Source organism: Pseudomaricurvus albidus (genome assembly GCF_018863235.1).
Lineage (GTDB): Bacteria > Pseudomonadota > Gammaproteobacteria > Pseudomonadales > Cellvibrionaceae > Pseudomaricurvus > Pseudomaricurvus albidus.
In genome coordinates, this window is the sequence record NZ_JAHKRS010000002.1 from 629834 (window position 1) to 687504 (window position 57671).

Consider the following 57671-nt stretch of genomic DNA (forward strand, 5'->3'; position numbering starts at 1 on the left):
CTTCACAGCGATCAGCAGAAGGCCTCCATCGGGGCGAACACGAAGAAGCGACATCGGAGGTGTTACAGGTCTCGCACCGGGACGGGTTTCGGGTTTCGTTGAATCTGCAGGTAGTACCGCTTGTAGGGCGAGACGGGGTGCCAGAGGGGCTGATTTGTATCGGCTGTGATGTGGGGACGCGAAAGCACAGTTCCGAGGCCATGGCGCTGGCAATGAAGGTGTTTGAAAACAATCTCACTGCCATCTACATCACCAACGCACAAGGAGCCATCGTTCAGGCCAATCAGGCGTTTGTGCGCTTGACCGGATACAGCCTGGATGAGGTGATCGGTGAGTCACCCCGGTTGATGGATGTTAACCGCTACACCCAATCCTATTTCCAATCCATCCATGACAATCTGGAGCGCAAGGATTTCTGGGAGGGGGAGATTCAGCATCGTCGCAAGGACGGACGGGTGTTTCCCGCCTGGGTCGCCATATCGGTGTTGCGGGATCACAATCGCAAGGTGGTCAACACCATCAGTTATTTTTCCGACATTACCGAAAAGAAACACAGCGATACCCTGATTCACCGGCTGGCCTATTTTGATTCCCTGACCGGCTTGCCCAATCGCACATTGCTGAGGGATCGCCTGAAGCAGTCTACTGCTCGGGCCCGGCGCGCAGGGCAGCAGGTGGCCTTGCTGCTGCTGGATCTGGATCACCTCAAGCAGGTTAACGACCGTTTTGGTCATGCCCTGGGGGATTCCCTGCTGCAGCAGGTCGCGCAGCGGTTGCAGGATTGTGTTCGGGATGAAGATACGGTGGCTCGGGTGGGCGGTGATGAGTTTGCTGTGTTGGTCTCAGGCTTGGCGGATCGAGTTCAGGCGGTAACGGCCGTTGCGCGATTGTCAGAGACGATTTGTCATCGACTGACCCAGTCTTTCACAGTCGGTGCCGAACAGATTGATATTGGTGTTCGTGCCGGTATTGCCTTTTACCCGGCGGATGGCAGTGAGGCGGATACATTGCTGAGAAATACAGATACAGCGCTCTATCACGCGAAAACTGTGGAAGGACGGCACTACTGTTTCTACAACAAGGCCATGAATGCCAAAGTGGAAGCTCGCGCCCAGCTGGAACGGGAGTTCCGGCAAGCGATGAAATTGCAGTCGAAAGCACCTCAGTTTGAACTGGTCTATCAACCCATTTTGGGGGCGGATGATGGCAAGACCCATGCGGTAGAGGCGTTGGTGCGCTGGCAGCATCCAGAGCGCGGAATGCTGTTGCCAAAGGACTTTCTGTCTATTGCCGAAAGTACCGGTTTGATTCGCTCGCTGGGTGATTGGGTGTTGCGACAGGCCTGCAGGCAGTGGCTGTTATGGCGGGATCAGGGCGTACCCGTTGGTCGTGTCGCGGTGAATGTATCCAGAGGTCAGTTTGAAGGTGGTCATTTGCTCCGAGCCCTGCGGGATATCATGCAGGCCTATGCGATTCCCGCCGGTGTTTTGGAGCTTGAGCTGACAGAAGAGACGCTGGCTTGTCAGCGGTTGCGGATTGCAGAAACACTGGACGAGATCCGTCGTTTGGGGGTGAGTGTGTCTCTGGATGACTTTGGTACCGGTTACTCTTGTGTGCAGCAGATGAAACGACTGCCGGTGGATAATCTAAAAGTCTCTCGCAGTTTTATGGAGGCGCTGCCTGCCCACGAGGATCAGTGTGCCATCCGGGCAATCGTTGCACTGGCCCGGAATCTGGACATGAAAGTGATTGCCGAGGGTGTCGAAACCCCCATGCAGCTGGAGTTTGTTCAGCAGCTGGAGTGTGACGAGGTGCAGGGTTTTTTCCTGAGTCGGCCAGTGTCGGCACAGGAAATTCTCAGTGTGGGTGATGAGATGGGCCAGGCGATCTGACCGTTACGGACGTTAAACCGGGGGTTGTGCAATTTTGACGACCCTGGACTCAATAGACAAAGGGCTGGTTCAGTGCAGTCTGATTCCGCAATATTGTCCATTTGGTGAGCAATATAATCAATTGGCGCTTGGCCGCCAACCGCCTATCGTGGTCTGGATAAGAAAGAACTCACGTAGATTCATACATAAATCCAATAAGTTAGGAAAAATCATAAACAAGCTGTTGGATCCGGCTTCTGTCCGGGTATTCACGGCGTTTTATGAGCGATAGCTTACAGATTGAGAGGAATACTCATGGCCCTTGAAAAGCCAATTGCCAATACCGATGAAGCCCGCGAAATTGCGGCCATGGTTGCCAGAGCCCGTGCGGCTCAAGCTCAAATAGAGAATTACACCCAGGAGCAGATCGACGAACTGATCACTGCCATGGTATGGGTTAACTGCCGTCCAGGCGTGGCTGAGAAAATTGCCCAGCACACCGTGGATGAAAGCCAGTTGGGGGACTACAACGGCAAGTTTTTGAAGATTTCAGTCAAGACCCGCGCTGCGCTGATGGACATCATCAACGACAAGTCAGTGGGGATTATTGAAGAAGACAAAGAACGCAATATCATCAAAATCGCCAAGCCCGTGGGTGTGATTGGTGCGTTGTCACCGTCCACCAACCCGGAAGCTACTCCGGTGATCAAGGCGATCAACGCCGTCAAAGGTCGCAATGCCATCATCATCGCGCCACACCCGCGCGCCAAGATCACCAACAAAATGATCGTGGATAACATGCGTGCTGCGCTGGAGAAACTGGGTGCGCCGGCTGATCTGGTTCAGGCGATTGAGTTGCCTTCTCTGGAAGGAACCAATGAGCTGATGAAACAGTGCGATCTGATTTTGGCTACTGGTGGTCCGGCGATGGTTCATTCCGCATACTCTTCCGGAACTCCGGCATTGGGTGTGGGCGCCGGTAACGCTTGTATTACCGTTGATGAGACGGCCGACCTGGACGAAGCGGCAGAGAAAATCCGCATTTCCAAAACTCTGGACCTCGCTGCCAGCTGCTCTTCCGACAACACCGTGATCGCAGTTGAGTCTGTCTACGATGAGTTGCTGAACAAACTCATCGAGCAGGGCGGTTATCTTGCCCAGGCTGGTGACTACGAGAAAATCGCGGCCGTGCTGTGGGAAGATGGCCACCTGAACACTAAGGCGGTTGTTAAAGCGGCGCCGGTACTGTGTGAAATGGCGGGCATCGAGATTCCTTCTGATCGCACTTTTATCATCATGCCAGAAACCGGTTATGGCCCTGAGCATCCGTATTCCGGTGAGAAGCTGTCTGTGATCATGGCGTTCTACAAAGTGAAAAATATTGATGAGGCGGTCGAACTGACCAACAATATTCAGGCTTATCAGGGAATGGGTCACTCGTGCGGTATCTACTCCAACAGCGACGAGAACATTCTCAAACTGGCTTCCGGTACCAAAACGTCCCGAGTGATGGTGAACCAGCCACAGGCGGCTTCCAACTCAGGTAACCTGTGGAATGGCATGCGCCAGACTTTCTCTCTGGGTTGTGGTACCTGGGGTGGCAACAGCACCAACGAGAACATCTACTGGAAGCATCTGGTGAATGTGACCTGGGTGTCCAAGCCGCTGGATACACCAAAAGTGATTCCGTCGGACGAAGAACTGTTTGGCGCGGTAATGGACAAACTGAACTGATCGAACTTCGGGTCAGACTGTGACCCTCTGATGACTGCTTTTGAGAAAGCCCGTCTGCGAATCACCGGCGGGCTTTTTTTGTTGAATTCACACCCATTGAATCTGGCCTGTCGCAGAGGGGCGCTATAGAATGATCCGACTTGAAAGCGGTTAAGAGGTATTTGGCGGTGGCAATCACGGATTATTTTGAGGTGAGCGGTAGCGGTGAGCCGATTGTGTTTATTCACGGTTCTTTTGCAACCACATCCACCTGGAAAACCATGGTTAAAGCGCTTTCGGATCGCTTCCTTTGCATTACTGTCAAGCTGCCTGGACACGGCGGCGCTCCTGCCGCTGATGACTTCAGTGAGCCCACCATCAACACCGAAGTGGATATCCTGGCGCAGGTGGTTGAGCACTTGCAGTTGGGCGCCATTCATCTGGTTGCCCATTCTTACGGTGGTGTCGTTGCCTTGTCTGCGGCTTTGAGTGGTCGCATTCCCTTGCGGGCACTGACCCTCTATGAACCGGTCGCCACCTGGATTTTTGCTGTTGCAGGAAAGACTGAAGCAGAACAGGCTGTCGCTAAGTTCGTTGCGGGATATCGTCAGGCCGTACTGGACGAGGAGCCCTATGCTTGCCGCAGGGTTCTCGATTTCTGGGGGGGTGAAGGGCAGTTCGATTTGTTGCCGGACTTTATCAAAGACGGCATGGTTCCTCTGACAGAGGATAATCTCAGACACTGGAGCTTGTGTCAGACACTGCGTTACAGCACAGAGAGCCTGTCTAAGCTGCCCGTTCCGACAAGGATCGTTTGTGGAGACCAGTCCAATCCACTGGTGCGGCAAATCGCCCAGTGCCTGAAGGACCAGCTGCCGAATTCAGCCACCGGCGAGATTGCCGGTGCCAGTCATTTTCTGGTGACCAGTCACACGCAGGAATGTCTGGCATTTGTCGAGCAGCAGGAAGCCGCGCTGGGTCGTGGCTGAGCTTTAGACGCTATTACCAGCGCCGCATCCGAATCAGCTGGAACACCACAATGGCGGCAAAAATCAATCCACAGCCGGCCCATTGATTGGTCTGCATGGCTTCGTTCAGAACGACCACGCCCAGCAGCGTCGTCCATACAGGTTCCAGCACCAGAATCATGCCGGCATTGGTTGCCGACGTGAATTTCATGGCATAGATTTGCAGTGAAAAACGCACTAATGAGGTCAGTAGCGCGCAGGTCATAATCCAGCCCCAGGCCGTCAGTCCCCAGTCCAGTGTGAACGGTTCCTGATTGTATTCAGCGGCGATCAATGCGGCCCCGCAACCAATGATCCCTACCGTGGTCAATTGAATGGCTGTCAGTGGCATGGCGGCAATGTTAGCCACGTGACGAGAGGTCATCACAAATTGCAGAGCAAAAACGACGGCAGCAGCCAGCAGGTAAATATGGGACGTTTCCAGTTTTACCTCATCTCCCAGAGTTAGCAATGCCAGGCCCGTAACGGCCATCGCCAGCGGCAGCAGCACCTGCTTAGAGATTCGGTCGCCGTAAACGATACGGCCCACCACCGGAATCAATATGACCACCAGACTCGTAATAAATGAGGCTTCGCCCACTTGCTCACTGTGAAGTAAGCCTTGTACCCACAACAGCAACGCGACCGCAAACAGCAGGCCAGTTTTGATGGAGGTAATCCACTGAGCAGGTGTCAGCTTCATCAGGGGGCGGTAGACGATGAGTCCCAGTAAAACACCGGCAATCAATGAGCGCAGCCCGATAAACCAAAAAGAAGGCACGTAGTTCAGGGCGGCTTTAGAGAACAGCCAGCCGACGGCGGCAATGAGCGTGACCAGGATCAGTATTCCGTCACCTTTGAGTCTGTTGGGCATGGTGGTTGCGTCGGACATAAGCATCCTTAAGTTGACGTCGGATTTGAAGACGTCAGCGGTGTTTTTCGAGAGGGCGGCTATTATAGGACTTATGCCGGTAGAAACACGATACCTGATTGGCAGGAGAATATGGATCCTGTCCTGGGCAAGTGTAATCTGCATGACAGTCTTTTGGCGGTAAATTCGCTGTAATAGTGCTGAATTTAATAACAATAAGGTGGTTGAATGGAGCGTATAGAATCCGAGCATGTAGTTTTTGGTGCAGGTCTTGTGGGGGGCTTTCTGGGAGCGGCCTTGATGGCCTCGGATCAATCTGTGGGCTGGGTGGTGCGTGAGGCCACTCGAAAAAAGCTGCAGAGCGGGCTGAAAATTACCGACTACCACGACAATGAGGCCACCGTTACAGATTTACAGTTTGTGACGCCAAATCCCGAAGGGCTTTTTGATGTACCGGCCCCCCGTTATCTGTGGCTGACGGTCAAATGTACGGCGCTGGATGCAGTATTGCAGGAAATCAAATCGCTGGTCGGGCCTGAGACGATCATCATCTGTTTGCAAAACGGACTGGGTGCCGAAGATCAGGTACAGCAGGCTTTTCCGAATCACACCGTGATTCGCGGCGTGATGGCTGCCAATGTGGCTGAGCTCCAGCCGGGTCATCTCCATCGCGGTACTCAGGGCGGTATTATGCTGCCCAAACAGTCGGAAACCGAGGCTCTGGTGCCGGCGTTTCAGCAGCCTGCCTTGCCGTTACGGCTGCTGGACGACCTCACCGGGCTGTTGTGGGCCAAGCTGCAACTGAACCTCAATAACCCCATTAATGCTCTGGCGGATATCACGCTCAAACAGGAGCTGGATCAGCGGGATTATCGCCGTGTGTTGGCGGCGGCGATGGAAGAGCTTCTCTCTGTGGCCAAGGCCAAAGCAATTGAATTGCCGCAACTGGGGCCTCAACCACCCCATCGAACCCCCAAATTATTGAGGCTTCCCAACTGGATCTACCGTCGGGCCGGGCACAAGGTAGACGCCAAAGCCCGCTCTTCCATGTGGCAGGACCTGAAAGAGGGTCGGCAGACTGAAATCGATTTTCTCAATGGTGCGGTGGCCCGTTTGGGAGAAGAATTGGGAGTGGCCTGTCCGGTCAATCAGGCTTTGACACAACTGATCCACGACGTCGAAGCGGGTAAACGTGCGCGCGGCATTGGTGCCAGAGAACTGTGGGATCTGGTTTCCTGACTCGGGCGAATTAATATAAACGGGCTTTCGCGAAGCACTCATTGTCTGTTGTTGTCTTGTTCCAAACTCTATGATGTTAACGCCTCAATAATCAGCCTATGGAATGGCAGAGGCATAACTGAAAACCTGATCGGGCCGAGGGAGAAAAAGAGGGAAATACTATGGCAGATGACAATAAAGAAAACGCTCCGGCTAAAAGAGCACCGGACATAGCCGGACGAGTGGCTTCGTTTGATGGTGTTGAAATTTTTTATCAGTGGTGGGAGGGCAAGCAATCACTTCGGCCGGTAGTGTTGTGTCACGGTTTCGTCGCCGATGCCAATGGTAACTGGGTGATGCCAGGAATTGTCGCTGGTCTGGTGGCTCAGGGACACAGCGTGTTGGCGATGGATGCCCGGGGGCATGGCCAGTCGGATAAGCCCCACGAGCCGGAATGTTATGGCGAAAGTAAAATGGCCCAGGATTTAAAGGTGCTATTGGATGAGTTGCAGATCGCTGAAATTGATCTGGTGGGGTATTCCATGGGCGCTGTGGTCTCATTGATTTTTGCCAGCCAATATCCATGTGTGCGTCGGCTGGTAATCGGCGGTGTCGGCTACGCCGTGGTTGAGTTGGGTGGCGTGGATACCAGAGCCCTGTCTAATGGTTTGCTGGTTGAGGCTTTACTGGAGGATGATCCTTCAAAAATAACCGATAAGGATGCCGCTGGCTTTCGTGCATTTGCTGATGCCTTAAAAGCGGATCGCAAGGCGTTGGCAGCTCAGGCTCAGTCCATGAACAATCAGGCCATCGCTTTGGGTAACATTGATTGCCCGACGTTGTTGCTGGCAGGCGACAAGGATCACCTGGCTCAGCGTCCTGACGTTTTGCAGAAGGCTATTGCCCGATCGGAGTTGTCGGTCATTGATGGCGATCATTTATCGATTCTGGGGCACCCGGAGTTTCAGTCGGAATTGCTCAGTTTTCTCGAAAGTTGATCCGCTCACATCTCGACGACAAAATCACGTTGCCAGCTAAACGACAAAATACAAAGGCTCGCTACACTCGAGGATTGTTCTGAGTGCGGCGGGCCTTTTTATTTCAATTCAAGATAATCAGTTGCACCAGGCTGTTGGCGTAAGTATTTCTCAGAAGTGTAAGTGTTGCTCAGAGATGTAAGTATTACTCAGGGGCGTTGGTTTTCCCTCCATGTACTTTTTCCCGAAGGGTTTGCAGCAGTTTAAAGAAAATCGGCACCAGCAGTGTGCCGCCAATGACACCGGCGATGGTTCCGCCGAAGATTGACAGCCCCAGGGAAACCCGCGCTGCCGCGCCGGCACCGCTGGCGATCACCAGAGGGAAGACGCCTACCAGAAAAGACAGGGCGGTCATGGCCACGGGACGGAAGCGCAAGCGAGCGGCTTCAACGGTGGCCTCCTGCAGGCTTTTGTTGTCCACTTCCCTTTGATATTTGGCAAATTCCACAATCAGGATGGCGGTCTTTGCCGACATGCCAATCAGCAGTACCAGCCCGATCTGACCATAAAGACTGAGCGGTGTGTTGGTCACTAACAGACCGATCAAAGCGCCAATCATGGCAATGGGCACAGAAAGAATGATGGCCACAGGGATGGTCATGGATTCATAAAGCGCTGCCAGAAACAGGTAGGTAAACAGCAGCGACAACACCAGGGCAATGGGCGCCATATTGCCGGATTTACGTTCTTCATAGCTGGAGCCGGTCCAGTCAAAACGGTAGCCGGCAGGGAGGTGTTGTGCGGAGATGGCGTCGAGAGCATTCATGGCATCGCCTGAGCTGAATCCCTCCGCGGCGTTGGGGCTGCCGTTAATGATTGCAGAGTCATAGGTGTTGTAGCGGTAGAGAATATCTGCCCCCTGATCCGGCACGGTTTTAACAAAAGCACTCATCGAAACCATTTCGCCGTTGGCATTGGCAATAAACAGATTGGCCAGATCGTTTTCTGTCTGCCGGTATTGGGCATCGGCCTGCACCATCACCCGATAGGTCTGACCAAAGAGATTAAAATCGTTAACGTAATAGCCACCCAGCTGGGTTTGCAGTGTCTGAAAAATATCGCTGATGGAAATGCCCAGCGTTTTGGCTTGTTCGCGGTCAATTTCGAGTTCTATTTGAGGGTAGTCTGCTCTGAATGTCGAAAACGCTCCGCTAATTGCCGGTGAGCCGTTTATTTTCAGCACCATGTCGTTCAGTGTTTCAGACATCTGCTGTGCGCCCTGACTTTGAGTGTCAAGCAACACATAGGTGAAGCCGGATACGGCACCCATACCGGGCAGGGCGGGTGCACTGAATACCGTGACGCGGCCGCCGGGAACCTGGCTCAAGAGAGCCTTGTATTTCTGTTGCAGTGCGAACTGATGTTCTGACGGATGCTGACGCTCTTCCCAGGGCTTCAGTTTGACAATGATCATGCCGGCGTTGGGTTGCAGAGCAGTATTTAACACGCTGTAGCCGTTAACAGACAGAATGGTTTCGATGGCGGGGTCGCCTTCGAGTTTGCTGTAGAGTTTGTCCATGTATTCCGATGTGCGGTTGAGGGAGGCTGCAGGAGGCAGTTGCACCTCCACCATAAAAAAGCCCTTGTCTTCATCGGGGATAAAACTGGTAGGCACCAGTTTGAACAGCAGAATCAATACCGCAAACAGCCCAACAATCAGGGCAGAGCTGACTAACAGATGAGAAGCGAGCCAGGACACCAGTTTGACATAGCCCTGGGTGATTTTGCTGAACAGGGCATTAAATCCGCGGATTAATGGATTGGGTTTGTGTTCATGATCAACCGGTTTCAGCAGCAAAGAGCAAAGTGCCGGGCTCAGGGACAGTGCGTTGATCATGGAGATGATGACGGAGACAACCAGGGTGATGCCAAACTGCGCAAACATTTCTCCGGTGATGCCGGGTAACAGAATGGTGGGGCCGAACACCGCGAGCAGCACGGTGGAGGTGGCAAAGATCGGCGCCGCGACTTCACGCATGGCCTGTTCGGTGGCCGGTCGGGCTTCCATGCCTTCGTCGTGCATCAGCCGTTCAACGTTTTCCACCACAATGATCGCGTCATCCACCACCAGACCGATAGCCAGAATCAGGGCGAACAGTGTGACGGTGTTGATGGTCAGCCCGAGCAGTTGCAGGGCCGCCAGTGTGCCAATGATGGAAACCGGTACCGCGATGGTGGGAACCAGTGTGGCGCGGATACTGCCGAGAAACAGGTAGGTTACGAAAATCACCAGGGCAATGGTGAATAACAGTGTGAGTACTGTCTCCTCCATCGAAGCTTTGATAAACAGGGTGGTATCGTGCCCGATAATATAGTCAGCGCCTTCCGGGAAAAACTGTTTCAGTTCGGCCATTTTTTCCCGCACTGCGTTGGCGACTTCCAGGGAGTTGGCATCCGACAGTTTGTAAACTGCGATCAGCGTGCCGGGTTTGTTGTTGAATTCCCCGAAACCTTTGTACACCTCTGCGCCCAATTCCAGCCGCGCGACATCTTTCATGCGCAGGATGGCTCCCTGCGGGTCGCTGCGCAGAATAATGTTGCCGAATTCCTCTTCTGAAACCAGGCGGCCTTTGGTTTTCAGAACATACTGGAATTGCGTCTCGGGCGGGTTGGGCGCTGCGCCCAATTGTCCTACCGCAGCCTGAAGGTTTTGTTCCTGAATGGCGGCGATTACCTGTTTGACCGAAATTTTATTGTTGGCCAGCTTGACCGGGTCGAGCCAGACACGCATGCCATAATTCAACTCGCCAATGATGGACGCTTCGCCGACACCGGCGATACGTCCCAGTTCCGAGGTAATGTTGAGGCTGGCGTAGTTGGAGAGAAACACACCGTCGAAGCGATCGTCCGGTGAAAATACACTGACCACCATCAGAATATCGGATGACATTTTGCGGACCTTGATGCCACGCTTGATGACATCCTGGGGCAGTTGTGGTTCAGCCAGTGCCACGCGGTTCTGAACATCTACCTGTGCCATGGAGGCATCGGCACCGGTTTCAAACGTAACGGTCAGGGTATAGCTGCCGTCACTGGCCGATTTCGATTGCATGTAAACCATACCCTCGGCGCCGTTGACCTGTTCTTCAATCGGGCCGGCCACGGTCTCTTTCACTACAGCGGCGCTGGCTCCGGGATAATTGGCGACTACTTTGATCTTGGGCGCGGTGATGTCAGGGTATTGGTCGATGGGCATGACAATGGCTGCCAGAAGACCAAAAATGGTAATCAGAATGGAGATCACAAACGCAAAACGCGGACGCCGGATGAAAAACTGTGGTCCCATAGAAGGGCTCCAGAGGTCAAAGGTTCAGGGTTGTAAGGATTTAGCGATCAAGGGGCGAATGCTCGAAAATTACTCACTAATCAAAACGTCCAGACCAGGCTTTATGCCTTGCAAACCCGGTGAGATGACACGGTCGCCCTCGGTCAGGCCTTGTTTGATGGCCCAGTCCTTGCCATCGCGAATGCCCACTTCGATATTCTTGCGCTCAACCACCTGATTGCTGTTAACCATAAAGACAAAATGCCCCTGCTGATCCTGACGCACATGGGTCTGAGGGATCATGATGCGAGTGATGGCCTGCAGCGCCTTGCCCTTGACCGTGACGTTCTGACCCGGGAGGAGAAGGCCGTCCGGGTTTGGAAATTCCGCGCGGGCGGTGATCATGCCACTGGATTCGGTGGATTCATGGGACCAGTTCTGAAAATGGCCCTGTTCGGGATAATCGATATCGCCGGCCAGACTCAGTGTGACATCGAAATCGGGGATGTCCTGCCCCTCCTGTTCCAGCTTGGCTTTCAACAACACGATAGTGTTGTAACGACTCAGCTCGACGCTGGTAGCCACATAAATGGGGTCCAGCTGTACCAGTTCAAACAAGGGCTTGCCGTTAGGGCTGACATTATCTCCGATGGCATAGGTAGGCTTGCTGATTCTGCCAGAGAAAGGGGCGTAGATTTTGGTGTGGGTGATGTCCAGTTGGGCTTTTTCCAGCTGTGCCTGTGCCTTGCCGACACTGGCCTGTGCGACAGAGATATTGGCCTTGGCTTTGTCGAAATCGAGCTGGGAAATATAACCGTCGGTGATCAGGGTTTGAGCCCGCTTCCAATTGGACTCTGCTTGTAAGGCGTTGGCTTTGGCAGACGCCAGATCCGCTTTCGCAGCATTGAGTGTGCTGCGGTAGTTTTCATCATTCAGTTCTACCAGCAGATCACCTTCATTGACAATGTCGCCGGCGGAAAAGTGATTTTTCAGCAAGGTGGCTGATACCTCAGGCAGGATCTCGGCGGTTTGTATGGCTTCCACCACGGCGGGCAGGGCAAAGGCGGGCTGAAGTGTTCGGGCAGTGGCAATGGTAATCTCACTGCCGGGAATCGTGGTAGGGGCGACCGTGGCAGGCGGCGCCTCTTTTTCCGGGTTGTCGCAACCTGACAGTAACACCGCTATTAAACTTAGGCTGTAAAGAAATCCTGCTCTCATCCCTGTCTCCCGACGGCCATATCAACTCCGAGGTCTGTTTCAGCTATTGATGTCAGATTCAGTTATCAACGTTAGGTATAGCAGATGACGGAATTGACGCTAGCGCAGATGAGAGGAAGCCGGTCAAACACAGCGATAAAAAGGAATTAGGTGACAGGTATCGTGAGCTGGACTCATCGGTGCTTGCTTTTGCGGTATTGGTCCGGCGATAGCCCGATGACTTTTTTGAACAGCCGGGAAAAATAATAGGCATCATCATAGCCCAGTGCGGCAGCGACCTGCTTGACCGATTGTGTGCTGGCATCAAGCAGGTAGCAGGCGTGCTGCATCTTCAGATTGATAAAAAACTGTATGGGTGAGTGTCCGGTGAGGGCTTTGAAACGTTTTGAAAAGTGGTATTTGGACAGCTTGCTGTGCGCCGCCAGGGAATCGAGATCCATTTGCCCGTGCAGGTGCTCGTTCATGTAGGCGCGAGCAGAATCCAGATCAATCTGTTTGCCGCTCTTTGAGCGCTGTTGCCGCACCAGCAGCGCCAGATGACTCATGATTTGCTGCAGTTGATGGCAGCCATGGATAAACGAAGCGGTGTTGTAGCCGCAGTGGCGCAGGCTGAACAGTTCCTCGAAGTCTGAGATCAGGCGCGGTTGCATCCCCAGGGGCTGGATCGGACCAGCAATATCCAGATGCTGGCAAAAGTGTTCGCTAAGATGCCCCTCAAAATGAATCCAGTAAATGGACCAGGGATAGTTGCTGTGGGAGCTGTAGCTGTGTTTCACCCCCTTTGGCAGCAGGATAAGATCGCCGGGGCGAATTCGATAGGTGTGGTTATCCAGCATTAATGTGCCACGCCCGGCGGTGCAGTAAATCAGCAGGTTATTGCCATGTAGTTCACGTACCATCTGGTGTTGTTCGGCGCGGGGGTAGTACCCCATGGCCACCGGATACAGACTGGACGTGAGCGGGTTCAGTGCCAGCTGATCGATCAGGAATTGAGGGGTTAAAAACCGAATTCCTTTAGGGGGGAGGGGCCAGTTGGATGTGAGGCTCATTGTAACTCACTGATTTTAAAGTATTAATGTGAGTAAACCATCTTTCTGGATGGTTTGTTTTGATAGCAAGATCATCCATCATAATGCCAATATCGTCAATCCACAGGCGAGCCACAGGCATGTTCTACTTGCTAGCCAGGAGAGGCTAAGGTACTTCTGCGCAGTCGTTGATGACTGCAGCTGCACACTGCTTTTGCGTTGGGCAGCACAGAAGCCTGTACTGCGATAGACTCGGATATTTGTGAATAATGATAATGAGGTGAGACGCCAGTCTCCCCAGTAGATCTGTGAGACATCACTATGGATTTTAATCTGAATGAGGAACAACAGGCTTTCCAGGAAGCGGCTCGAGCCTTTGCGCAAGGTGAAATGGCCCCCATGGCGGCGGAGTGGGACGAGAAAAAAATCTTTCCCAAGGACGTGATTGCCAAGGCTGGGGAGATGGGCTTTTGCGGAATGTACTGCCCCGAAGACGCGGGCGGTATGGGGCTTTCCCGGCTGGATACCGCCATTATCCTGGAAGAATTGGCAGCTGGTTGTACATCAACCGCGGCGTTTATCTCCATTCACAACATGGCTTCCTGGATGCTATCGAGCTGGGCCAGCGATGAGGTGAAAGCCGAATGGTGCGCAGACCTCACTTCCGGTCAAAAACTGGCCTCTTATTGCTTGACCGAACCGGGTGCTGGCAGTGACGCGGGTTCTCTGCGAACCACGGCCAAAAAAGACGGTGATGATTACGTCATCAATGGCAGCAAGATGTTCATCAGCGGTGCCGGCAGTACAGATATCCTGGTGCTGATGGCACGTACCGGCCGTCAGGAGGAAGGGCCCAGGGGCATTACCTGCTTTGCCGTGCCGGCGAATCTGGATGGCATTCACTACGGCAAAAATGAGGACAAGATGGGGTGGAACTCCCAGCCTACCCGTGCCATTACGTTTGAGGATGTGCGGATTCCGGCCAATCATCGCATTGGTAGCGAAGGCGAAGGTTTCAAAATTGCCATGAAAGGTCTCGACGGAGGCCGGATCAATATCGCGACCTGTTCCGTGGGTGCGGCTCAGGCCTGTATCAACCACGCTCAGGCCTATATGCTCGAACGTAAGCAGTTTGGCAAACCTATTGCCAGCTTTCAGGCTTTGCAGTTCAAGTTGGCGGATATGGTGACTGAGCTGGTTGCGGCAAGGCAGATGATTCGTCTGGCGGCCAGTAAGCTGGACGCCAATCACTCAGACAAGACCACATATTGCGCTATGGCAAAACGTTTTGCCACCGATGTCGGTTTTGAGGTCTGTAACCAGGCCATTCAATTGCATGGTGGCTATGGGTATATCCGTGAATACCCGGTTGAACGCTTTATGCGCGATGCCCGGGTTCATCAAATTCTGGAAGGAACCAACGAAGTGATGAAGATGTTGACAGCGCGACGCATACTGGAAGAAGGCGCGACGGATGCAATACGCTAATCTCCCAGCGTTTTCTGTGAATGAATACGATGACAACAAAGCATTGAAGAGAGAATCATGAGCGAACTTCTAAAACTGGAAAAACGCGGCCACACAGCCATTATTACCTTTAACAATCCTCCTGCGCACACATGGACGGCAGAGAGCCTGGGTTATCTGCAACAGCTGGTGAATGAACTCAATGAAGACAAAGACAACTACGCTTTGATTCTTACCAGTGACAGTGAAAAGTTTTTCAGTGCCGGTGCAGACCTGAACCAGTTTAATCATGATGATAAAGGCAAGTCTTTTGAGTCTGCTGCGGCATTCGGTAATGCCTTTGAAGCCCTGACCAGTTATCAGGGCGTGTCGATTGCGGCAATCACCGGTTACGCCATGGGGGGCGGCCTGGAAGTCGCACTGTGCTGTGATATCCGTATTTGTGAAGAACAGGCTCAGATGGCTTTACCTGAAGCCGCTGTTGGCCTGTTGCCCTGTGGTTTGGGAACGCAGCACCTGTCCTGGCTGGTGGGTGAGCAATGGGCAAAACGCATGATCCTGTTGGGCGAACGGCTGAAAGCTTCCAAGGCAGAGCAAATTGGTCTGGTGTCCGAAGTAGTTCCTACCGGCACAGTACTGGATAAGGCGTTGGAGCTGGCAGCGAAAGTGGAAGGCCAGTCACCGACCTCGGTACGTTTGTGTAAAGAGCTGATTATGGAGGCCCGTGGTGGCGATATGAATGCCGCGCTGCCCAAAGAGCGTGAAATGTTTGTCAAACTGTGGGATACCCAGGATCAAAAAGAAGGCGTGAGCGCCTTTCTGGAAAAACGTAAACCCCAGTGGAAAAACCAATAAGTGGAAAGTCTCATGCCTGATGTAGTTATATCTGATGTAGTGTTATTTGAAGAGCGCCCGGCGGCCGGTGGTAAAAAGCTGGGGGTGGCCATGCTCAATTCTGAAAAATCTCTCAACTCGCTGTCCCATGCGATGGTGGAATTGTTGTTGCCTCAACTGCAAAAGTGGCAGGCAGATGACAGTATTTCCGCAGTCTTTTTGCACAGTGCGGGAGAAAAGTCTTTCTGCGCTGGCGGTGATGTGGTGGCCTTGCACTCAGGGTCAGCGGCCTATGGTGAAGAGTTGCCAAATGACAGCTGTACCGAATTTTTTGCTGAGGAATATCGCCTCGATTATTTAATTCATACTTTTGGCAAGCCCTTTATTGTTTGGGGTACCGGTTTTGTCATGGGCGGCGGCGTTGGGTTGTTGAGTGGCGCTTCTCATCGTGTTGTGACCGAAACCACGCGTATGGCCATGCCGGAAATTACCATTGGTTTGTATCCGGATGTGGGCGGCACCTGGTTTTTGAACCGCACACCGGGCAATACCGGTTTGTTTCTTGGTCTGACAGGCGCCCACATCAATGGCACCGATGTGGAATACATTGGGCTGGCGGATTACTTCATCACACAGGATCTGAAAGAAGAGGTGATGACAGCGCTGACCGAGGTGAAATGTGAAACCGGAATCGGTGGTGTCATGGATCACTTTAGCAAGCTGGTAGAACCACAGAAACCTGCGGGTAATGTGGAAGCTCATATCGACTGGATAAACAGTGTCTGTGATGCCCCGGATGTGGCAACAGTCGTCGACCAGATTGTCGCGTACGATGGCGAAGACAAGTGGTGCAGCAAGGCTGTGCAAACGTTGGCGCGCGGTTGTCCCGTGACCCCCTATCTGGTGTGGGAACAATTGCGACGCGGTAAAGAGCTCTCGCTGGAAGAGATATTCCGTCTGGAGTTAACCATGTCGGTTAACTGTGCAAAACGAGGGCATTTCAAAGAGGGAGTTCGCGCTTTATTGATCGATAAGGATCGCAATCCTCAATGGAAATATACCAGCGTGGCGGATGTGCCGGCGGAAGAAGTCGAGGCATTTTTTGTTCAGCCTTGGGAGACTCATCCCCTGGCGGACCTGTAAAGCCCGGTCAGCTGCTGACGAACTCAAACACAATGACACAATAACAGATTGATGCAGTTACACGTGGGTGTGGTTGCTAGGCAGGAGAGTTCACATGAACAAGACAGTTGCTTTTATCGGACTGGGTAATATGGGGGGCGGTATGGCCGCCAATCTGGTGAAAGCCGGGTTTAAGGTTAACGCCTTCGACTTGATGGAAACCAATCTGAAGGCGGCTGCTGATGCAGGATGCACACCCGTGGATTGTGCTAAAACGGCGGTGCAGGGCGTGGATTTTGTGGTTTCCATGCTGCCCAATGGCGCCATTGTTGAGAGCGTATACATCGATGGTGACGCTCTGCTGGATGTGATTCCTAAAGCGGCTTTGATTCTGGATTGTTCAACCGTGGCTCCGGCAAACTCTCGTCGGGTTGGTGCCGAGGCGGAAAAACGGGGCTTGAGTTTTGTGGATGCTCCGGTTTCCGGTGGTGTTGCTGCTGCAGCGGCCGGAACCCTCGCCTTTATGGTGGGCGGTACTGAAGCCAACTTTGAACGTGCCAAACCGGTATTGGATGCAATGGGGGCAAATGTCTTCCGCGCTGGTGATGTTGGCGCCGGACAGGTGGCTAAAATCTGCAACAACATGTTGTTGGCCATTCATATGACCGGTACAGCAGAAGCTTTGCAATTGGGAATGGATAACGGTCTTGATCCCAAAGTCCTGTCGGACATCATGCTGAAAAGTTCTGGCTGTAACTGGTCTCTGGAAAAATACAACCCGGTGCCGGGCGTGATGGACGGTGTGCCAGCCAGTAACGATTACCAGCCTGGCTTCATGGTCGACCTGATGCTGAAAGATCTGAGCCTGGCCATGGAGGCCAGTGTTGGCAGCAAGTCTTCGATTCCGATGGGAACCGCGGCTCGCAATTTGTTTAATCTGCATAAAAACAGTGGTGGTGAGGATAAGGGATTAAAAGATTTTTCCAGTATCCAGCAGCTCTATTCCAAACCGTAAAGTTACGGATCAATAAAAAAGCCGCTCACAGAGCGGCTTTTTTATTACAGGGGCAGGGTGATATTAGGTTTTAAAGTTACCCACCCGAGCCGCCAGTTCCTTCGCACCGGTAAACAGTGTGACTGCCACATCCTTGGTGGAGGCCACCAGTTGGCTGGTGGTGTCGGTGGCAATTTTCAGATCATTCAGGTTGCGGTTGACCTCTTCGGACACCTGAGACTGTTCTTCGGTAGCCGCAGCCGTTTGCAGAGCCATCATGTTGACCTGATCAACGGTTTGAATGATGGTGTTCAGAGCTTCTCGTGTGGTTTGGGTTGTGCCCAATGACGCTTCCACATTTTTCTGGCCGGCGGTGATGGCTTCCACTACCCGTCCCACACCCAGATGAAGCTTCTCAATCATGGTATTGATTTCGTCGGTGGACTGTTGAGTGCGGTTGGCCAGAGTACGGACCTCATCGGCGACAACCGCAAATCCACGGCCCTGTTCACCGGCGCGAGCGGCTTCAATGGCTGCGTTGAGTGCCAGTAAATTGGTTTGCTCGGCAATGCTGCGAATCACATCAATGACTGAGGCGATGCTCTCGGAGTCCACTTTCAGTACATTGGACAGCTCCGTTGCGTTGTTGATCACCTCGCTCATGGTTTCCATTTGTACCACCGACGCATTGACAGCGGTTTCACCGTCCTTGGTCAGCCGGCTGATGTCATCCACCTGAGCTGAAGTATGCTGGGCGGACTCGGCAATTTCTTTGGTGGCAGTGGCCATTTCGTGAACCGAAGTGACAATCATGTCCGCCAGTCGGGATTGTTGTTCTGCGGTGTTGTTGGCTTCCCGTGAAGAAGTATCCAGTGTGTTGGTGGCGCCGATAATCTGATCGGTCTCCTGCTTGAGGGCGGTAATAATCTCCCGCAAACTGGCGACAAAGCCGTTGAATGCCTGAGCCAGTTCGCCCAGTTCATCTTTTTGATTGACGGTAATGGTCTGGGTCAGATCGCCATCGCCAGCGGCGATTTCTTCGATGCGACGGCGAATGTCAGCAATACGATCCACAATCATTTTGGGGAAGAAATAAATAACGACTGCTGCCATCAACAACAACACGCCAATGACCGTTTTGGACACCGCTTCCATCTTGTTGATGTCCGAACGGGTTTCCTGATTCTGTTGTTTGATGGTTTGGTTGATCATGTCTCCGGCACGGTCGAAAAAGCTTCTCAGATTCTCGAATTTTTCGCTGCCAGTGCTGTTGATCATGGTCAGGGCCCTGGCAAAGTCACCTTGCTCAATCAGTCCTGAGGCCTCTCTGGAACTGGCTTGCCAGCCACTGAATGCACTGGCGAGAGCGCTTTGCTGCAGTTTCATCTGAGGGTAATCCTTACTCAGCGCCGTGTAGGTCATCATGCGATCCCTGGCTTGCTGCAGGTTTTCATCAAAATCGGCGAGGGCGGCTGTGCGCTCTGAGGCGGTGGTGGCGTTGACAAAGGCGTATTCAGCCAGGCGCGCCTGATACAAATCTCGATCGGCCTGTAAAACGGCATCCAGCGCAGGAATGAAGCGCTCTGATACGGTGGAAATGTCTGTCTCCAGTCGGCTGATGGAGCGGCTGTCGATAAAGCCCACCAGCAGCATGAAGCCGGCAAGCAGCACCAGCGGGGCAGAGATTTTGAGTTTGAGGCTTTGCATAGGTCGAAATTCCCGGATTTTGATAAGGGTAATTAGAGACTCTGTCACCGTCTGTTGAACTGGCAGGTTAGTGGGCGATAACATGGCTCGATGACAGGTGTATCGGCCCGGTTTAAGAGATACTTAATGCCTTTTTGCTATAGATTGCCGGTCGTGTTTTCAAGTTTGATGAAAATCGTGCCAAAGGTATGCGATTTGGTGGGTGAATGGTGTACAATTCGCGCCCTTAAATGACTGTCCCAATTCTTTGTCCATTATCGTTGTCTACGATCTACTACAGGGTTATCCCATGTTTGATAAATCACAAACTATTGAAAACTTTGATCCAGAGCTCTGGGCCTCTATCCAGGAAGAAGAGCGCCGTCAGGAAGAGCATATCGAACTGATTGCTTCTGAAAACTACACCAGCCCAATGGTGATGGTGGCTCAGGGGACCAAGTTGACCAATAAATACGCTGAAGGCTATCCCGGCAAGCGTTATTACGGTGGTTGTGAATACGTGGACAAGGCCGAAGGTTTGGCCATTGAGCGTGCAAAAGAGCTGTTTGGTGCTGATTACGCCAACGTTCAGCCGCACTCCGGTTCTCAGGCGAACGCGGCTGTTTACCAGGCGTTGTGCGCACCTGGTGACACCATTCTGGGCATGAGCCTGGCTCACGGTGGACACCTGACTCACGGTGCTTCTGTCAGCTTCTCGGGCAAGACTTACAATGCCGTTCAATACGGTCTGAACACCGAGACAGGTGAAGTAGATTACGACGAAGTAGAGCGTCTGGCCGTTGAGCACAAGCCGAAAATGATCATCGCCGGTTTTTCTGCCTACTCTCAAATTATGGATTGGGGCCGTTTCCGCGAAATCGCTGACAAAGTCGGTGCTTATCTGTTTGTTGATATGGCGCACGTTGCCGGCCTGGTTGCTGCTGGTGTTTACCCCAACCCGGTACCGATTGCTGACGTAGTCACTTCGACCACTCACAAAACCTTGCGTGGCCCACGTGGCGGCATCATTTTGGCCAAAGCCAACGAAGAAATTGAGAAAAAGCTGAATTCTGCGGTTTTCCCGGGTGGTCAGGGTGGTCCTCTGATGCACGTGATTGCGGCGAAAGCGGTTGCCTTCAAGGAAGCCATGTCCGATGAGTACAAGGCTTACCAGAAGCAGGTTGTTGTGAATGCCAAAGCGATGGCTGCGACCTTTATCGAGCGCGGTATTAAAATTGTTTCCGGTGGTACTGAGAATCACCTGATGCTGGTTGATCTGATCGGTAAAGAATACACCGGTAAAGATGCCGATGCGGCTCTGGGTGCAGCCAACATCACCGTTAACAAAAACTCAGTACCAAACGATCCGCGTTCTCCGTTTGTCACTTCCGGTCTGCGTGTTGGTACTCCTGCCATTACTACCCGTGGTTTCGGTACTGAAGAAACCGTACAGCTGACCAACTGGATGTGCGATGTGCTGGAAAGTCTGGAAAACGGAAACTCAGAAGCAGTGATTGCCGATGTGAAGGGCAAAGTTCTTGAGCTGTGCAAGCGCTTCCCGGTTTACGCTGACTGAAACCAGTCATGTTGATGTTAAAAAACGGAGCCAGTGGCTCCGTTTTTTTTTGTTATTGAATAAGTTGAAAGTGATCCTCTGTAATTTCCAGACCATAGGGCTTGATGTAATCGTTGATCTTGCCGGACTGATACACCTTTCGGATAAAGGGATCAATGATTCTGATGAGCTCGGCGGAGGATTCCGGATTCACTGGACTGTAGGCCACAACATTCTGGCCTTCACTGAGCAGCCCTGCATTTTTAATGGGCAATTGACCGTTAATTGCGTGAGTTTTTAGCAGATCGGACAGAGCGTAGAAAATGAATACGGAATCGTCCAGTATGGCGTCTATGCGACCGCTGATTAGCATCTGCAGCATACGCTGATAGGGCTTGGAGCCGGAAATTCGAATCACCTGGCCGGTTCGGGACTTGCTGACATCCGCCACGTATTGATCAAATTCCGGGTGATTAAACGTGTAGCCATCAATGATGGCGATACGAAGTTCGGTCCAGTTTTGTGTGCCGTTGTATCGCCACGGACTGTCTGCTCTGACAAAGAACGCGTTTTCTCCTCTGGCAATTACGCTTTCACCAAACAGCAAGTCAGGGGCATCGTTTGGGTAAATGGCGGGTAAGCCGTCAGCTTGTCCGGTGCGTACCAGTGTCAGAGCTCGTTGAAAGGGTTCGGTACGGAACACCAATTGATGTCCGGATTGCTCAAGTGCATCGCGAATAATATCCACCACAAAGCCATCCCTTCCTGTCTGCTGCCTGTTGCAGACAAGAGGACAAAAAGCGGCGTCTACAAATAATACCTCCCTTGCCTGGGTGTGAAATGGTACCAGGACAAGCAGGACTATGAGTGGGATCGTGCAGGAAAGAGCCATTATGGCTGCTCTGGAATGTGATGGCTGATCAGAGAAAGCTACCTCCTCTTTATCGGTTCATGCGGACTGCTTGATAGATCAAATACCTGTTACAGGAAAGTATAGTAAAACAAACTCGTATACGGGTGTCTGTTGCAGCTTGCTCAGGTGATGGGCAGAATGTTGTGCTGCAGATCGTATCTAATCCATAAACCGAGCTAAGCCATAAACCGAAAGGACAGAACACCAGAATGAAGATTGTTGTAGTGGACGGTTTCACGTTAAATCCCGGAGATATCAGTTGGCAGGGGTTGAAGGCTCTGGGCGATTGCCAGATTTACCAGCGTACGGCGGCGCAGGATCTGATTGAACGTTGTGCGGATGCAGAGGCCATATTAACGAACAAGGTGGTGTTCAGTGATGAGGTTATGGCGCAGTTACCGGCACTCAAATATTTGGGGGTGATGGCGACAGGTTATAACGTAGTGGACGTTGACGCAGCGGCCCGCCGGGGCATTGTCGTGACCAATACGCCCGCCTATGGAACGGCCTCGGTGGCACAGTTTGTCTTTGCCCAGTTGCTGCAGTGGGCGCAGCCGGTTGGTTATTACGACCAGACTGTCAAGGCGCGCCGCTGGTCACGATCCGATGACTTCTGTTATTACGACCACAATATGATGGAGTTGGCGGGTAAAACCCTGGGGCTGATTGGGTATGGCGCGATAGGGCGTCAAGTGGCCCGGATTGGGTTGGCCTTTGGTATGAAGGTGCTGGTCAATACCCGGACGACGCCTGCCGAATTACCCTCCGGTGTGGATTCAGTGTCTCTTGATGAGTTGGCCTCACGCAGCGATGTTATTAGCCTGCACTGCCCTCTGACGGCAGACAATGCCGGCTTTGTTAATGCGGAGTTTCTCTCTGCGATGAAGTCTTCTGCGTTTCTGATTAACACTGGCCGAGGTCCCTTGATTGACGAGTCGGCACTCTATGATGCTCTGGTGGAACAGCGTATTGCCGGTGCCGCCCTGGATGTGCTGGCGACAGAGCCTCCACCTTCAGACCACCCATTGTTTTCATTGAGCAATTGTACGATTACACCGCACATTGCCTGGGCGACCAGAGAGGCCAGACAGCGCCTGATGGATATTGCGGTTGATAACCTGCAGGCGTTTGTTGATGGGGCATCCCTCAATCGGGTCGATAACCTTTAACCATTGCCACGTCTGTTGACGTAGTCTGAGAGGCTGACTATGGATACTGTAACGATCGAAACGCTACCCACGGTTTTGGGATGGTGTGCAATTATGAATATTGCCATTGTCAGCTGCTGGTTTGTCATGATGACTTTCGCGGGCGATTGGGTCTATCGCCTGCACAGCCGATGGTTTGACATGCCTCGTGAGCGTTTTGCCGAGATCCACTACGTCGGCATGATGCGATACAAGCTGGCCTCGTTTATGTTCACAATTGTGCCTTATCTGGCTCTGCGCATCGTGTTGTGAAACAGGATAAGAAAACGATATGACAGACACTCAATGGCATGCTCTGCCGGATTCCCGCTTCCCCTGTCATGGTGTCGCAGTCAGGACTGAGTGCTATCACCGTTTACCGCAGTCGGCCTATAGTGACTTGCCTGCAGGTGTAGTGGAGCAGGCCCGTTTCCCTGCGGGAGTTCGTTTACGATTTACCACCAATTCGCCGCGTCTATTATTGCGCTGCCAGGCGTTTTCACCTTCGAAGGATCACGGTATCGATTGCCTTGTCGACGGTGTCTACTGGCGTACCCTGTTGTTGAAGGAAGGTGAAACGACTGAGTACTTGGTGTTTCAGGGGCTGCCCGAAATCAATCGCCAGATTGAGTTATATCTGCCTCATGAACAGGAGGTCGATCTACAGGCTATCGGATTAACATCACAGGCCGAGATATCAGAGGCTGAGCCCTATGTGGATGAGCTGCCGTTGGTATTTTACGGTTCATCCATTGTGCAGGGGGCAGGCGCACACCTGTCGAGCATGAGCTATCCCGCCATTATTTCGCGACATCTGAATCGGGATTTTATCAATCTTGGATTTTACGGCGCAGGTCGGGGCGAACCTGAAGTCGTGAAGTATGTGGCCAATTGTCCGGCCAGTGTCTTGATTCTGGATTTGGGTAAATCCTATGGCCGCCAGCCAGTCGAGGTGTACCTGCATATGTTGAAACAGTTGCGAAAAGCCCAGCCTGAAACACCGATTGTGGCAATCACTCCAATCTTTTCTTCTCGCGAGTGTTTTGAACCGCGCTTTTATGAGCGTTCCGAAATGATTCGGGATGTAATGCGACGGGCCGCCAAAGGCTTTGACAATCTTATGCTGGTCGAAGGTGAAGCGCTTTTGGGAGAGACTGATTGGCCGGGATTATCCGTAGATGGTTTGCATCCCAACGAAAAAGGTTATGACGACATCGCCCGGCGATTGCTGCAGGTGTTGAAGAAATGCCTTGCGACATAGGTCTGCAGGGATCGTCGATCAAGGCATCAGGTGAACCCAGGTTTTCGTGATGGAGTGCCTTCTCGGAGCGTCGAGAATCGGAGCATCGAGAAGGCACATACGTTACTCAAACTTCATTGATCATTCGCAAGCTCTCATCAGCAAAGCCGGTACCTGCCTCGGTGTAAAAGTTGAACACCTGATCAATGCCCGAATTCAGCAGCGCGATACGTTCATCTTCATAGCGGGCAATGGCAGCAATCTGTCCGCAGTAGAGAGCAGACTGCAGTTGCCGGCTGATATTGATACTGTCCTCAATCGCAGGCAGTGCCAGTAGAACCAGCTTGATCGACGAGGTGTCCAGTGTTTCCCAGAGGTCGGCATCCTCGCCGTCACCGAAAAATACATGCATGCCTTGCTCTTTCTGCTTGCGGATACGCTCTCTGTCGGAATCCATGCCCCAAACCCGATCTTTAACGACGTTGTACAAGGCTTCGTAGGCACCTGTGCCTACCCGGCCCATACCGATCACCAGAATTTCGGCACTGGTTGGCTGCACAAAGATGTCTTCGGGCAAGCGTATGGGGCGCTCAAAACGGCGAATCAATTCTTTATGCTTGCGGTAAATGGTGTGTGACGAGCGATAGATAATGCTGGTAAACACAAACGAAAGTGACACGGCAAGGGCGAGAATGACCAGCCATTGTTTGTCCAGCCAGCCACTGTCGACACTGATTGCCGCCACAATCAGTCCGAACTCACTGAAGTTGGCGAGGGCTAATGAAGCCAGGTAGGCCGTACGAGCACGTAATTTCAGGCCAGACAAGAGCGCAAAGAACAGGACAAACTTGATCGGCAATAACAGTGACAGGCCTGCGGCAATTGCCAGCATGGACCAGTCAGGCAGGGCGGAAAATCCAATAGAGAGAAAGAACCCGATCAGGAACAGATCCTTAAAACTCATCAGGGATTTCGACAGCTCCGCAGCTTTGGAGTGCTGGCTCAGTAAAATACCTGCGATCAGTGCACCGAGATCCCCTTTGATATTAACCAGGCTGAACAGCTCGTAACCGCCCAGGGCAAAAACAAAGCCGGTCAGTGGAAGCAGTTCGCCGTGTCCGGCGCTTTTCAGAATGTGCCCCAACAGAGGGCGAGCAGGAATCAGCGCGAAAAGCAGCAAGGCCCAGGGGCTGGGCATTTTACCGGTGGCAAAGACCAGAAACAGTACGGCAATAATGTCCTGCATCACCAGAACGCCAATCGCCAGGCGGCCGTGACGGGTTCGCATTTCACCATTGTCTTCCAGCAGTTTGACCACGCAAACGGTGCTGGAAAAACTGCCGGCGAAGGCAACCAGAGCCGCTGTGGTCATATCCAGGTCGGTGAAAATCGACACTGATATGGCGCCTGCTGCGAGAAGAATGCCGCCAAAAATGATGATCCAAACGCCCATCATCAAGGTTGTGCCAGCCCAGATTTCAGCCTTGATCAAATCGCGGATGTTCAGTTTCAGACCAATGGTGAACAGCATTAAGGTAATGCCGAGATCGGCCAACCCCTGAAGCGATTCAGTGGGCTGAATGCCCATAAAATTTAACGCAAAGCCCGCGATCAAATACCCCACCAGAGGCGGCAAAGAGAGCGCCTTGACCCCAAGGCCGCACATAAAGGCAAATAAGATCCAGAAGAAATCCATGGTGGTATGATCCAAATGTTAAGCGAGATATTTAACGAAAATACGGCAGGCATTCCTGCATTTAGAGGTGATCTTACCGTAAAAGGTCGTTGCAGTTGAGGTGTGTTTGCCTGCCGGAGTGAAAATATCGATGGTTCTGGCTAGCTGAGGAATACGTAGTCCAGTTCAATGCCCAGCGGCTGAAACTGTTCCTGTTCGGCTTCCAGATCACTGCTGAAGAGATCCTGCCGATCTTTCCATATAGTGTGGAAAACAATGGTGAGTTTATTGCGGTCGGATGAGACTTCAAAACTGTCCAGGGTGTCGCTCTGGCGGAATTGATTCAACCGTATGGCCAGGCGTAACAGTAAAATGATTTTCAGTGTCGTGGTTGCATCGTACACATCGAAGACCGGGGCTTGATCCATCTTGAGAGATTTTCGCTGGGACAGCAGCAGAAAAGAAAGAATCGACTGCTGTTCTGCATTAAAGCCAGCCATGGCGGAGTTGCGGACAATGTAGGCCGCGTGCTTGTGGCAGCTCAGGTGGTTGATTTGATGGCCGATCTCATGCAGCTGACAGGCCCAGTTCAGAAACTTGTGGTAATCCAGATTGTTTAATTGCCAGGACGAGGCGACTGAATCAAACATGGTTTGAGCGGTTTTGGCCACTTTCTGAGCCTGGTGAGGGTCGCAACCAAATCGCTTGGCCAGCTGAGATACACTCAGATGGCGGATGTCGTGATGTTGCAGGCGATCCTGCAGCTCGAAGAGAAGGCCTTCTCGCAAGGCGGAGTCACAGTAGCTCATGCTGGTGACTTCCAACAAGTCGAAGACCGCAATCAGGATCGCCAGGCCGCTGGAGATAACCGGAGTGCGGTCTTCACTGAGCCCGGGGATGTTGATGTTGTCCACATGGCCGGCGTTGATCAGCCGTTCTTTCAGTTCCTGCAGTATCGCTGGCGTCAGCGTGCCATCAGACAAGCCCAGTTCGCTGGCGCATTGGCTGAGTGACTTGATGGTGCCGGATGAGCCGATGGCCATTTCCCAGCCCTTCGCCAGATAACGCATGCGAACGCTTTCCAGTTGTTGGGCAGAATACAGACTGGCTTTACGAAACGCCTGTGCGGTGATGTCGCCGTTGGGGAAAAATTTTTCGTTGAAGCTGACGCAGCCCATGTTGCAGCTGTGGAGCAGTTTGGCTTCAGTGGTTTGGCCAATAATCAGTTCGGTACTGCCGCCACCGATATCCACCACCAGGGTATTGTCTGGCAGGTGCTGATCGTGGCTCACGCCTTGATAAATCAGTCGGGCTTCTTCGGTACCGGAAAGAATTTCAATGGGGTAGGGCAGGACCTGCAGGGCTTTCTGGGTGAGATTGTGGATGTTTACGGCTGTGCGGAAGGTAAAGGTTCCCACCGCGCGTACATCGTCTGGTTTGAATTCATCCAGTATTTGGCCAAAGACGCCCAGTGTTTCCAGTGCGCGGTTTTGGGCGGCTTCGTCCAGTTGATTGGCGTCATTGAGGCCGGCGGCCAGGCGTACTTTGCGCTTTTCCCTGTGGTAGGTTTTGATGCCAAGCGGCCCAAGCTCAGCCAGTGTCATATGGAAGCTGTTGGATCCCAGATCGATGGCTGCTATTCGGCGGGGGCGTTCCGGCACTGGGTGTCCTCGGTCGAGTGATGATGACCTGAGTGGCCATCATCAGTTATCGGTTAATCGTGTTTTGCTTTTAATCGTAGTCAGTTTCGCTTTGTTCTTTTTCAATTTTACTCAGATATTGATGGATCGCAATTTGTGAGCGTACCTTTTTTGACGTGGTGGGCTGAACGTAAGGGTTGCTCTGCTTTTTATCAATTATTCGGGCTTTGGTGTTATCGCTCATTTGCAGCTTGAAAATATCGAGGATCTGACGTTTCAAATGCTTGTCGTAGATAGGAACGCCCACTTCCACCCGATGGTCCAGGTTGCGCTTCATCAGGTCCGCGGAGGTGATGAAGACTCTGGGGTCACCCTGATTGCCAAACACAAAGACCCGGGCGTGTTCCAGGAAGCGGTCGACAATGCTGGTGACGTGAATGTTATCGCTGACCCCTTTGGTGTTGGTTTGCAGTGAGCACATGCCGCGTATCAGCATCTTGACTTCAACACCGCTTTGGCTGGCACGACACAGCAACTTGGCAATGTGGTTGTCGCACAAATTGTTCACCTTGATGTGAATGTAGGCAGGGTTGCCAGCTTCCGCCTGACGGATTTCTTCTTCGATCAGTGCGGCGATGGAGTTGCGGCTGTTCAGCGGAGACACAATCAGGTGTTTGAACGTAAAAGGTTTGTAACTGTATTTAATGAACTCAAAAACCTGTGCTACTTCGGCGGTAATTTCCGGGTGGGCGGTAAAGTAGCTGAAGTCGGTGTAGATCTTGGCATTGCCCTCATGGAAATTGCCGGTGCCGATGTGGGCGTAGAGTTTGAGTTCGTTACCCTCGCGACGCTCGATAAGACACAGTTTGGAGTGCACTTTCAGTGTGGGGATGCCGAAATCCACGTGAATGCCGGCGGCTTCAAGCTGTTTGGATAGCTCGATATTGTTGAACTCATCGAAGCGCGCCTGCAGTTCCACCACCACGGTGACCTTTTTGCCGTTGCGGGCGGCGTCGCAGAGGGCGTGCAGAACCCTGGAGTCCTTGGCAACACGATAGATGTTGATGGTGATTTTGCTGACGCGCGGGTCAAAGGCTGCCTGCCGCAGCAACTCGGTAAAATAGCCAAAGGAATGGTACGGGTAGTAGAGCAGGATATCTTCTTTGGCGATCGCGTCCAGGGCATTGTCATTGCTGTCGAAAGCATGGCTGGGAACCGCGGGCAATTTTCGGTGTTCGAGAGAGACCCCACCAACATTGGGAAAGCCGATAAAGTCGCGGAAATTGCGGTAAGGGCCACTGGGAATCATCGAGTCGTGAGAAGAAAACTTAAGACGCTTGGTCAGCATCTTGAGAATGGACTCGGGCATGTCCTGATCGTATACCAGGCGCACGGGCTCAGCTTGCAGACGACGTCGCAAGCCCTTCGACATTTTATCCAGTACGCTCTGTTCAATATCGTCCGTGAGATTGAGTTCCGCATCACGGGTCATTTTGAAGGAAAACGCCTGAATCTTGTCGTATTCGAACACTGAGCCGAAAATATCATTCAGGCAGTGCTTGATGGCATCGTCGAGTAAAATAAATTGTTGCTGGCGACTGTTGTTGGGTAACAGGATAAAACGTGAAATCTCTTTCGTGGGTACTTCAATTAATGCGTGTTCTGTATTGCCTTCGTATTCCAGCTCAGCGGCAAGATAGAAATCGTCATCGCTCAGACGCGATCCCAGATCCATGTCTTTGTGGACAATAATTGGGCAGATAAAAGGGCGGATAGACGTCCGAAAATAATGCTTTAACCACAGGGACTGGTCATCACTCATGTCGTGATGGCTGGGCAGGATATAAATATTGCTCTCCTGCAGCTCTTTGGATACCTGCTTGTACAGCTTGTCGAACTGCTTGTTGAGCTTGACGACCTTGTCCTGAATGTCGTGCATCAGGGTTTCGTCATCTACCTGATCTTCCGACGGTTCGTGAACCATTTGAGGCAACAAGATGTGGCGTCTTACTTCGGCAACCCGAACCCGGAAAAACTCATCCATGTTGTTGGAGAAAATACCCAGAAAACGCATACGCTCAATGATTGGCGTACTGGGGTCGCTGGCTTCCTGCATCACTCTTTCGTTAAAGGCCAGCCAGCTGAGTTCCCGGGGGACAATGGGGATATCGGCAGCGTTATCGATCACGCTCTCTGCGGTGTTCTTGTCCATGGCTCGGGGGTCTTGCAACATCGTTAGCGATCCTTCGGTAGAAATAATGAAGTTGGTGATGGCATGTTATGACAGTTGGATGACACTTATATTGCATTGTTGGCCAGGTTGGTCTCTCTGTCGACCCCAATGTGATGAGTTGCCAGCAGTAGCGGTGACCATCTTGCCAGTGAATAACTGGCACTGAAATAGTTTGTCTTGGAGAAATCGTATAATCTTCGGTGCGGTATTCAGGTGAAGTTATCGAACAATTAAGGAAGTTTTATGGCAAGTCCCCAATCCGGTATTTTAGCCCCTGTCCCAGGTCACGGTATTTATCTGTCTTTTGACCGGCTGTTGGGCGCTGATTCTGATGCAGTGCGTAAAGTATTGGCCCGCGTGGCAGAAACGGTTGATGGAGAGTCAGTGGTGTTGGGATTGGGTGCACCGCTGTTGCAGTCCCTGCAGGTTGAGGTCGCAGGTATCAAGCCGTTTCCGACAATGATGGCTGCGGGAGTGAATGTTCCCGCGACCCAGCATGACTTGTGGTTGTGGGTGAGAGAAGACGATGAAGGGGAGGCTTTTCACCGTGCCGCGGCCTTGATTCAGGTGCTCGAAGACGGATTTGAGCTGGCTTTCCGTGTGGATGGCTTTAAATATCGTGAAGGTCGGGATCTTACCGGTTATGTGGATGGAACCGAGAACCCGATGGGGGACGAGGCTCTGGAAGCGGCCATTGTCGGTTCTGGAGAGCCTCTGGCTGGCTCAAGTTTTGTGGCGGTTCAGCTGTGGCAGCATGACTTTGGTGCATTTCACGGAATGGAGCAGACGCAAAAAGATCACGTGATCGGCCGTCGACTCAGCGATAACGTCGAACTTGAGGATGCCCCCGAGTCTGCCCACGTCAAGCGAACTGCTCAGGAAGACTTTGATCCGCAAGCCTTTGTCCTGCGTCGCTCGACGTCCTGGCGGGAAGGAACCTCCGGTGGTCTGCACTTTGTGGCATTTGGCTGTTCCTTTTACGCGTTCGAGGCGCAGATGCAGCGCATGATAGGAGTGGAAGATGGCATTGTTGATGGTCTGTTTCAGATCTCACGGCCGTTGACCGGGGAATATTACTGGTGTCCTGCCGTTCTCAACGGTGTTCTGGACCTCTCTCCGCTCAGTATGTAGATGGGTGGCATCTGAAAAAGATGCGACAAATACGCCATAGTGTATAATCTGTCCCTGCTTTGGTGGGGATCGATGCATGAGTGAAGAATATCCAGTCATAAGAGTTGCCGTTTTGGCAACGGACAATGTGTACGGCGGCAATCTGATGACCTGTCGTGACATTCTCTATGGCATTAAATGGCGCGCCCAGCGTTTGCCTGGCCCCAAGCTTGAGTTTGAGCTGATCTCGATTGATGGCGCTGATGTGGCCACCTACAGTGGCGCTAAAATCAGTTGCGATGGGCCACTGGAAGATTGTGACTGGGACGTGATCATTCTCCCGCACGTGTGGGCCAGCGTGCAGCAGCTCGCCGAGCTCAACGAGACCATTGGGCCCTGGTTACAGCCGCATCTGGAGCAGCGCAAACTGATTCTGACTATGGGGTGCGGGGTCTACTGGGTTGCCGCCGCTGGTTACCTCAATGGTCAGGAGGCAGCCACCTACTGGCGTCAGCACGACGAATTCACCCAGTTGTTTCCCGAAGTCTCCTGGCAGAAAGAAAAGGTCATTACCGAGAGCGGTTCCATTTATTGTGCGGCCGGTGGTAATTCCATGGGCGATCTGATGCTGAATCTGGCGATTCGCCTGTTTGGTGAGAGTGTGGCCAGGGGGATCAGCCGCGATATCCTGTTTGATATTCGACGCAGTTACGACTTCGCGCCTCTGCGTATGGGCAGTCAGCGCAGTCATGGCGATCGCCTGATTGAGCAGGTGCAGGCGTGGCTGGAAAGCCGCTACTCCGAAGAGGTCCGGCTGGCGGATGTGGCCAAAAATCATGGCATGAGCCTGCGCAATTTTGCCCGGCGTTTTACCTCGGCAACCGGAGAAAAGCCGCTGGCTTACCTGCAGCGGATTCGGCTGGAAGCGGCCAGAGATCTGCTGGTACACAGTGATAAAAGCATTAAACATATTTCACTGGATGTGGGGTACAGCGATAGCAGTTACTTCTGCCGCCTGTTCCGCACCCAAATTGGCCAGACGCCGGCTGCGTACCGCAAGCAGTTCAGTAATTGAGGTCGGCTCGCCAGTATGCATAACTGCATGAACCACAACACCCAGCGGCAAGGCGCAGTGTCGGACGCTGTGGTACTATCCGCGCAAATTTAAACCGCGCAAAATTTACCCTTGGGGCCATAGCCATGCATTGTCCGTTTTGCAGTGCCGAAGATACCAAAGTCATCGATTCACGCCTGGTGGCTGAAGGTGATCAAGTGAGGCGTCGCAGAGAGTGTCTCTCATGCCATGAACGTTTCACCACATACGAAACCGCGGAGCTGTTGCTGCCCCGGGTGATTAAACAGGATGGTACCCGCGAGCCTTTCGATGAGGAAAAGCTGCGAGCTGGCATGTTGAGAGCGTTGGAAAAACGTCCGGTCAGCATGGAAGATATCGAATCATCCCTGAGTCAGATCAAACACGCCTTGCAGGCTACCGGTGAGCGGGAAATTCCCGCGCTGATGATCGGTGAAAAGGTGATGCAGCAATTGCGGGCGCTGGATGAAGTGGCCTATGTACGATTTGCGTCCGTCTATCGTCGATTTAAGGATCTCAACGAATTCCGTGAAGAGATTGATCGGCTGGAGAAGCAGCCGACGGAATCATAAGCCGGTCGGACTTTAACCTGTTTTAATGAAACCGCTACCGGTCTGAAAACAGACCGGTTTTTCTTTAATCAACCTTTGCTGATGGCCAGTACACTGTCTATGTCTGTAACTACCTCTTCACAACAACCCTCCGCCGTTACCGGGGAGGATCGCAGCTACATGGCTCGGGCCATTCACCTGGCGGAAAAAGGCGTCTACAGCACCATGCCCAATCCCCGGGTTGGCTGTGTGTTGGTGAACGGTGGAGAGGTTGTCGGCGAGGGCTGGCATGAGCGGGCAGGTGAAGGTCACGCTGAAGTTAATGCCCTGGCGCAGGCCGGAGAGCAGGCTCGGGGGGCTACGGCCTACGTTACCCTCGAACCCTGCAGTCATACGGGCAAAACCGGCCCCTGTTGCGAGGCGCTGGTTGAGGCGGGAGTGGCAAGAGTGGTTTACGCCATGGAAGACCCAAACCCCCAGGTGTCAGGCCGTGGTCTGGACCATCTGGAGGCGGCCGGTGTAACGGTATCGGGTCCGGTGCTGGAAACCGAGGCCTGGGCACTCAATCCGGGCTTTATCAAGCGTATGGAAAGTGGCCGGCCACTGGTGCGCTGCAAGATGGCGATGAGCCTCGACGGACGCACGGCCATGGCCAGCGGCGAAAGCAAGTGGGTGACAGGTCCTTCGGCACGCGCTGATGTGCAGCGATTGCGGGCCCGCAGCTGTGCCATTATCACCGGAATTGGCTCCATTTTGCATGACGACTCCTCCCTCACCGTGCGTGAGGATGAGCTAAAACTGCCAAATGCAGGACTGGCTGCGGCAATTCAGCCATTGCGCGTGGTTTTGGACTCCAAACAACAGCTGCGACCGAATGCGAAAGTGTTACAATTCCACGCCCGGACACTGGTGGTTTCAGCCCGGCCGGAGCCTGATCCAGTACTGGCGGAAGCCGGTGTCGAGCAGATGTCGATACCCGGAGAAGACGGCCGTGTGGATTTGTTGAAATTGTTATTCGAACTCGGTCGACGCCAGTGTAATGAAGTTCTGGTCGAAGCCGGTTCCGCTCTGGCGGGAGCGTTTTTACGGCGCGGACTGCTGGATGAGGTCGTGATTTACATGGCACCCAAGTTGATGGGCAGTGAGGCCAGGCCGCTGTTTGAATTGCCCTTACAGAGCATGTCGGCGCAGTTGCCGTTAACCATCACCGACATGCGGGCGGTGGGTAACGACTGGCGGATTACGGCCAGACCGGATCCGGACGCTTAACCCCGTCCACAAGCTGACATCCACTATCCATACATCATTGAAGAGCAGAAAATACCCTATGTTTACAGGCATTGTTGAAGCAGTTGGAGAAATTACCGCGTTACAGCCCAGCGGTGGCGATCTGCGTTTGCGGGTTAAAACCAACGATCTGGATTTGGGCGATGTCGCTCTCGGTGATTCTATTGCCACCAACGGTGTCTGCCTGACCGTCGTGGAGTTGCCCGGTGATGGCTACTGGGCCGATGTGTCCGTAGAAACTCTGGACAACACCACCCTGCGTAGCTGGAAAGTGGGTGTTCCGGTGAATTTGGAAAAAGCCCTGACGCCACAGACCCGCCTGGGCGGGCATATGGTCAGCGGCCACGTGGACGGCGTGGGTGAAGTGGTCAGTCGTGAGACGGATGCCCGTTCTGAACGCTTTCGCATCAAGGCTCCAGCCGAGCTGGCCCGCTACATCGCTCACAAGGGGTCGATTACGGTGGATGGCACCAGTCTGACCGTTAATGCCGTCGATGGCGATGAGTTTGAGCTCAATATCGTTCCTCACACCATTGAAAAAACGGTGATCGGACACTATCAGCCAGGCACCAAGGTTAACCTGGAGGTGGATGTCATCGCGCGTTACCTGGAACGTCTATTATTAGGCGATAAAGCTGCAGATCCGGCCTCGGGCTCGGGTATTGATCTGGCGTTTCTGGCCGAGCACGGCTTTTACCGGGGGTAATGCCCATATAGCGGGCAGGCGGACACTAGATGCGTGTAGCTGCAGTCTGGTCCACAAACCACACGGGTTAGCGACGATTTTTTGTGCCATTAGCCGGCACTCAGAGAGTAAGGTTGACTATGAAACTGAACACGATAGAAGAACTGATTGACGACATTCGCCAGGGTAAGATGGTTATTCTGATGGATGATGAAGATCGTGAGAACGAAGGCGATATCGTGATGGCGGCCGAGCAGGTGCGTCCGGAGGATATCAACTTTATGGCGACTCATGCCCGCGGTTTAATTTGCCTCACCCTGTCGCCAGCGCGCTGCAAGCAGCTGGAACTGCCGCTGATGGTTTCCGATAACCACGCGCAACACTCGACCAACTTCACCGTTTCTATCGAGGCTGCCGAAGGCGTGACGACCGGCATCTCTGCAGCTGATCGTGCGCGTACCATTCGAGCGGCTGTCGCCCGCGATGCAAAAGCCACGGATATCGTTCAGCCTGGGCACATTTTTCCTCTGATGGCACAGCCCGGCGGTGTGCTGAGTCGCGCGGGCCATACTGAAGCCGGTTGTGACTTGTCCCGTCTGGCGGGTTTTGAGCCTGCGGCAGCCATTGTGGAGATCATGAATGAAGATGGCACCATGGCGCGTCGGGCTGATCTTGAGCTTTTTGCCCAACAGCATAATCTCAAAATCGGCACGATTGCCGATTTGATTCAGTACCGCTCCATCAACGAAAAGACCGTTGAAAGTGTCAACGAGCGCAAGATTCAAACCCAGTATGGTGAGTTCATCTTGCACACCTATCTGGATAAAGCGCGTCAGGAAAAACACTTCGCCCTGACCATGGGTAATCTGCGCGATGGTGAACCGGCACTGGTGCGTGTTCACGTAGGCAGTACGGCGCGGGACGTTTTTAAAGTGTGCCGCAGCAGTGACAAGGAATTCTTGCCCTGGACCTTCGATCGCGCCATTGAAATGGTCGCCAAAGAAGGGCGTGGAGCGGTAGTCATGATCTGCCATAACGAAAGCGCAAACGATATTGAAGACAGTATCGACTGGATGTTGTCTGGCAAGCAGGAGCGTCCCAGTCAGGATCTGGTCTATAAGCAGGTGGGCACCGGTTCGCAAATTCTCTGCGATCTGGGCGTGAAGAAAATGCGTTTGATGAGTGCGCCTTTCCGTTTTAATGCGATTTCCGGTTTTGATCTGGAAGTCTCGGAATACATTGATAACCGGGCTGATAACACCGCCAAATAAAGCGTGGCGCAGCCCTGTTAAGAATCAACCATCGAAGAGAGAAAACGAATGAGCCAGATAAATGTGATTGAAGGGGATTTCACCAACTGCAAAGGCAAGTACGCGCTGATCGTCAGCCGCTGGAACAGCTTTGTGGTAGAAAGTCTGAAGGATGGCGCTCTCGATACCTTGCGTCGTCACGGAATCGCAGACGATCAAATCAGTATTTATTACGCCCCCGGCGCGTTTGAATTTCCCCTGTTGGCCCAGCGTTTGGCCAACAAGGGAGAGTTTGATGCGATCATCGCGCTGGGTGCCGTGATTCGTGGCGGCACGCCGCATTTCGAATATGTTGCTGGAGAGTGCACTAAAGGCCTGGCTCAGGTATCTCTGGGTTCCGACACCGTGGTGACCTTTGGCGTATTGACCGTGGATTCCATTGAGCAGGCGATCGAGCGTTCCGGCACCAAGGCCGGTAACAAAGGCCACGAAGCGGCAGTGACCGCACTTGAAATGGTTTCTCTGTTGGGCAAGGTTTAAGGCTCAGCGGGAGCATTGACATGGTCACAGCCTGAATGGCTGTGACTCTTATTTTTGAAAGACAATACGAGCAAACACCGGAATGACAGTTTCTCCAGCGGCTCGCCGCAAAGCACGACACTACGCCATGCAGGCGCTTTATCAGTGGAGCATGACCTCAGCTGCAATCAATGTGATTGAAGCCGAATTTCACACTGATAACGACATGAGCAAAGTGGACATCGCCTACTTCCGTGAAATCCTTCACGGAGTTCCCCAGCGTCTGACCGAGTTGGATGAGGCTTACAAGGTGTATCTCAAAGAGCGTGAGCAGAGTGAGTTGGATCCTATCACTCAGGCACTGTTGCGAATGTCCACCTATGAATTGGTAGCTCGTATTGATGTGCCCTACAAAGTGGTCATTAACGAAGCTGTCTCGCTGGCAAAAAAATTCGGCGCTACTGACAGTCACAAATTTATCAACGGTGTACTGGATAAGGTGGCAGCCAAGTACAGAGCGGTTGAAGTGAAGGCGTCGCGTTAAGCGACGCGGGTGGGCTTGATCCAACCGTCTGTTCCCGCTAATTACACAACACAAAAGCCAGACAAGGGAAGGCCATGTCTCTGGGAGAGTTTGAACTGATCGACGCCTACTTCCGGCAGGAGTCCGGAGGGGTGGGCGTTGCCATGGGTATTGGTGATGACTGCGCTCTGTTGGAAGTTCCAGCGGGACAGCAGTTGGCCGTTTCCATGGATACTCTGGTTGGCGATGTGCACTTCCCCAAGAATGCTGACCCGGAATTGATTGCCGAGCGTGCGCTGCGGGTCAATTTAAGTGATCTGGCCGCCATGGGCGCAGAACCCTTGTGGTTTACCTTGGGATTGACCTTGCCCAAAGCCGATGCCCAGTGGGTGAAAGCCTTTTCTCAGGGGTTGTTTCGGGTGGCGAGAGAATTTGATGTGGCTTTGGTGGGTGGTGATACCACTCGCGGTAACCTGAGCATGACGATCCAGGTACATGGCGCCGTCACTCCGGGCATGTCTCTGTTGCGCGGCAATGCTTCAGTCGGAGATCAGGTGTATGTCACGGGTGCGCTCGGTGATGGGGCGGCAGCCCTGGCTGTGATCAAGCAAGAGCTGGGTGTGGACACCTCTGCTTTCAACTATTTGATGGGGCGATATTACCGCCCCCAACCTCAGGTGAAAGCGGGCAGGGCTCTGGTGGGTGTTGCGAATGCCGCCATTGATATTTCCGATGGTCTGATTGCCGACCTCGGACATATCTGTGAGAAGAGTGTGGTTGGTGCCAATATCCATCTGGAAAAAATTCCGCTGTCGGAGTCGGTGGCAAAACTGGTGTCCTTCGAGCAAGGGTTGGAGTGGGCTCTTAGTGGCGGTGATGATTATCAGCTGTGTTTTACCGTGTCGCCTGAAAAGGTCGATCAGTTGGAAGGGTTTATCGAAAGCGGCAGGCTTGAGGCCTATGCCATTGGCGAGATCACCGGAGATAAAGGTGTTGCCTGCTGGTACAAGGGAGAGCGGGTAGTGCCAAGTGGCAATGGTTTTCAGCACTTCAATCCGGATGAACAGAGCGTAGGAGCTTAATGTGGAAGCCCAAGTAAGCAGTCGTCCGACTTTCTCTGGCTTGATCGCGAAACCGGTCCACTGGCTGGCGTTTGGCTTTGGCTCTGGACTGTCTCCCAAGGCACCCGGAACAGCGGGTACTGTCGCGGCCATACCTTTGTATCTGTTGCTGGCCATGCTGCCTTTGGGCTGGTATCTGCTGGCGATGGTGGTGACATTTATCGTTGGGGTATATCTGTGTGACAAAACCTCGAAAGATATGGGGGTGCACGATCATCCGGGTATTGTTTGGGACGAATTTGTCGGTTACTGGATAACCATGATCGCTGCTCCCGCCGGCTGGTTGTGGATGTTGTTGGGGTTTGTGTTTTTCCGGATTTTTGATGTTCTGAAGCCCTGGCCCATCCGCTGGCTCGATACTCATGTCCATGGTGGCTTTGGCATTATGATTGATGATGTGCTGGCCGGTGTAATGGCATTGGCCTGCATGAATCTCTGCTACTGGTGGTGGCTGTAATGTCTCTGCGGTGGCTGCTGTGTGTCTGCGTGATGCTGGTGTGTTCCGCTACAACGGCCGCGAATGTGGAAGTTAAAGGGCTGTTTGCCGGCAGTGCGCTACTGGTGATCAATGGCGAAAACAAGCTGTTAAAAGCGGGCAGAACCTATCAGGGCGTCACCCTGATCTCGGCAGACAGTAGAAAGGCCGTTGTAAGTGTTGATGGCAAGCAATACTCACTGGGTATGTCAAAGCATATTGCTTCCAGTTTTCAACCGGCTCAGACCCGTGAGGTTCGCCTGCAGCCGGGGCGAGGTGGTCATTACATGACGCCGGCCCGGATCAATAACCTGCCGGTATCTGTGATGGTCGATACCGGAGCCACTTCGGTGGCAATGAGTTTGCCTCAGGCGAAGGCTTTGGGGATCGATTATCGCAATGGCGAACTGATTTCGATCAGTACCGCCAATGGCTATGCCAACGCTTACAAAGTGATGTTGTCCCGTGTGACCGTAGGCACAGTGTCGGTAGAAAATGTTGAGGCGATTGTCAGTATGAGTAACTTCCCGGAGCAGATCCTGCTGGGAAACAGTTATCTCAATCGCGTCAAAATGTTTACAGAAAATGGTGTACTGGTTTTTCAGAGTCAGTATTAAACGCGCAGCAGTTGGTCGAGGTTGTTTGTCTTGATTTGTCGATAAGACGATCCTGCCCAGGCGCGACAGTAAGAGGTTGTAGTTGTGGCCGTCCGTTACATAGAGTCTTCCAAATTGCCCACGTCCATGGGTATTTTTGATATGCACGGTTTTGAAGATACCGAAACCGGTAAAGAGCACGTAGTGTTAAGTATGGGTCAAATTGATGATTCGGAGCCGGTGCTGGCCCGAATCCATTCAGAGTGTTTGACCGGTGATGCCCTGTTCAGTTTGCGTTGCGACTGCGGTGCACAATTGCAGGCAGCGATGCATCGCATTGCCATGGAAGGTCGAGGTGTTATTTTTTACCTGCGCCAGGAAGGGCGTGGCATTGGTTTGATGAACAAGATCAAGGCGTACCACCTGCAGGATAAAGGTGCAGATACTGTCGAGGCCAATGAGCAGTTGGGCTTCGGTGCCGATATGCGCGATTATTCCATCCTCAAACCCATGCTTGAGCATATGAATATCGCGGAAATTCGCCTGATGACCAATAACCCCCGCAAGGTGAAAGCCTTGCAGGAGCTGGGCATCAATGTGGTTGAGCGAGTCGCGCACGAAAGCGGCCGCAACCCTCACAACATCAAATACCTTGAGACCAAAAAGGGCAAACTGGGCCACTTGCTGGAAGATCGTGACGGTAGCGAAGAGTAACCGTTTCCATAACGATTCAGTCGCACTTGTCGGCTGAATTGGAGCAGTTTCAGGTTGCCAGCTTTAAGCCAATGACGCCGGCAAGAATAAAGCCTACGCTGACGATTCGTAAGGCATCTGCGGGTTCGTTAAACAGCCAGATGCCCAGTATCACTGTGCCTGCCGCACCAATACCTACCCACACGCTGTAAGCTGTGCCCACCGGTAAGGTTTTCATCGCCAGACCAAGCAGTAAGAAGCTGGCTGTCAGAGCGCCAATGGTCCAAATAGACGGCCATAGGCGCGTAAAGCCTTCGGTGTATTTCAGGCCAATAGCCCAGGCAATTTCGAGTAATCCGGCAAGTAACAAGATAATCCAGGCCATGATGACGTCTCCTATCTGTGAAATCAGATGATGGGGTCGTCCCCGGATGAGTATCCAGCCATCGGTGGATGGTGTGGCGAGGTCGTCCTCGCGCAGGATGGGTGTTGAGCCAGGATCTTAGCAAGTTGCCACAAAATCACAATGCTATTGAAGTGGTAGTTTTTTGTGATAAAAAAACCGCGGAGCTATCAGGCATCCGCGGTTTTTGGCAGGGAGGAAAGCTTGGGTTACAGCCCCAGCTTTTTCTCCAGGTAGTGAATGTTGACACCACCCTTGGCAAAGCCCGCGTCCCGAACCAGATCCTTTTGCAGCGGAATATTGGTGCGGATACCATCGACCACCAGTTCGTCCAGCGCGTGGCGCATACGAGCCAGAGCTTCGTCGCGACTGTCACCGTAGGTGATGACTTTGGCGATCATGGAGTCGTAGGTTGGTGGAACGGTATAGCCGCTGTACAGGTGGGAATCGACCCGCACGCCCAGTCCGCCGGGAGTGTGAAATTGATTCACAGTTCCGGGACACGGCATAAAGGTTTTTGGGTCTTCCGCATTGATGCGACACTCGAAGGCGTGGCCTTTGATGGTAATGTCGTCCTGTGTAACCGACAGCTTTTCGCCGGAACAGACGCGGATTTGTTCTTTGATCAGATCAAAACCGGTAACCATTTCTGTAACCGGGTGCTCTACCTGAATACGGGTGTTCATCTCAATGAAGTAGAAGTTGCCGTCTTCGTAGAGAAACTCAAACGTACCGGCGCCACGATAGCCAATTTTGATACAGGCATTGACGCAGGATTCGTACACCTTGGCCCGGGCTGCGGGGTCGATGCCGGGTGCCGGGGCTTCTTCCAGAACCTTTTGGTGGCGGCGTTGCAGGGAACAGTCGCGATCACCAAAGTGAACGGCATTGCCCTGTCCGTCGGACAGTACCTGAACTTCGACGTGGCGAGGGTTCTGCAGGTATTTTTCCATATAAACGGTGTCATCACCAAAGCCTGCCAGAGCCTCTGCTTTGGTGACACGAATGGAGTTCAGCAAAGCAGATTCAGTGTGCACCACGCGCATGCCGCGACCACCACCGCCAGCGGCAGCTTTGATGATGACGGGGTAGCCAATCTCGCGGCCGTGCTTCAGGCAGACTTCGGCGTCGTCCGGCAGTGGCCCGTTGGAGCCTGGAACCGTTGGTACACCGGCTTCTTTCATGGCTTTAATGGCGGAAACCTTATCGCCCATCAAGCGGATGACATCCGGGTCGGGACCGATAAAGGTGAAGCCGCTTTTCTGTACCTGTTCGGCAAAATCAGCGTTTTCTGCCAGAAAACCGTAACCTGGATGCACGGCAACCGAGTCGGTAATTTCCATGGCGCTGATGATGCGCGGAATGTTCAGGTAGCTTTCGGTTGACGAATTCGGGCCAATGCACACGGATTCGTCGGCCAGACGCACATGCTTCAGGTCGCGATCGATCTGCGAGTGCACGGCGACGGTTTTGATGCCCATTTCTTTACAGGCGCGCAAAATGCGTAGCGCAATTTCGCCACGGTTTGCGATCAGTATTCTTTCAAACATGCCCAGTTCCTCTGTGTATGCATCCTTAGAAGGGGTGTATGCATTAAAACTTAAACAATAGTTACCAGAGGCTGGTCAAATTCTACGGCATCGCCGTCTTCTACCAGAATGGCTTCGATAACGCCGGCTTTGTCGGCTTCGATTTGGTTCATCATCTTCATGGCTTCAACAATGCAGATGACGTCGCCTTGTTTTACGTGCTGGCCAACTTGGATAAAGGCTGGAGAGCCCGGGCTTGGCGCTGCGTAATAGGTGCCCACCATTGGCGATTTCACAACGTGACCGCTGAAAGTATCTTTCTTCTCTTCTGCCGGTGCAGCTGCGGGAGCCGCGGCTGGAGCCGGAGCTGCCGGTGCGGGAGCTGCCATCATTTGAGGGGCGGCGTAGGTGGTGGGGCCGTTGCGACTGATGCGCACAGACTCTTCACCCTCTTTGATTTCCAGCTCGCCGATATCGGACTCTTCCAGCAGTTCGATCAGTTTTTTGATTTTACGAATGTCCATAAGTGATTTCCTGTCGTTTAGCTGATGTCGCATTGCGACTTCAGGGCAGTGGTTAAGTCAGTGAATTGTATTGTGGGTTGTTCTGTATGTTTCTTGGTCACAGCCATCGAGCTATGACAGTTTTTCCAATGCGGCACTCAAAGCCAGTTCGTAGCTTTGGGCGCCAAAGCCGCAGATTACGCCCAGGGCAATATCAGACAAATACGAGTGATGTCTGAAACTTTCGCGACTGTGCACATTGGACAGGTGTAATTCGATAAACGGGATTGCAACTCCGGCCAGAGCGTCGCGCAAGGCAATGCTGGTGTGTGTAAACGCTGCTGGATTGATCAAAATGAAGTCGACGCCTTCTGCTTTGGCGGCGTGTACCCGCTCGATCAGAACGTGTTCGGCGTTACTCTGCAGTGTCAGCAGCTGGTGGCCGTTGGCCTGGCAACGGGTGGTCAGGCTCTGGTTGATATCATCCAGAGTGGTTGCGCCGTAAATTTCAGGTTCCCGAGTGCCAAGTAAATTCAAATTCGGGCCGTGCAGAACCAAAATGGTCGCCATAAAGCGTGGATTCCCGTCAAAAATGCGTGATTTGGTGCTGATCTTATAATTAACAGACCGTTTTACCTGTTACATGGGCAAAGTGTGCCGCAAATTTTACAGAGAGTCTAGCCGATAACTGGAAAATGTGAAATTAACAGATTTTAGCATCAAGATTGACGAAATTTCTGCATTAATACGCTTGTTTTAGAGTGTGGGAGGTGGCCGGTTCAGCGATTTTCAGAGCTTATCGCCACCTTTTCTCGTATCGATCTGGGAACTTTCGTGAATATGACGCTATTTTTAAGGAAATAGCGTCAGTTGGCGGCTAATTTGAGATTTTAAGCGACTTGATGGCGTTTGTGATAGTCCGTTCGCGCAAAATTTGCGGCAAAATGACCGGTGGGTCATTCTCTCTGCCTGAGTACAAAAGGTAGAGGGGGACGCCATTGCGGCCAAATTGAGACAGTAGATGGGTGATCTCGGGGTTGTAGTGGGTCCAGTCCCCTTTCAGTTTCACGATGCCCGCCTGTTCGAAGGCGTTGATCGATGTTTCCGTGTCCAGGGCCACCTTTTCGTTAGCCAGACAGGTGATGCACCAGTCTGCCGTCAAATTGACGAACGTGGGAGTTCCATTGGCCAGCAGTTGGTCCAGTCGTTTCTGGGAGTAGGGTTGCCACTGATTGGCTAAGGCTGCCTCTGAAGAGCCGTTGGCCGGAGAATCCTGAGGGTTGAGGTTGTTGAGTGGCAGTAACGAGGCGAGCAGGACGACCACCGCCAGCATTTTCTGGCTGATACGGGAGGGCTGATGCTGCCATAGCCATGCTGCAAAGCTCAGTCCCAGAGCGCCCGCCGAAAGGGCCACAACAGCGTCGCTGCCGGTCTGACGTCCAACTACCCACAACAGCCAGAGCGCAGTCAGGAATAGAGGGAAGGCCAGCAGTTGTTTCAGGGTTTCCATCCACTGGCCGGGTTTGGGCAGTCGTCTGGACAGGGAAGGGAAGTAGGTCAGTAATAAGAAAGGCAGCGCCATGCCAAAGCCCAGTGCGGCAAACACGGTCAGTGCCAGTGGAGCCGGTTGAGTAACCGCAAAACCCAGGGCGCCGCCCATGAACGGTGCTGTGCAGGGGCTTGCGACAACAGATGCCAGTGCCCCGGTAAAGAATGAGGCGCGATAGCTGTGGCCTTCAGTGAGGGATTGCCCGCTGCCACTGAGTTTGCCTCCCAGTTGGATAAAGCCCGACAGCCCCAGTCCCATAATAAAAAACAGGTAGGCCAACAGCGCTACGACCAGCGGTGATTGCAGCTGAAAGCCCCAGCCTATGGCCTGTCCTGCCTGACGAAGCAGCAGCATGATGGTGGCAATGGCCACAAAGGTCGCTATGACGCCCAGAGTATAAGCCCAGCCGTGCAGATGCTGCTGGTGGGGATTCTCCTGGCTCCGCGCCAGACTGAGAGCTTTCAGGGACAGCACCGGGAAGACGCAGGGCATCAGGTTCAGCAATATGCCGCCGGCCAGTGCGCCGAACAGGGCGAGCCAGAATCCTGTCGATGCCGCACTGCTCGACCCTGTTGATATGCCTGTCAGTGAGTTGTTGGGGCCAGGTGCTGTCAGGACTTTCGCGATATTGTTCTGGATTTGTACTTGTTGCTGCAGAGGGGGATAACACAGTCCTGCGTCGGCACACCCTTGAGAGTGAACCGTTAGCTGTCGGATTGGGTCGGCGTTCTCTGGCAGCGGGATTAAAAGATCGAGTGAGCTGTAGTAAACCGTCAGCTCTTTTTCAAAGTAATCGTCGTATTTTTCGATGCCTTCCGGTAGCTCCAGCGGCAGGCTATCACCGTCAATAACGACTTTGAGTTGGTGCTGATACAAATAATATCTCGGCGCAATGTCCCAGTGCAGCGATAGCATCTTGTCGGCCGGTGCATTGGCAAGCAGGGAGCCATCGACAATGGAGGCGCTCAGCTGGTAAGCCTCAGTGACTGGCAGAAAGCTGACCTTGCCGGGGTCGCTGGTGAGCAGGTTGTTATCAGGGGTTGTGACTGATGGGCTTGAATTTTCCAGTAGGTCAACCTTACCCGAGAGTGTGCTGTTGCCAGTGAGATCCGCGTTGGCTGTTTTAAAGGGATCGTTAGCCTGGCCGGGTACTGAGAACACCGTCAGTGTACTCAGCAGTAGCAGGCAGGAAAGCAGAGGGAGTCGGCTCGAAAGCATAGAGAAGAACGTCCAGCAGTGATCAAGTGGTTTCGTTTGTCATCAACGGGCCTTAGTATGCCATGATTACAGCCCGATGGCTGGTGGCATTTGGCGGGTCGTGACCTGCAGCGTTGCTTTGACTCTGTTTATCAGGCAGAGTTTCCGCAGTGTTGAGTGGTTGCAGATTGAGAAGGCTTAAGTTGTATGAAATGCACGTCCGGCTTGGGGAGCAGGTCTTTGGTGGTTGGCCTGCTGATGGTATGTGGGGCAATATTGAGTGGCTGTATGAGTCAGCAACCGGAACCCGCCTCCGAAGTTAAGGTGCCGCAATCACCGGTGCCGGCCAAACCAAAGCCGCCGACACTGGAGCAGCAGGTCAGTTTGATGTTGAGGCAAGCGGAGCGGGCCATGTATGGCGATCGGCTGATGTTTCCCGAGGACGACAACGCCTATGACCGCTATCAGGCCGTGCTCAAACTTCAGCCGGGCAATGCACAGGCAATCTCGGGGCTGCAGCAAATTCTGGTGCGCTATGTACAAATGGGCCGTGAGGCCCTGAGACACAGCCGTCTCGGAAATGCAAAAGCCTATGCCCGGCGTGCCGGTTTGATCGATGCAGACAATCCGTTGCTGCGGGAGTTTGAGCAACAATTGTCGGAAGCTGAACGCCTGAACCCGGTTGCACCGGCTAAAGTGTCTTCCGGGAGGCCCGTTTCCAGTAAGTTGGGAACCCCGGAGTCGGGCCCGGAAAGTCAGTATGAGCTCAACCTGTCAGATCTGAATCTGCGTGGCGATGCCATACGGGCGGTACTGAAAGAGATTGCGGAGCGCGTCAAAAGCAGTGATGAAGTACTGCTGATTGTGGCTCGCAACGACGCAGAAGGACGCTGGCTCTATAAAGAAATGAAGAAAGCGGCCGAGGGCTATCGTATCCGTGGCGATATCAAGGTGGGCTCACCGCCGAGAATTATTGTTTACCCGCCTATTTAATGGCCTTGATACTGCTACTCCTAATCTTCCAATAACACGGACAAGCGCACTGTGACTTTATACAGACAACTTATATTGGTTATCACTTGCCTCATTGCCAGTATCATGGCTGGCAACTTTGTTGTCAGTGTTATAAATGCCCGCGACTATGTGTCCCAGCAAATGGAGATACACGCGCAGGATACAGCGACCTCCCTGGGGCTTACCATTTCCCACGCAGCCAAAGCCAAAGACGAAGCCGAGATTCGTTCTTTCGTGGATGTGGTGTTTGACCGCGGTTATTACCGTCAGGTGACTTATCGCAGCGTCTCGGGAGACATGCTGGTTGAGAGCAAAATGCCTATCGTGATTGAAGGGGTGCCAAACTGGTTTATCCAGCTGATCGATCTGTCCGAACCCGTGGGGCATGCGGAAGTCATTTCCGGTTGGTTCCGTCTGGGCGCGGTGGATGTCGTGTCCCATCCCGGGTTGGCGTATCTGGATCTGTGGCGTGTTTTCAAAGATCAGTTGTGGCTGTTCCTGTTTACCTCAGTGTTCTGTTACCTGCTGGCGGGGTTGGGGCTCGCGGTTCTGCTGCGGCCGCTGCGACAGGTGGAGGTTCAGGCCGAAGCGATTTGTCGTCGCGAATTTCCGGTGCAGAGTAATCTGCCTCGCACCCGTGAATTGCGCCGCATGGTGCTGGCCATGAATCGCATGGTGCAGAAAATTCAGTCCATGTTTCAGGAGCAGGTCGAACTTTCCAGCGAGCTGAGACGCCAGGCCAATTTTGATCCGGTCACTGAGCTGCTGAATCGCTCCGGATTTGATGCGCATCTTGAATCCCGTCTGAGTTCCGAGCGCGGTGGCAGTGCAGGTGAAATGGTGTTGATTCAGCTCAGTGGTCTGTCCGAGTTTAACCTGCGCGTGGGGCGCGCAACCGGTGATCAGTGTTTGAAAGGGTTGGCTGAGGCGCTGACCGAATCGCTGGTTCAATATCCGGATGCGATACTCGGGCGTCGTACCGGCACGGACCTGTGCGCTTTTATTCCCTTGGTGGATCTGGAGGAAGGCGAGGCCATCGCCGGAGAGCTGTTTTCGCGTCTGAATGGATTGAGCTGGTTTCGTGAAGCCGAAGAATTGCAGTTGCATATGGGGGTGGCTTTTGCCTCCCGTGTGACTGAGCAGGGCAGCCTGCTGGTGGAGGCTGATCTGGCATTGCGGTCGGCGCAGAGTCAGGGGGAGGCAAATTATCAATGGCATCAAGTGGACTCTGCTGAGAACTCCCGTTCTGCCAGCGAGTGGCAGGAGTTGCTGGGCGAGGCTCTGGAGCACAAACGTTTTACGTTTCATGTTCAGCCGGTGTTTGAGCGAGATGGCAAAACCCTCAGTCAATGGGAGGTATTCTGTCGCCTGCCGGTGGATGGCGATCTGTTGGCGGCCGGGGTATTTCTGCCAATGGCTGAGCGCTTCGGAATGTCTGAGAGCATTGATTGTCTGATGATCAAGATGTTGGCTGAACAGTATACTGAGGCACGGGGACCTAAGGTGTGCGTCAACCTGTCGCCATCATCGCTGGTCAGTGAAACCTTTTTGCCCTGGCTGGATGTGTTCTTGCGCAATAACCGCGCGTTTGCCCAGCGGCTGGTGCTGGAATTGCCCGGCTATTCCCTGGCCACTCACGAGCGGGAAGTGCGTTCATTGGCGTTGAAGGTTAACGAGCTCGGTAGTCAATTGTTGCTCGATCATTTTGGTACCGGTGTTGCCGCTTTCGCCTTTTTGCAAAGCCTGCCTCTGTTTGCCTTAAAGGTAGATCGCTGTTTTGTTAACGAGATAGACCTAAATGCTGACAACCGCTTTTTTGTGCAGTCACTGGTTCAGATTGCCCACAGTTGTGATGTGAAGCTGTTGGTCGAAGGGGTCGAGACTGAAGCGGAGTGGTCGGTGTTGCAATCTCTGGGCATTGATGGTGGTCAGGGCTACTATCTGGGAAAACCAATGGCCTTGGAGTACGCTGATCAGGAGTTTTGCGGAGTTACTGATTAACCGGGCGGTTCAACTAAGATTCCAGTTGCAGCAATCATGGAACAGGGAGTACGAAGATGGCTATAACAACGTCGCTGAAATTCACAAAGCTTCTATACTTGGGGGGGCTGTTGGCTGGTATCCGGCGATGGCTGATGCGAGTCACAGCTTTGTTGCCCGTGCCCTTTTTGTTGATCTATGCGTCGCTGGCAAGTGTTGCCGTCCTCGCTGGAGACGGCACAGGCAAGATGGTTGATGATCACTCTGAATTGTCACAGGCCTCTGTCAGTATTGGAGATGCCCGTATTCGGCTGCCTTTGCCGGGTCAGACAACCGCCGTGGTGTATCTGACGTTGCACAACAGCTCTTCGCAGGCCTTGACGGTCACGGAGGTCAAGGTGCCGGGCAGTGAGCGTGCAGAGTTGCACCAGCATCTGCACGAAAATGGCATGATGAAAATGAGAGCGGTAGAGAGCATACCGGTTGCAGCTGGCGAGACTTTGGAGTTTACGCCAGGTGGTTATCATATTATGGCCTTTGAGATGGTTGCGGAAACACGGCAGCTCTATCCGGTCACGCTGGTGTTTGCAGACGGCAGACAGGTCAGTGCCGGCGCCCGGGTTGTTCGTTAGAAGAGCCCGAGATTGAAAGGGCCGTTTTTTTGCAAATAGGCCTGCAGTTAAAAATCAAGCGTACTGGCTGTTACAGGTCGTATGCGATTGTATGCACGGAAACAGTAAGGTTTTACCATGGGAAAGTTGGGTGATTTTGGACAGGGTATTCGAGATTGGTGGCAGGACTGGCGCGAGGACGGTGTGGGAGGCTGGTTTACCAAAACACTGCTGACTGTGCTGGTGCTCTATTTGTTGATAGCCGCCGTTATGGGGTTTTTCTGGAGTTCTGAACCCGATCATTTTACGGTTCGTGAATCCGTTGCCATGAACGCGCAGGGACGCCCCATGTTCATTGGGGTGGCGACCACCAGTGCGCTGATTCGAGTTTCAGAAACGCTGCTGGATAAGCCCGGCGGATTTATGAGCAATGACGTGATGCCGCCAGGACTGTGGCTCGACAACATGCCCAACTGGGAATATGGCGTACTCATCCAGGTGCGCGATATGAGCAAGGCCATGCGTGAAGCCTTCAGTCGTTCGCAATCTCAATCCACGGAAGACAATTCTCTGGCGCGGGCCGAATCCCGTTTCAATTTTGATAACAGGAGTTGGGCGTTGCCAGCCTCAGAGTCAGAGTATCGGGCGGGTATTGAGTCTCTGCACAGCTACCTGCTGCGGTTATCGGATGACGATCAGCACAACGCCCAGTTTTTTGCCCGCGCTGATAATCTGCGTTATTGGTTAAGCACGGTGGAAACCCGGTTGGGCAGCTTGTCGCAGCGCTTGAGTGCCAGCGTGGGGCAGCGTCGTCTGAATACTGACCTTGCGGGCGAAGTCGCAGCCCGTCAGTCAACGTCCACTCCGCGTGAAATGGAAGTGAAAACCCCATGGACCGAAATTGACGATGTCTTCTATGAAGCGCGCGGCAGTACCTGGGCGCTCCTCCACTTTCTGCGAGCTGTTGAGGTCGATTTTGCCGACATTCTTGAGCGCAAGCATGCACTGGTCAGTTTGCAGCAGATCATCCGCGAGCTGGAGGGAGCCCAGGCTCCCATCTACAGTCCGATGATTCTGAATGGCGGTGGTTTTGGGATGCTAGCTAACCACTCTCTGGTTATGGCGTCTTACATCTCTCGGGCCAATGCTGCGATCATCGACCTGCGTGAGCTGTTGGCACAGGGATAAAGCCTCGTTTTCGTTTTTTCTATTCCGGTGCCCGGCCATTCTGCCGGGCATCCATTATTCCCCTGCAGTGCCCCCATTTTCCTCCACGAGTTGGGCGGCGGTCGTCGGCCACTGTTTTTTTAACGTGGAAGTTAAGATTTTGTGACAATTTCGCTCTCGGCGGTTGACGTATTATTCTCCTTTTGGTGTGATGTGTGTCACATTTCTGCTCGGCTTCACCCTTGCTCAAAATATAGGACACGATAAGCTCTTAACTTCCGGGCGTAAGTCATTCTTTGGTGTGAGAAACACTGTATATAGAGTGACCAGTTCTTGTGTTCCGCTCTGTGGCAGTGCTACCACAATCCTGCCCCCGCGAGGATTGTGTTGGCACGTTTGGTGGAGCAGTGTGATTGCGTTACATCCATGATTCTTATATTCAACTGTATCAACGGAAGTTTGAATGACCGCTGAGGCGCTCCCATCTACACGCACCCTGTTCAGTGACGAAGCCGCTGAAGGGTTGCTTCGACGCATGAGCGACGCCTATTTTCTGATTGGTGCAGACCGTATTATTCTGCGCGCGAATCCTGCGGCTCATCTGTTGTTCGATACCCCCGAGCTGGTAGGCGCGCGACTGGATTATTTCTTCTCTCAGGACGTCAACTGGGCATCAGTTTCTTCCGGGGACCGCTTTAATCTGCGTGCACGGCGTCATGAAGGCAAGCAGATCAAACTCAATTATTACGTCTCAGCAGAGAGTGGCGGTCATCATTGCTTGATGTCACTGGTGAATCCCGAGCAGTCCTACCAGGAACAACTGCTGCGCCAGACATCGCTGGTTCGAACTGCACTGAGCTCCATCGCCGACGCGGTGATTGCAGTGGATGCCAAGGGCGTGATTGAAACCATCAACCCTATGGCCAGAGAATTATTGAACCTGACCGATCAGAGTGCTCGTGGGCTGCCAATTGGGCAGGTGCTGGTTGTTGCCGATTCTGCTACCCATAGAGTGTTGCCGTCGCCGATTGTGGATGTGCTCAAGCATGGTTCCAATAGCAATTATCCCGAGGTGTTGCTGTATGCGATTGAGCGTAAGCCGGTCCTGATCAGTTTGCAGGTCATGCCTTTGCGTAATGCCGCGACGGAAGTGGATGGCTGTGTGTTGATCTTTCGCAATAGTTCTCAGGCTGAACGTGACCGATTGCGCGTCAAATGGCAGGCGCGGCACGATACGTTAACCTCTCAGCTCAATCGACAGGCGTTTGAGGTATCGATTTCACAGGCGGTCGAGCGAGCCCGTAACGAGCCGGTGAGCTTTGGGCTGCTGTATATCGACATTTATCAGTTTAAGGTCATCAATGATACCTGTGGCCACGCGGGTGGCGATGAACTGCTGCGTCAGGTGGCTGAGCTGATCGCGGGCAAGCTACGCAGTCAGGATATGCTGGCTCGCCTGGGGAGTGATGAATTTGGCGCCCTGATCTATAACACCACGCTGGCCGGTGCGCAGCGGGTGGCCAGTTCGGTATTGTCGGGAATACAGGATTATCAATTTCATTGGGGCGGCCGGGTTTTTAAGGTCGCCGTCAGTATCGGTGTTGTGGTGATTGATGAGGCCTCGGAGTCCGAGGCTCAGGTTCTGGCAACTGCCAACGCAGCCAGCTGTGCAGCAAAAGAACTGGGGCGCAACCGTATCCACTGGTACAACAAGGATCAGGAGGTCGAACAGCGTCGCAGTGAAATCAATTGGGTTGTGAATATCAGTCACGCGTTGGCACAGAATCGGTTTTGCCTGTTTCAGCAAAAGATTCAGCCGGTTGACGGCTCCGATGATCACTACGAAGTGCTGTTGAGGTTGCGACAGGAAAACGGTGAACTGATCAGTCCGGAAGTCTTTATTCCGGCTGCGGAACGCTATGGCTTGATGGATGATGTCGATCGCTGGGTAGTGGATGAGGTCGTTACGCACCTCAAAGAGCGGGAAGAGAACTTTCTGTCACCGCGTATATACACCGTCAATCTGTCCGGGATGACCGTCAGTGATCCGGCGTTTGTGCCCTACGTATTATCGGCGATCGAACGCAGTGGTATTGATGCCTCACTCCTGCATTTCGAGATCACCGAGACGGCGGCCATCAGGCACCTGGATACGGCCATTGAGTTTATGGAGCGGTTGCGGGAAAAAGGCAGCCGTTTTTATCTGGATGATTTTGGCAGTGGACTGTCTTCTTTTGCCTACCTGAAAGATCTGCCGGTCGATTATCTGAAAATTGATGGCAGTTTTGTCAGTACCATGCTGCAAGACTCATCCAGTTTTGCCATGGTCAGTACCATCAATCACCTCGCCCATTCCATGGGGCTGAAAACAGTAGCTGAATACGTCGAAACAGAAGAGTTGCTGGATGCGCTGATTGATGTGGGTGTCGATTTTGTTCAGGGCTTTGGCATTGCCAGGCCCGAGCTGATGTCTTTGGATTAATGTGAGTCAAGTTAACACATGCCGCCAATTCTGCAGCGGCATGTCTTTGGGATTGGCGTTGTACTTCTGGCTAACCCAGTACTTCCTGTAAAATTTCCTGATGCTGCTCCGGACGCAGGCGGGGGCCAAACTGGCTGACCACCTGAGCTGAGGCGCGACTTGCCAGTTTGCCGGCCTGTTCAGGGCTGTACCCTTGGGTAATGGCAAAGATAAATGCACCAGCAAACATGTCGCCCGCTCCATTGGTGTCGATGGCTGTCACCTTGTGTGGCTCAATGTTCCAACGGTTTTCACCGTCCACTATCAGAGCGCCTTCAGAGCCAAGTGTGATGGCAAAGCTGCGAGCGATTTTCTTCAGCTCGGTTACGGCGTCTTCCAGGGTCTGGGTACGGGTAAAGCCCAGTGCTTCGGCCTGATTGCAAAACAGCAGATCCACTCCATCGCCCAGCATCTCTTTGAGGCCGTCGTGGAAGAACTCAACCATTGCCGGGTCGGAAAGACTGAGCGCGGTTTTGACGCCATTGGCTTCTGCCTGCTGGCGAAGTTCGATGGCAGCCGCGCGCCCGGTTTCTGAAGAGACCAGATAGCCTTCGATGTAGGCGTACTGAGAAGTGGCTACGGCCGTGGGGCTGAGTTCGCTTGAGGACACAGTTTCGCTGATGCCCAGAAACGTATTCATTGTGCGTTCAGCGTCGGGGGTTATCATCACAAGGCACTTGCCGGTCACACCGGTCTGACGTTCTGTGTTGGGCAGACTGTCGACCCCCGCGTCGCGCAGATCCTGCAGGTAAAAGTCACCGTTGTCATCGCTGGCGACTTTGCAGCTGTAAAAGGCTTTGGCGCCAAAGTAACTGGCGGCAATGATGGTGTTGGCGGCGGAACCACCACTGGCACGCTTTGAGGCCACCAGGTGATCGGACAAGTGCTCAATTAATTCTTGCTGGCGGGCTTCGTCCACCAGGGTCATCACGCCTTTATCAATATTGAGGGTAGTCAAATCCTGATCTGTGACTTCAATTTCGGTATCGACCAGGGCAGCGCCAATGCCATAGACGTGATATTCCTGATGTTGGTTGTCCGACATAATGTCCGGTTCCTTACTGTTGGTGGTGTCAGTGATTGTTCGCAGTCAATGCTGAATGTGAGATGCCGTTTTGATCCTGAGATATTTTCAGCAAAATCCCGGCCGACAAGTCCGCAAGAGGCTATTATGCCTTGTCTACCCGTTCAGAGTCAGTACACTTCACGCCTATGAGTCGACAACGCAAATCAAAACGCTCAAAAAAGAGCGCCCCTCCCTCCACCTTGAGGCGCATTTGGCGTTTGGTTCGGTGGCCTATCCTCATTTTGACGCTGCTGTTTGCGGCGTGGGTCCTGTATCTGAATTTTGAAGTGCAGCGAAAATTTGATGGCCGTAAATGGGCCATGCCGGCGCGTGTTTATGCACAGCCACTGGAGCTGTATCAGGGCAAACAGTTGACCCGAACCGATTTGGTGAACGAGCTAAAAGCACTGGAGTATCGTCCGGTTAACCGCTTGTCTGCACCAGGGCAGTGGCGTACGGATGGCAGTGTTATCGATATCGCAACCCGGCCCTATGTTGCGGGTGGTAAAGATGAGCCTGAGCGCTATCTACGCATCCGATTTCAGTCCGATCGCATTGTCAGTTTCGAGATTCTCAAAGGTGATTCGGCGTCTTTGATTACCCTGGAACCGGTGTTGATCGGTGGCATCTATCCACAACGGCAGGAAGATCGGGAGTTGATTCAGCTGTCGGACGTCCCGCCTTTGCTGGGTGAGGCGTTGATTGCGGTGGAGGACCGCAATTTCGTCAACCACCATGGTGTGTCACTCAAATCCATTGCGCGTGCAGCCTGGGTAAACCTGCAGACCGGAAGAGTGGTGCAGGGCGGCAGTACTCTGACGCAGCAGCTGGTTAAGAATTTCTTCCTCGATGACAGTCGCAAACTGTCCCGCAAGATTACCGAAGCCATGATGTCGGTACTGCTGGAATGGCATTACAGCAAGGGCGAGATTCTTGAAACCTACATGAATGAGGTTTATCTGGGGCAAAGCGGTCCCAGACAGATTCACGGTTTCGGCCTGGCCTCCAAACACTACTTTGGTCGTCCACTGTCTTCCCTTGATGAATCGCAATTGGCGTTGTTGGTCGGGCTGGTGAAAGGGGCGTCTTTCTACAATCCCTGGCGTCATCCCCAGCGTGCAAAAGAGCGTCGTGATCTGGTGCTCGATATTCTCTATGAGCAGGGATTGATCGATGAATCTCTTCTGAAACGCTCGCAACGGCAGCAGTTGGGTGTGGTACCTGTTTCTCAGCGTCGCCTGCATGATTATCCGGCATTTATCGATCTGGTGAAGCGACAACTGCGTGAAGACTATGACGATGAAGCATTGAGTTCAGACGGTCTGAAGATATACACGACTCTGTCCCTGCCGGCGCAACGGCAGGCCGAGCGGGCGCTGTCAGAGCGACTCGATGAGCTTGAAAGCCGCTACGGCGTGAAAAAAGATACGCTGCAGGGCGCTGCCATCATTACTTCGGTGGGCAGCGGAGAGGTGGAAGCCGTTGTCGGAGATCGCAATCCCAAGTTTGCAGGGTTTAACCGTGCCCTGGACGCGACGCGTCCCATTGGGTCGCTGGCCAAGCCTGCGGTTTACCTGACCGCCCTCAAAAAGGGACAACCCTACAATCTGGCCTCTACCATCAGTGACGGTCCCGTCTCTGTTGCGGGACCCAATGGTGATGTGTGGCAGCCGAAAAACTTTGAGCGTGAATCTCACGGCGATGTGATGTTGATTGATGCCCTGACTCGCTCCTACAATCAGGCGACGGCTCGCCTGGGGATGATGGTGGGACTGGATAAGGTGGCCGAAACCTTTGCGCAACTGGGGGTGAAGAAGCAAATCACCCAGGTGCCGTCTATGCTGTTGGGTACCATGGAGCTGTCTCCGGCGGAGGTTGCCGAAATGTACCATACGCTGGCCAACGATGGTGTTGTCATGCCCCTGAGGGCCATTCGTTCTGTTGAGGATGCGCAAGGCAATCGCCTCAATCGTTATCCGCTGCAGCTGGGCGATCCGGTGGAATCTGCGGCGGTCCAGTTGGTGCAGTTTGCCATGCAGTCCGTGATGGAAGAGGGAACCGGGCGCACCGCTTATCTGAGATTGCCCCGCACCCTGGCTCTGGCCGGCAAAACGGGCACCACCAATGACCAAAAAGACAGCTGGTTTGCCGGATTCAGTGGCCGCGATCTGGCGGTGGTCTGGATTGGCAGAGATGATAATGGCGACACGCCGCTGACGGGCGGGACAGGCGCGTTACAGGTCTGGACGGACATATTTTCTCGTCTGCCCACGGAAAGTCTGGATATTTTTGCCTCACCGGACATTGAATACCTGTGGGTTGACGGTGAAAATGGCCGCTTGAGCGGTGAAAACTGTCGCGGATCCAGGTTGATACCTTTTACTCGCGAGCAGCGCCCAGAGGAATACGCCGCCTGTGACTGGGTGGAAAACCCCGTACTGCATTGGATGAAAAAATGGTTTTAGAAGGCACAATCCGAAAAAGACGTTCGGCAGCTGGCCAAGAGTTGTCAGGCGGTTTTGATCTGTCAGGGCTTAACTGGTCTGGCTATGTCAAACTGTGTTTTGTGTTTTGTGTTGGTGTCTGTAGTCCTGTTGTCGGCCTGTCAGTCCAGTGCTCCCGTTACTCAGGTACCCGTAGAAGAGCGTGGTGGAATAACGCAGCCTCCGGGGCCGTATCCCGAATCATCCACCCCTGAAACGGGCGGCCAGTACCCGGGCCCCTATGACCGGCCGGTGCCGGAACCTGTACGTCCGGAAGAGCCTCCTGCTCCCAGTATGGACCCGGCTATCGAGGCGATAGCGGCGGACGCCGAGGCTTATATGGCACAGCAGCAGTGGAAAAAGTCGATTGAGACCGCCGAGCATGGACTGCGTCTCGATCGTCGGAATGCCCGGTTTTATCAGATCCTGGGCGAAAGCTATCGCCAGCTGGGAGATATCCCTCAGGCTCAGAGGTTTGCCCGCCAGGCCCAGCGCTACTGTCGCACGGACTGTCGCGGCACTCAAAGGCTGGTCGAGTCTCTGAATATGCAGTGACGGCAGCTTGACTTCCGGTCGTCTGCGAATTGACCGGGCAGTCGAAAAGGTGAAAATAGAACTTGTGTTTTTTGCTCGCTATGTCACATTGAACATCAGTGACCTCTGGTATCAGGCGCGTAAAGGGCGACTGCGGACAGGGAGTGGGCAAGGGGCGAAAGCTCTTTCTGCCACACAATCCAGGCAAGACACTGAGTCTTGCAAGACATGTTATATAGCCCCGGAGAAGCCAAAATCTCAATTAGCTGGGCACTGAAGTAAAATCACACAAAACGAAAGACAGGATGTCATTGGGCAAGACTTTCACTGATGGCGTGACTTCTGAAGATAACCACGGATGTGATGGAAAAACTCTGAATTTATGAGCAAATTGCACCCCCCCGAAACCACGGCCGGCGGTTTGACCGACAGCGTGATTATTGACTACCTCAAGGCTTGCCAGACCATTCTGGTTGAGCACGCGGGTGATTGTTTTGCGCAATTCATGAAAGCGCTGGATAACCACTTTTTGGAGCATTCTGGCCGCGCCAAGACCAACAAGGAAAAATCAGAATTTCTTGAGCAGCAGGACCTGCTGCATAAGGCGTTGCCACAGATCGAACGGTATTTTCTGGGCTATCTCGGTGAAGGTTTCATCAAGTTCAAGCGTCATGAGCTGGCGACCAGTACCGGTGAAGAAAAGTACCAGAAAGACATGTTGTCACTGGTGGATAACGAAGACCTTGAAGAAACCATTGCCATTACCTCGATTACCCACCGTGCTGAAAATCATTACGCGGAATCACTCTGGGCATTGAATCAGCGTCTGGCGGTGTTGAATAAGGGTGAAAAAGTCGACGACCGCAGCAATCCGGCGGGCCCGGTCCAGTATTGTGAATCTCTGAGAAAAAGTTTGCAGCGCACGGCGCTCAGTACCAAAAGCAAGATCATTATCTATAAGTTGTTTGATCGTGAGGTAATGGTGCAGCTGGCCGAGCCCCTGCAGGAAATCAATCAGTATCTGGTTGGTAAAGGCATATTGCCGAATTTGCGCCACCGTCCCGTGACGTCTGACTCGGGCAAAGCCGCTCCCCCGGCCGACGCGGTGTACGACAGCTGGGATAATCTGCAGGCCGGTGGTGAGGTTGAGTTGCCGGGTTCCCAGTCTGCGGCTTCGGGCTTTATGGAAAGTCCTGATGCGAGCCTTCCGTCGGATCAATATCAGGACAGTCTGGTGGATGCCATCCGCACGCTGCAGAACCATATTGGTGGTTTTGCTCCTCAGGCGGGCGGTGCTCAGAGTGGAGGTGGTGGGGCGCCCACGTCCATACAGAGTCTGGTGGCACAGCCATCCTCTGGTGTCAGTCAGGGGGGCGCTGCCGCACCAGGCGGTCGTCCCGGCATGGTTTACTCGAATCAACAGCTGGTTGGAGCTTT

Annotated in this window: 48 protein-coding genes (2 of these 48 running past the window's edge); 33 read left to right on the forward strand and 15 right to left on the reverse strand. The window is 53.1% G+C overall.

The features are described 5' to 3' along the window. The 3 genes from KOI40_RS06230 to KOI40_RS06240 all read left to right on the forward strand — a co-directional run. Nucleotides 1–1892: the 3' portion of a putative bifunctional diguanylate cyclase/phosphodiesterase gene (locus KOI40_RS06230; RefSeq protein WP_216096575.1), read on the forward strand. The gene continues 304 nt to the left of window position 1, outside the view; the window shows 1892 of its 2196 coding nt (coding positions 305–2196); the start codon falls outside the window, past its left edge; it ends in the stop codon at nt 1890–1892. A 294-nt stretch (nt 1893–2186) separates the two neighbouring features. Continuing rightward, entirely contained in the window at nt 2187–3605 is a 1419-nt protein-coding gene (locus KOI40_RS06235) for an aldehyde dehydrogenase family protein (protein ID WP_216096576.1), read from the forward strand. Nucleotides 3606–3772: 167 nt separating this feature from the next. Next, on the forward strand, nt 3773–4573 hold the full coding sequence (locus KOI40_RS06240; RefSeq protein ID WP_216096577.1) for an alpha/beta fold hydrolase: 801 nt from the start codon (nt 3773–3775) through the stop codon (nt 4571–4573). A gap of 13 nt (nt 4574–4586) precedes the next feature. Here the strand turns inward: KOI40_RS06240 and KOI40_RS06245 are convergent, their stop codons facing one another. Next, nucleotides 4587–5483: a DMT family transporter gene (locus KOI40_RS06245; RefSeq protein WP_216096578.1), complete on the reverse strand. Its 897-nt coding sequence runs from the start codon at nt 5481–5483 to the stop codon at nt 4587–4589. 207 nt (nt 5484–5690) lie between these two features. Between KOI40_RS06245 and KOI40_RS06250 the strand changes: the two genes are divergently transcribed. Both KOI40_RS06250 and KOI40_RS06255 read left to right on the forward strand, forming a co-directional pair. After that, complete coding sequence (locus KOI40_RS06250) at nt 5691–6701, forward strand: 2-dehydropantoate 2-reductase (protein ID WP_216096579.1); 1011 nt, start codon at nt 5691–5693, stop codon at nt 6699–6701. Between the two features lie 161 nt (nt 6702–6862). Then, nucleotides 6863–7678, forward strand: coding sequence for an alpha/beta fold hydrolase (locus KOI40_RS06255; protein WP_216096580.1), 816 nt, complete (start codon nt 6863–6865; stop codon nt 7676–7678). A gap of 184 nt (nt 7679–7862) precedes the next feature. Here KOI40_RS06255 and KOI40_RS06260 read toward each other — a convergent pair whose 3' ends face one another. The 3 genes from KOI40_RS06260 to KOI40_RS06270 form a co-directional block, all read right to left on the reverse strand. Then, nucleotides 7863–11003: an efflux RND transporter permease subunit gene (locus KOI40_RS06260; RefSeq protein ID WP_216096581.1), complete on the reverse strand. Its 3141-nt coding sequence runs from the start codon at nt 11001–11003 to the stop codon at nt 7863–7865. Between the two features lie 69 nt (nt 11004–11072). Beyond that, nucleotides 11073–12200, reverse strand: a complete 1128-nt coding sequence (locus KOI40_RS06265; RefSeq protein ID WP_216096582.1) for an efflux RND transporter periplasmic adaptor subunit — start codon at nt 12198–12200, stop codon at nt 11073–11075. A gap of 173 nt (nt 12201–12373) precedes the next feature. Then, complete coding sequence (locus KOI40_RS06270) at nt 12374–13249, reverse strand: AraC family transcriptional regulator (RefSeq protein ID WP_216096583.1); 876 nt, start codon at nt 13247–13249, stop codon at nt 12374–12376. Between the two features lie 300 nt (nt 13250–13549). On the opposite strand from KOI40_RS06270, the gene KOI40_RS06275 reads away from it, so the two are divergent. The 4 genes from KOI40_RS06275 to mmsB all read left to right on the forward strand — a co-directional run bounded on the left by KOI40_RS06275 (nt 13550) and on the right by mmsB (nt 17666). Further along, nucleotides 13550–14716: an acyl-CoA dehydrogenase family protein gene (locus KOI40_RS06275; RefSeq protein ID WP_216096584.1), complete on the forward strand. Its 1167-nt coding sequence runs from the start codon at nt 13550–13552 to the stop codon at nt 14714–14716. A 57-nt stretch (nt 14717–14773) separates the two neighbouring features. Then, nucleotides 14774–15550: an enoyl-CoA hydratase gene (locus KOI40_RS06280; protein WP_216096585.1), complete on the forward strand. Its 777-nt coding sequence runs from the start codon at nt 14774–14776 to the stop codon at nt 15548–15550. 12 nt (nt 15551–15562) lie between these two features. Continuing rightward, nucleotides 15563–16672 carry an enoyl-CoA hydratase/isomerase family protein gene (locus KOI40_RS06285; RefSeq protein WP_216096586.1) on the forward strand — a complete coding sequence of 370 codons (1110 nt, stop codon included), beginning with the start codon at nt 15563–15565 and terminating at the stop codon, nt 16670–16672. 94 nt (nt 16673–16766) lie between these two features. Beyond that, a complete protein-coding gene (mmsB, locus tag KOI40_RS06290; protein ID WP_216096587.1) occupies nt 16767–17666 on the forward strand; it encodes a 3-hydroxyisobutyrate dehydrogenase in 900 nt (299 codons plus the stop codon). Between the two features lie 63 nt (nt 17667–17729). On the opposite strand, the gene KOI40_RS06295 is transcribed toward mmsB, so the two are convergent. Further along, complete coding sequence (locus KOI40_RS06295) at nt 17730–19352, reverse strand: methyl-accepting chemotaxis protein (protein ID WP_216096588.1); 1623 nt, start codon at nt 19350–19352, stop codon at nt 17730–17732. A 289-nt stretch (nt 19353–19641) separates the two neighbouring features. Here KOI40_RS06295 and glyA point away from each other — a divergent pair, with 289 nt between their 5' ends. After that, on the forward strand, nt 19642–20907 hold the full coding sequence (gene glyA / locus KOI40_RS06300) for a serine hydroxymethyltransferase (RefSeq protein ID WP_216096589.1): 1266 nt from the start codon (nt 19642–19644) through the stop codon (nt 20905–20907). Nucleotides 20908–20959: 52 nt separating this feature from the next. Here the strand turns inward: glyA and KOI40_RS06305 are convergent, their stop codons facing one another. Then, nucleotides 20960–21778, reverse strand: a complete 819-nt coding sequence (locus KOI40_RS06305; RefSeq protein ID WP_216096590.1) for a substrate-binding periplasmic protein — start codon at nt 21776–21778, stop codon at nt 20960–20962. Between the two features lie 230 nt (nt 21779–22008). On the opposite strand from KOI40_RS06305, the gene KOI40_RS06310 reads away from it, so the two are divergent. From KOI40_RS06310 to KOI40_RS06320, 3 genes are read left to right on the forward strand one after another with little or no spacing between them, the layout of a single operon-like run. After that, nucleotides 22009–22968, forward strand: a complete 960-nt coding sequence (locus KOI40_RS06310) for a D-2-hydroxyacid dehydrogenase (RefSeq protein WP_216096591.1) — start codon at nt 22009–22011, stop codon at nt 22966–22968. A 39-nt stretch (nt 22969–23007) separates the two neighbouring features. Then, entirely contained in the window at nt 23008–23259 is a 252-nt protein-coding gene (locus tag KOI40_RS06315) for a DUF6868 family protein (RefSeq protein ID WP_216096592.1), read from the forward strand. A gap of 19 nt (nt 23260–23278) precedes the next feature. Continuing rightward, the gene (locus KOI40_RS06320; RefSeq protein ID WP_216096593.1) at nt 23279–24247 is read left to right on the forward strand and encodes an SGNH/GDSL hydrolase family protein; all 969 of its coding nucleotides are present in this window, start codon (nt 23279–23281) and stop codon (nt 24245–24247) included. 106 nt (nt 24248–24353) lie between these two features. Here KOI40_RS06320 and KOI40_RS06325 read toward each other — a convergent pair whose 3' ends face one another. From KOI40_RS06325 to ppk1, 3 genes are all read right to left on the reverse strand, one after another. After that, nucleotides 24354–25922 carry a cation:proton antiporter domain-containing protein gene (locus KOI40_RS06325; RefSeq protein ID WP_216096594.1) on the reverse strand — a complete coding sequence of 523 codons (1569 nt, stop codon included), beginning with the start codon at nt 25920–25922 and terminating at the stop codon, nt 24354–24356. Nucleotides 25923–26062: 140 nt separating this feature from the next. Then, nucleotides 26063–27562, reverse strand: a complete 1500-nt coding sequence (locus tag KOI40_RS06330; RefSeq protein WP_216096595.1) for a Ppx/GppA phosphatase family protein — start codon at nt 27560–27562, stop codon at nt 26063–26065. Nucleotides 27563–27632: 70 nt separating this feature from the next. Beyond that, complete coding sequence (gene ppk1 / locus KOI40_RS06335; protein ID WP_304504171.1) at nt 27633–29774, reverse strand: polyphosphate kinase 1; 2142 nt, start codon at nt 29772–29774, stop codon at nt 27633–27635. 243 nt (nt 29775–30017) lie between these two features. Between ppk1 and KOI40_RS06340 the strand changes: the two genes are divergently transcribed. From KOI40_RS06340 to ribA, 12 genes are all read left to right on the forward strand, one after another. Next, nucleotides 30018–30905: a Dyp-type peroxidase gene (locus KOI40_RS06340; RefSeq protein ID WP_216096596.1), complete on the forward strand. Its 888-nt coding sequence runs from the start codon at nt 30018–30020 to the stop codon at nt 30903–30905. Nucleotides 30906–30981: 76 nt separating this feature from the next. Beyond that, nucleotides 30982–31959, forward strand: coding sequence for a GlxA family transcriptional regulator (locus KOI40_RS06345; RefSeq protein WP_216096597.1), 978 nt, complete (start codon nt 30982–30984; stop codon nt 31957–31959). 125 nt (nt 31960–32084) lie between these two features. Beyond that, nucleotides 32085–32549 (forward strand): transcriptional regulator NrdR, encoded by a 465-nt coding sequence (nrdR, locus tag KOI40_RS06350; protein ID WP_216096598.1) that lies wholly within the window; start codon nt 32085–32087, stop codon nt 32547–32549. Nucleotides 32550–32648: 99 nt separating this feature from the next. Continuing rightward, the gene (ribD, locus tag KOI40_RS06355) at nt 32649–33797 is read left to right on the forward strand and encodes a bifunctional diaminohydroxyphosphoribosylaminopyrimidine deaminase/5-amino-6-(5-phosphoribosylamino)uracil reductase RibD (protein WP_216096599.1); all 1149 of its coding nucleotides are present in this window, start codon (nt 32649–32651) and stop codon (nt 33795–33797) included. A gap of 58 nt (nt 33798–33855) precedes the next feature. Next, complete coding sequence (locus KOI40_RS06360) at nt 33856–34521, forward strand: riboflavin synthase (RefSeq protein ID WP_216096600.1); 666 nt, start codon at nt 33856–33858, stop codon at nt 34519–34521. A gap of 119 nt (nt 34522–34640) precedes the next feature. Further along, nucleotides 34641–35771, forward strand: coding sequence for a bifunctional 3,4-dihydroxy-2-butanone-4-phosphate synthase/GTP cyclohydrolase II (gene ribBA / locus KOI40_RS06365; protein ID WP_216096601.1), 1131 nt, complete (start codon nt 34641–34643; stop codon nt 35769–35771). 48 nt (nt 35772–35819) lie between these two features. Next, a complete protein-coding gene (gene ribH / locus KOI40_RS06370) occupies nt 35820–36290 on the forward strand; it encodes a 6,7-dimethyl-8-ribityllumazine synthase (protein ID WP_216096602.1) in 471 nt (156 codons plus the stop codon). Between the two features lie 82 nt (nt 36291–36372). Then, nucleotides 36373–36813, forward strand: a complete 441-nt coding sequence (gene nusB / locus KOI40_RS06375; RefSeq protein WP_216096603.1) for a transcription antitermination factor NusB — start codon at nt 36373–36375, stop codon at nt 36811–36813. 74 nt (nt 36814–36887) lie between these two features. Continuing rightward, nucleotides 36888–37874: a thiamine-phosphate kinase gene (thiL, locus tag KOI40_RS06380; RefSeq protein WP_216096604.1), complete on the forward strand. Its 987-nt coding sequence runs from the start codon at nt 36888–36890 to the stop codon at nt 37872–37874. A gap of 1 nt (nt 37875) precedes the next feature. Next, nucleotides 37876–38370 carry a phosphatidylglycerophosphatase A family protein gene (locus tag KOI40_RS06385; RefSeq protein ID WP_216096605.1) on the forward strand — a complete coding sequence of 165 codons (495 nt, stop codon included), beginning with the start codon at nt 37876–37878 and terminating at the stop codon, nt 38368–38370. Next, nucleotides 38370–39005, forward strand: coding sequence for a retropepsin-like aspartic protease family protein (locus tag KOI40_RS06390; protein ID WP_216096606.1), 636 nt, complete (start codon nt 38370–38372; stop codon nt 39003–39005). The genes KOI40_RS06385 and KOI40_RS06390 overlap by 1 nt, the downstream gene beginning before the upstream one ends. Before the next feature lie 84 nt (nt 39006–39089). Then, entirely contained in the window at nt 39090–39698 is a 609-nt protein-coding gene (ribA, locus tag KOI40_RS06395) for a GTP cyclohydrolase II (RefSeq protein ID WP_216096607.1), read from the forward strand. Nucleotides 39699–39747: 49 nt separating this feature from the next. Here ribA and sugE read toward each other — a convergent pair whose 3' ends face one another. The 5 genes from sugE to KOI40_RS06420 form a co-directional block, all read right to left on the reverse strand. Continuing rightward, entirely contained in the window at nt 39748–40062 is a 315-nt protein-coding gene (gene sugE, locus KOI40_RS06400; RefSeq protein ID WP_216096608.1) for a quaternary ammonium compound efflux SMR transporter SugE, read from the reverse strand. A 227-nt stretch (nt 40063–40289) separates the two neighbouring features. After that, complete coding sequence (gene accC / locus KOI40_RS06405) at nt 40290–41630, reverse strand: acetyl-CoA carboxylase biotin carboxylase subunit (RefSeq protein ID WP_216096609.1); 1341 nt, start codon at nt 41628–41630, stop codon at nt 40290–40292. A gap of 50 nt (nt 41631–41680) precedes the next feature. Beyond that, on the reverse strand, nt 41681–42133 hold the full coding sequence (gene accB / locus KOI40_RS06410) for an acetyl-CoA carboxylase biotin carboxyl carrier protein (protein ID WP_216096610.1): 453 nt from the start codon (nt 42131–42133) through the stop codon (nt 41681–41683). Nucleotides 42134–42244: 111 nt separating this feature from the next. After that, nucleotides 42245–42682, reverse strand: a complete 438-nt coding sequence (gene aroQ, locus KOI40_RS06415; RefSeq protein ID WP_216096611.1) for a type II 3-dehydroquinate dehydratase — start codon at nt 42680–42682, stop codon at nt 42245–42247. Nucleotides 42683–42989: 307 nt separating this feature from the next. Next, on the reverse strand, nt 42990–44879 hold the full coding sequence (locus KOI40_RS06420) for a protein-disulfide reductase DsbD family protein (RefSeq protein WP_216096612.1): 1890 nt from the start codon (nt 44877–44879) through the stop codon (nt 42990–42992). A 267-nt stretch (nt 44880–45146) separates the two neighbouring features. On the opposite strand from KOI40_RS06420, the gene KOI40_RS06425 reads away from it, so the two are divergent. From KOI40_RS06425 to KOI40_RS06445, 5 genes are all read left to right on the forward strand, one after another. Beyond that, on the forward strand, nt 45147–45851 hold the full coding sequence (locus KOI40_RS06425; protein WP_216096613.1) for a hypothetical protein: 705 nt from the start codon (nt 45147–45149) through the stop codon (nt 45849–45851). 51 nt (nt 45852–45902) lie between these two features. After that, nucleotides 45903–47873: a bifunctional diguanylate cyclase/phosphodiesterase gene (locus KOI40_RS06430; RefSeq protein ID WP_216096614.1), complete on the forward strand. Its 1971-nt coding sequence runs from the start codon at nt 45903–45905 to the stop codon at nt 47871–47873. A 56-nt stretch (nt 47874–47929) separates the two neighbouring features. Beyond that, the gene (locus KOI40_RS06435; protein ID WP_216096615.1) at nt 47930–48484 is read left to right on the forward strand and encodes a copper chaperone PCu(A)C; all 555 of its coding nucleotides are present in this window, start codon (nt 47930–47932) and stop codon (nt 48482–48484) included. A 117-nt stretch (nt 48485–48601) separates the two neighbouring features. Beyond that, on the forward strand, nt 48602–49651 hold the full coding sequence (locus KOI40_RS06440; RefSeq protein WP_216096616.1) for a DUF2333 family protein: 1050 nt from the start codon (nt 48602–48604) through the stop codon (nt 49649–49651). A gap of 442 nt (nt 49652–50093) precedes the next feature. After that, the gene (locus KOI40_RS06445; RefSeq protein ID WP_216096617.1) at nt 50094–52112 is read left to right on the forward strand and encodes an EAL domain-containing protein; all 2019 of its coding nucleotides are present in this window, start codon (nt 50094–50096) and stop codon (nt 52110–52112) included. Between the two features lie 70 nt (nt 52113–52182). Here the strand turns inward: KOI40_RS06445 and KOI40_RS06450 are convergent, their stop codons facing one another. After that, nucleotides 52183–53196 (reverse strand): adenosine kinase, encoded by a 1014-nt coding sequence (locus KOI40_RS06450; RefSeq protein ID WP_216096618.1) that lies wholly within the window; start codon nt 53194–53196, stop codon nt 52183–52185. A 167-nt stretch (nt 53197–53363) separates the two neighbouring features. Between KOI40_RS06450 and mrcB the strand changes: the two genes are divergently transcribed. The 3 genes from mrcB to KOI40_RS06465 all read left to right on the forward strand — a co-directional run. Then, a complete protein-coding gene (gene mrcB / locus KOI40_RS06455; protein ID WP_233710088.1) occupies nt 53364–55682 on the forward strand; it encodes a penicillin-binding protein 1B in 2319 nt (772 codons plus the stop codon). Between the two features lie 84 nt (nt 55683–55766). Beyond that, nucleotides 55767–56255: a tetratricopeptide repeat protein gene (locus tag KOI40_RS06460; protein WP_216096620.1), complete on the forward strand. Its 489-nt coding sequence runs from the start codon at nt 55767–55769 to the stop codon at nt 56253–56255. A 361-nt stretch (nt 56256–56616) separates the two neighbouring features. Continuing rightward, nucleotides 56617–57671, forward strand: partial view of a DUF1631 domain-containing protein gene (locus KOI40_RS06465; protein WP_216096621.1) — the 5' end (the start) only. Its footprint extends 1324 nt past the window's final position; the window shows 1055 of its 2379 coding nt (coding positions 1–1055); it begins with the start codon at nt 56617–56619; its stop codon lies off the right edge, out of view.

Coding starts and splice junctions, on each gene's coding strand:
- KOI40_RS06275 (WP_216096584.1), top strand. CDS start 13,550: ATGGATTTTAATCTGAATGAGGAACAACAGGCTTTCCAGGAAGCGGCT.
- KOI40_RS06310 (WP_216096591.1), top strand. CDS start 22,009: ATGAAGATTGTTGTAGTGGACGGTTTCACGTTAAATCCCGGAGATATC.
- KOI40_RS06345 (WP_216096597.1), top strand. CDS start 30,982: ATGAGTGAAGAATATCCAGTCATAAGAGTTGCCGTTTTGGCAACGGAC.
- aroQ (WP_216096611.1), bottom strand. CDS start 42,682: ATGGCGACCATTTTGGTTCTGCACGGCCCGAATTTGAATTTACTTGGC.
- ribBA (WP_216096601.1), top strand. CDS start 34,641: ATGAAACTGAACACGATAGAAGAACTGATTGACGACATTCGCCAGGGT.
- KOI40_RS06260 (WP_216096581.1), bottom strand. CDS start 11,003: ATGGGACCACAGTTTTTCATCCGGCGTCCGCGTTTTGCGTTTGTGATC.
- nrdR (WP_216096598.1), top strand. CDS start 32,085: ATGCATTGTCCGTTTTGCAGTGCCGAAGATACCAAAGTCATCGATTCA.
- KOI40_RS06440 (WP_216096616.1), top strand. CDS start 48,602: ATGGGAAAGTTGGGTGATTTTGGACAGGGTATTCGAGATTGGTGGCAG.
- KOI40_RS06255 (WP_216096580.1), top strand. CDS start 6,863: ATGGCAGATGACAATAAAGAAAACGCTCCGGCTAAAAGAGCACCGGAC.
- KOI40_RS06245 (WP_216096578.1), bottom strand. CDS start 5,483: ATGTCCGACGCAACCACCATGCCCAACAGACTCAAAGGTGACGGAATA.
- ppk1 (WP_304504171.1), bottom strand. CDS start 29,774: ATGTTGCAAGACCCCCGAGCCATGGACAAGAACACCGCAGAGAGCGTG.
- KOI40_RS06305 (WP_216096590.1), bottom strand. CDS start 21,778: ATGGCTCTTTCCTGCACGATCCCACTCATAGTCCTGCTTGTCCTGGTA.
- KOI40_RS06315 (WP_216096592.1), top strand. CDS start 23,008: ATGGATACTGTAACGATCGAAACGCTACCCACGGTTTTGGGATGGTGT.
- KOI40_RS06235 (WP_216096576.1), top strand. CDS start 2,187: ATGGCCCTTGAAAAGCCAATTGCCAATACCGATGAAGCCCGCGAAATT.
- KOI40_RS06460 (WP_216096620.1), top strand. CDS start 55,767: ATGTCAAACTGTGTTTTGTGTTTTGTGTTGGTGTCTGTAGTCCTGTTG.
- KOI40_RS06420 (WP_216096612.1), bottom strand. CDS start 44,879: ATGCTTTCGAGCCGACTCCCTCTGCTTTCCTGCCTGCTACTGCTGAGT.
- KOI40_RS06360 (WP_216096600.1), top strand. CDS start 33,856: ATGTTTACAGGCATTGTTGAAGCAGTTGGAGAAATTACCGCGTTACAG.
- nusB (WP_216096603.1), top strand. CDS start 36,373: ATGACAGTTTCTCCAGCGGCTCGCCGCAAAGCACGACACTACGCCATG.
- ribD (WP_216096599.1), top strand. CDS start 32,649: ATGTCTGTAACTACCTCTTCACAACAACCCTCCGCCGTTACCGGGGAG.
- KOI40_RS06280 (WP_216096585.1), top strand. CDS start 14,774: ATGAGCGAACTTCTAAAACTGGAAAAACGCGGCCACACAGCCATTATT.
- accC (WP_216096609.1), bottom strand. CDS start 41,630: ATGTTTGAAAGAATACTGATCGCAAACCGTGGCGAAATTGCGCTACGC.
- KOI40_RS06390 (WP_216096606.1), top strand. CDS start 38,370: ATGTCTCTGCGGTGGCTGCTGTGTGTCTGCGTGATGCTGGTGTGTTCC.
- KOI40_RS06445 (WP_216096617.1), top strand. CDS start 50,094: ATGACCGCTGAGGCGCTCCCATCTACACGCACCCTGTTCAGTGACGAA.
- KOI40_RS06435 (WP_216096615.1), top strand. CDS start 47,930: ATGGCTATAACAACGTCGCTGAAATTCACAAAGCTTCTATACTTGGGG.
- KOI40_RS06270 (WP_216096583.1), bottom strand. CDS start 13,249: ATGAGCCTCACATCCAACTGGCCCCTCCCCCCTAAAGGAATTCGGTTT.
- KOI40_RS06265 (WP_216096582.1), bottom strand. CDS start 12,200: ATGAGAGCAGGATTTCTTTACAGCCTAAGTTTAATAGCGGTGTTACTG.
- KOI40_RS06320 (WP_216096593.1), top strand. CDS start 23,279: ATGACAGACACTCAATGGCATGCTCTGCCGGATTCCCGCTTCCCCTGT.
- mrcB (WP_233710088.1), top strand. CDS start 53,364: ATGAGTCGACAACGCAAATCAAAACGCTCAAAAAAGAGCGCCCCTCCC.
- glyA (WP_216096589.1), top strand. CDS start 19,642: ATGTTTGATAAATCACAAACTATTGAAAACTTTGATCCAGAGCTCTGG.
- KOI40_RS06250 (WP_216096579.1), top strand. CDS start 5,691: ATGGAGCGTATAGAATCCGAGCATGTAGTTTTTGGTGCAGGTCTTGTG.
- accB (WP_216096610.1), bottom strand. CDS start 42,133: ATGGACATTCGTAAAATCAAAAAACTGATCGAACTGCTGGAAGAGTCC.
- KOI40_RS06325 (WP_216096594.1), bottom strand. CDS start 25,922: ATGGATTTCTTCTGGATCTTATTTGCCTTTATGTGCGGCCTTGGGGTC.
- sugE (WP_216096608.1), bottom strand. CDS start 40,062: ATGGCCTGGATTATCTTGTTACTTGCCGGATTACTCGAAATTGCCTGG.
- thiL (WP_216096604.1), top strand. CDS start 36,888: ATGTCTCTGGGAGAGTTTGAACTGATCGACGCCTACTTCCGGCAGGAG.
- KOI40_RS06340 (WP_216096596.1), top strand. CDS start 30,018: ATGGCAAGTCCCCAATCCGGTATTTTAGCCCCTGTCCCAGGTCACGGT.
- KOI40_RS06450 (WP_216096618.1), bottom strand. CDS start 53,196: ATGTCGGACAACCAACATCAGGAATATCACGTCTATGGCATTGGCGCT.
- ribH (WP_216096602.1), top strand. CDS start 35,820: ATGAGCCAGATAAATGTGATTGAAGGGGATTTCACCAACTGCAAAGGC.
- KOI40_RS06425 (WP_216096613.1), top strand. CDS start 45,147: ATGAGTCAGCAACCGGAACCCGCCTCCGAAGTTAAGGTGCCGCAATCA.
- KOI40_RS06285 (WP_216096586.1), top strand. CDS start 15,563: ATGCCTGATGTAGTTATATCTGATGTAGTGTTATTTGAAGAGCGCCCG.
- mmsB (WP_216096587.1), top strand. CDS start 16,767: ATGAACAAGACAGTTGCTTTTATCGGACTGGGTAATATGGGGGGCGGT.
- KOI40_RS06295 (WP_216096588.1), bottom strand. CDS start 19,352: ATGCAAAGCCTCAAACTCAAAATCTCTGCCCCGCTGGTGCTGCTTGCC.